The organism is Streptomyces sp. NPDC002564 (assembly GCF_042889645.1).
Classification (GTDB): Bacteria; Actinomycetota; Actinomycetes; order Streptomycetales; family Streptomycetaceae; genus Streptomyces.
Genome location: NZ_JBIARE010000023.1, coordinates 1 through 50,342, shown reverse-complemented (window position 1 = coordinate 50,342; position 50,342 = coordinate 1). Strand labels below are relative to the sequence as shown.

General features: G+C 72.4%; 38 protein-coding genes and 1 riboswitch. Of the genes, 23 read left to right on the top strand and 15 right to left on the bottom strand.

The features are described 5' to 3' along the window. Nucleotides 1-134: 134 nt before the first annotated feature. The 8 genes from ACFYXE_RS37960 to ACFYXE_RS37925 form a co-directional block, all read right to left on the bottom strand. Complete coding sequence (locus tag ACFYXE_RS37960; RefSeq protein ID WP_389321008.1) at nucleotides 135-1,466, bottom strand: MFS transporter; 1,332 nt, start codon at nucleotides 1,464-1,466, stop codon at nucleotides 135-137. Between the two features lie 65 nt (nucleotides 1,467-1,531). Next, nucleotides 1,532-2,293 carry an SDR family NAD(P)-dependent oxidoreductase gene (locus ACFYXE_RS37955; RefSeq protein ID WP_389321005.1) on the bottom strand — a complete coding sequence of 254 codons (762 nt, stop codon included), beginning with the start codon at nucleotides 2,291-2,293 and terminating at the stop codon, nucleotides 1,532-1,534. A 4-nt stretch (nucleotides 2,294-2,297) separates the two neighbouring features. Beyond that, nucleotides 2,298-2,561 (bottom strand): acyl carrier protein, encoded by a 264-nt coding sequence (locus tag ACFYXE_RS37950; protein WP_389321018.1) that lies wholly within the window; start codon nucleotides 2,559-2,561, stop codon nucleotides 2,298-2,300. 101 nt (nucleotides 2,562-2,662) lie between these two features. Continuing rightward, nucleotides 2,663-3,910, bottom strand: a complete 1,248-nt coding sequence (locus ACFYXE_RS37945; protein ID WP_389321002.1) for an aminotransferase class I/II-fold pyridoxal phosphate-dependent enzyme — start codon at nucleotides 3,908-3,910, stop codon at nucleotides 2,663-2,665. Then, nucleotides 3,907-5,904 carry a condensation domain-containing protein gene (locus ACFYXE_RS37940; protein ID WP_389320999.1) on the bottom strand — a complete coding sequence of 666 codons (1,998 nt, stop codon included), beginning with the start codon at nucleotides 5,902-5,904 and terminating at the stop codon, nucleotides 3,907-3,909. The genes ACFYXE_RS37945 and ACFYXE_RS37940 overlap by 4 nt, the downstream gene beginning before the upstream one ends. A 10-nt stretch (nucleotides 5,905-5,914) precedes the next feature. Next, entirely contained in the window at nucleotides 5,915-7,192 is a 1,278-nt protein-coding gene (gene fabF / locus ACFYXE_RS37935; protein WP_389320996.1) for a beta-ketoacyl-ACP synthase II, read from the bottom strand. Next, complete coding sequence (locus ACFYXE_RS37930; RefSeq protein ID WP_389320993.1) at nucleotides 7,189-8,901, bottom strand: thiamine pyrophosphate-binding protein; 1,713 nt, start codon at nucleotides 8,899-8,901, stop codon at nucleotides 7,189-7,191. The genes fabF and ACFYXE_RS37930 overlap by 4 nt, the downstream gene beginning before the upstream one ends. Beyond that, the gene (locus ACFYXE_RS37925; protein ID WP_389321015.1) at nucleotides 8,898-11,576 is read right to left on the bottom strand and encodes an aldehyde dehydrogenase family protein; all 2,679 of its coding nucleotides are present in this window, start codon (nucleotides 11,574-11,576) and stop codon (nucleotides 8,898-8,900) included. Before ACFYXE_RS37925 ends, ACFYXE_RS37930 begins: the two co-directional genes overlap by 4 nt. Before the next feature lie 565 nt (nucleotides 11,577-12,141). Here ACFYXE_RS37925 and ACFYXE_RS37920 point away from each other — a divergent pair. The 4 genes from ACFYXE_RS37920 to proC all read left to right on the top strand — a co-directional run bounded on the left by ACFYXE_RS37920 (nucleotide 12,142) and on the right by proC (nucleotide 14,735). After that, complete coding sequence (locus tag ACFYXE_RS37920; protein ID WP_389320990.1) at nucleotides 12,142-12,510, top strand: hypothetical protein; 369 nt, start codon at nucleotides 12,142-12,144, stop codon at nucleotides 12,508-12,510. A gap of 108 nt (nucleotides 12,511-12,618) precedes the next feature. After that, the gene (locus ACFYXE_RS37915; RefSeq protein ID WP_389320987.1) at nucleotides 12,619-13,173 is read left to right on the top strand and encodes a DoxX family protein; all 555 of its coding nucleotides are present in this window, start codon (nucleotides 12,619-12,621) and stop codon (nucleotides 13,171-13,173) included. A gap of 172 nt (nucleotides 13,174-13,345) precedes the next feature. Continuing rightward, nucleotides 13,346-13,807: a pyridoxamine 5'-phosphate oxidase family protein gene (locus tag ACFYXE_RS37910; protein WP_389320984.1), complete on the top strand. Its 462-nt coding sequence runs from the start codon at nucleotides 13,346-13,348 to the stop codon at nucleotides 13,805-13,807. Between the two features lie 130 nt (nucleotides 13,808-13,937). Next, nucleotides 13,938-14,735, top strand: coding sequence for a pyrroline-5-carboxylate reductase (gene proC / locus ACFYXE_RS37905; protein ID WP_389320981.1), 798 nt, complete (start codon nucleotides 13,938-13,940; stop codon nucleotides 14,733-14,735). Nucleotides 14,736-14,797: 62 nt separating this feature from the next. Here the strand turns inward: proC and ACFYXE_RS37900 are convergent, their stop codons facing one another. After that, nucleotides 14,798-15,412: a TetR/AcrR family transcriptional regulator gene (locus ACFYXE_RS37900; RefSeq protein WP_389320978.1), complete on the bottom strand. Its 615-nt coding sequence runs from the start codon at nucleotides 15,410-15,412 to the stop codon at nucleotides 14,798-14,800. Nucleotides 15,413-15,517: 105 nt separating this feature from the next. Here ACFYXE_RS37900 and ACFYXE_RS37895 point away from each other — a divergent pair, with 105 nt between their 5' ends. Together ACFYXE_RS37895 and ACFYXE_RS37890 are read left to right on the top strand one after the other, a co-directional pair. Next, nucleotides 15,518-16,441, top strand: a complete 924-nt coding sequence (locus tag ACFYXE_RS37895; RefSeq protein ID WP_389320975.1) for an NmrA family NAD(P)-binding protein — start codon at nucleotides 15,518-15,520, stop codon at nucleotides 16,439-16,441. A 196-nt stretch (nucleotides 16,442-16,637) separates the two neighbouring features. After that, nucleotides 16,638-16,997: a hypothetical protein gene (locus tag ACFYXE_RS37890; RefSeq protein WP_389320972.1), complete on the top strand. Its 360-nt coding sequence runs from the start codon at nucleotides 16,638-16,640 to the stop codon at nucleotides 16,995-16,997. A gap of 159 nt (nucleotides 16,998-17,156) precedes the next feature. Here ACFYXE_RS37890 and ACFYXE_RS37885 read toward each other — a convergent pair whose 3' ends face one another. From ACFYXE_RS37885 to ACFYXE_RS37860, 6 genes are all read right to left on the bottom strand, one after another. After that, on the bottom strand, nucleotides 17,157-18,554 hold the full coding sequence (locus ACFYXE_RS37885) for a cytosine permease (RefSeq protein WP_361174785.1): 1,398 nt from the start codon (nucleotides 18,552-18,554) through the stop codon (nucleotides 17,157-17,159). Next, nucleotides 18,551-19,240: a thiaminase II gene (gene tenA / locus ACFYXE_RS37880; protein WP_389320969.1), complete on the bottom strand. Its 690-nt coding sequence runs from the start codon at nucleotides 19,238-19,240 to the stop codon at nucleotides 18,551-18,553. The genes ACFYXE_RS37885 and tenA overlap by 4 nt, the downstream gene beginning before the upstream one ends. A gap of 5 nt (nucleotides 19,241-19,245) precedes the next feature. Next, entirely contained in the window at nucleotides 19,246-20,079 is an 834-nt protein-coding gene (gene thiD, locus ACFYXE_RS37875; protein WP_389320966.1) for a bifunctional hydroxymethylpyrimidine kinase/phosphomethylpyrimidine kinase, read from the bottom strand. Continuing rightward, on the bottom strand, nucleotides 20,076-20,714 hold the full coding sequence (gene thiE, locus ACFYXE_RS37870; protein WP_389320963.1) for a thiamine phosphate synthase: 639 nt from the start codon (nucleotides 20,712-20,714) through the stop codon (nucleotides 20,076-20,078). Before thiE ends, thiD begins: the two co-directional genes overlap by 4 nt. A 359-nt stretch (nucleotides 20,715-21,073) precedes the next feature. Further along, nucleotides 21,074-21,904, bottom strand: coding sequence for a hydroxyethylthiazole kinase (thiM, locus tag ACFYXE_RS37865; protein WP_389320960.1), 831 nt, complete (start codon nucleotides 21,902-21,904; stop codon nucleotides 21,074-21,076). Next, nucleotides 21,898-22,023, bottom strand: a riboswitch (TPP riboswitch). (Overlaps the previous gene by 7 nt.) Before the next feature lie 861 nt (nucleotides 22,024-22,884). Next, nucleotides 22,885-23,868, bottom strand: coding sequence for a ScbA/BarX family gamma-butyrolactone biosynthesis protein (locus ACFYXE_RS37860; protein ID WP_389320957.1), 984 nt, complete (start codon nucleotides 23,866-23,868; stop codon nucleotides 22,885-22,887). A 1,071-nt stretch (nucleotides 23,869-24,939) separates the two neighbouring features. On the opposite strand from ACFYXE_RS37860, the gene ACFYXE_RS37855 reads away from it, so the two are divergent. The 17 genes from ACFYXE_RS37855 to ACFYXE_RS37775 all read left to right on the top strand — a co-directional run. Continuing rightward, complete coding sequence (locus ACFYXE_RS37855) at nucleotides 24,940-25,608, top strand: HAD family hydrolase (protein ID WP_361174809.1); 669 nt, start codon at nucleotides 24,940-24,942, stop codon at nucleotides 25,606-25,608. A 463-nt stretch (nucleotides 25,609-26,071) separates the two neighbouring features. Then, nucleotides 26,072-26,734, top strand: a complete 663-nt coding sequence (locus ACFYXE_RS37850) for a ScbR family autoregulator-binding transcription factor (protein WP_361174803.1) — start codon at nucleotides 26,072-26,074, stop codon at nucleotides 26,732-26,734. Between the two features lie 968 nt (nucleotides 26,735-27,702). Next, complete coding sequence (locus tag ACFYXE_RS37845) at nucleotides 27,703-29,295, top strand: acyl-CoA carboxylase subunit beta (protein WP_389321011.1); 1,593 nt, start codon at nucleotides 27,703-27,705, stop codon at nucleotides 29,293-29,295. 1,612 nt (nucleotides 29,296-30,907) lie between these two features. Beyond that, nucleotides 30,908-31,825 carry a ScbR family autoregulator-binding transcription factor gene (locus tag ACFYXE_RS37840; RefSeq protein WP_389320953.1) on the top strand — a complete coding sequence of 306 codons (918 nt, stop codon included), beginning with the start codon at nucleotides 30,908-30,910 and terminating at the stop codon, nucleotides 31,823-31,825. Between the two features lie 1,354 nt (nucleotides 31,826-33,179). Then, nucleotides 33,180-34,025, top strand: coding sequence for a BTAD domain-containing putative transcriptional regulator (locus tag ACFYXE_RS37835; protein ID WP_389320950.1), 846 nt, complete (start codon nucleotides 33,180-33,182; stop codon nucleotides 34,023-34,025). A 751-nt stretch (nucleotides 34,026-34,776) separates the two neighbouring features. Continuing rightward, nucleotides 34,777-35,598, top strand: coding sequence for a BTAD domain-containing putative transcriptional regulator (locus ACFYXE_RS37830; protein WP_389320947.1), 822 nt, complete (start codon nucleotides 34,777-34,779; stop codon nucleotides 35,596-35,598). Between the two features lie 426 nt (nucleotides 35,599-36,024). After that, the gene (locus ACFYXE_RS37825; protein WP_389320944.1) at nucleotides 36,025-36,981 is read left to right on the top strand and encodes an SRPBCC family protein; all 957 of its coding nucleotides are present in this window, start codon (nucleotides 36,025-36,027) and stop codon (nucleotides 36,979-36,981) included. Nucleotides 36,982-39,487: 2,506 nt separating this feature from the next. Next, nucleotides 39,488-40,549 (top strand): type III polyketide synthase, encoded by a 1,062-nt coding sequence (locus ACFYXE_RS37820; RefSeq protein WP_389320941.1) that lies wholly within the window; start codon nucleotides 39,488-39,490, stop codon nucleotides 40,547-40,549. Between the two features lie 76 nt (nucleotides 40,550-40,625). After that, complete coding sequence (locus tag ACFYXE_RS37815) at nucleotides 40,626-41,165, top strand: cupin domain-containing protein (protein WP_361180868.1); 540 nt, start codon at nucleotides 40,626-40,628, stop codon at nucleotides 41,163-41,165. A gap of 5 nt (nucleotides 41,166-41,170) precedes the next feature. Further along, nucleotides 41,171-42,322 (top strand): DegT/DnrJ/EryC1/StrS aminotransferase family protein, encoded by a 1,152-nt coding sequence (locus ACFYXE_RS37810; protein WP_361180867.1) that lies wholly within the window; start codon nucleotides 41,171-41,173, stop codon nucleotides 42,320-42,322. Beyond that, nucleotides 42,319-43,314: a methyltransferase gene (locus tag ACFYXE_RS37805; protein ID WP_389320935.1), complete on the top strand. Its 996-nt coding sequence runs from the start codon at nucleotides 42,319-42,321 to the stop codon at nucleotides 43,312-43,314. The genes ACFYXE_RS37810 and ACFYXE_RS37805 overlap by 4 nt, the downstream gene beginning before the upstream one ends. A 147-nt stretch (nucleotides 43,315-43,461) precedes the next feature. After that, nucleotides 43,462-44,085, top strand: a complete 624-nt coding sequence (wrbA, locus tag ACFYXE_RS37800) for an NAD(P)H:quinone oxidoreductase (protein ID WP_389320932.1) — start codon at nucleotides 43,462-43,464, stop codon at nucleotides 44,083-44,085. A 462-nt stretch (nucleotides 44,086-44,547) separates the two neighbouring features. Then, on the top strand, nucleotides 44,548-46,137 hold the full coding sequence (locus ACFYXE_RS37795; protein ID WP_389320929.1) for a class I adenylate-forming enzyme family protein: 1,590 nt from the start codon (nucleotides 44,548-44,550) through the stop codon (nucleotides 46,135-46,137). A gap of 119 nt (nucleotides 46,138-46,256) precedes the next feature. Beyond that, nucleotides 46,257-46,670 (top strand): nuclear transport factor 2 family protein, encoded by a 414-nt coding sequence (locus tag ACFYXE_RS37790; RefSeq protein ID WP_389320926.1) that lies wholly within the window; start codon nucleotides 46,257-46,259, stop codon nucleotides 46,668-46,670. Between the two features lie 202 nt (nucleotides 46,671-46,872). Next, nucleotides 46,873-48,096 carry a methionine adenosyltransferase gene (gene metK, locus ACFYXE_RS37785; protein ID WP_389320923.1) on the top strand — a complete coding sequence of 408 codons (1,224 nt, stop codon included), beginning with the start codon at nucleotides 46,873-46,875 and terminating at the stop codon, nucleotides 48,094-48,096. Nucleotides 48,097-48,271: 175 nt separating this feature from the next. Further along, a complete protein-coding gene (locus tag ACFYXE_RS37780) occupies nucleotides 48,272-49,255 on the top strand; it encodes a carbohydrate kinase family protein (protein WP_361181638.1) in 984 nt (327 codons plus the stop codon). Further along, a partial coding sequence (locus tag ACFYXE_RS37775; RefSeq protein WP_389320919.1) for a homocysteine S-methyltransferase family protein occupies nucleotides 49,252-50,342 on the top strand: 1,091 nt, incomplete at its 3' end. The genes ACFYXE_RS37780 and ACFYXE_RS37775, both read left to right, overlap by 4 nt.

The following is a 50,342-nucleotide window of genomic DNA, read 5'->3' as shown; positions in this document are numbered from 1 at the left end:
CTCGTACCACCAGTACGAGGGCGGCCCGGCCGCACGGCGATGCACCGCACCAGACGCCGCGGCCTGTCCACGAAGATCGGAGAGACGCCCCCTAGTCCACAGCCCACCCGCAGCACCGCGCTCCCGGCACGTCGTCAACGCAGCGCGCGGATCGCCGGACTCGTGGCGACCAGGCAGGCACACGTCAGGACGGCGCCGCCGGAGGCCAGGAACAGGGTCGTCGTGCCGTAGCGGAGCAGGACGCCTGCGATCACGTACGAGAACGGGTCGAAGGCCACCGTGGCCAGCACGACGAGGCTCAGTACGCGGCCCAACAGCCGCTGCGGCACGCGTTCCTGCAGCGTGGCCACGACGACCACGCCGAGGAACGCGGACCCGAGGCCGACCAGCGCCACCACCGCCGTCGCGGCGACGACATCGGTGACGGCGGCCAGCCCGGCCACCCCCGCACCGATCGCGGAGACCCCGCCTACCACGGTCCAGCCGCGCCGGGCAGGAGGCCGCCACCCGGCCAGCAGGGAGCCGGTCAGCGCGCCGGCACCGAACCCGGAGAGCACGACGCCCAAGGCCCCCGCGCCACCGAGACGTTGGTCGGAGAGCACCGCGCCGCCCACGAGCACGGGGCCCACCACCGCGATGTTGATCAGGGAGATGGCCGCCAGCATCGCGCGTACCAAAGGCTCCCGCCAGGCGTATCGCAGGCCCGCGCCGAGGGCACGCGCATGGCTGAGCTCGTCGCCGTCGAGGGTGCTTCGACCGGTGCCGGAACCGGCGTTCGGACCGGTGGCGGTTCCCGCACGCTCGTCATCCCGACCGCCTTCTCTCCCGCCGATCCCGCCTTTCCCGCCTTTCCCGCCGATCCCACCTCTCCCACCTCTTCCGCCGTTCCCGCGGACGAGCGTGCTGAAGGCGAGGGCCGCCAGCGCGGCCAGGACCGTGATCCCGCCCAGCGTCGCGTCGAAGCCGACCGCGGCGATGGCGCCCGCGGCCACGGCGGGACCGGCCAGGTCACCACCCGACTCCGCGCCCTGCACCAGCGCGTTGACGCGGGACAGCTTGTCGGTCGGCACGACCTCGGGCAGCAACGCCAGGGCCGCCGGCAAGTACGCGGCGTCCGCGGCGCCGAGCACCCCCGCGAGCAGCGCGACCGTCGTCACCGAGGGCGAGGTGAGGGCGACCAGAGCGCCGAGGGCGAGCAGGACCGAGACCCGGAGCCAGGCGGCGGTGGCCGTGATGCGGGCGGGACCGACGCGGTCGACCAGCACCCCCGCGGGCAGCAGGAGCGCCGCTCGCGGCAGCGCCACCGCCACCAGGACGAGCCCCGTGGTCATCCCGGGTTCCGCCACGTCGAGCACGAAGAGCGTGAGCCAGACGAGGAACAGCGCGTCGACCACGGCCGCGAGACCTTGGCCCACGACCAGGCGGCGCAGCCGCGGATCGCCGCGTCGCCCGGTGGCCGTCTCCATGCACGCATCTCCTCGCAGATCGTGGGGGGTCGCGTCGCTCGACCGATGGGGCACGCCACCCGCCGTCAGGCGATGTGCGTGCCCCCGTCGACCGTCAGGGTCGTGCCGGTGATGTAGGACGCCGCGTCGGAGACGAGGAAGACGAGGGTCGCGGCGAGTTCCTCGGGCTTCCCGACGCGGCCCGACAGCACCCGGGGCATCATCGCGTCGAGATACCCCTCCGCGTAGCCGTCGGTCATTGCGGAGGCGAAGAGCCCCGGCGCGAGGGCGTTCACACGGATGCCCCGGTCGGGCGTCCACTGCTGGGCGAGATCGCGGGTGAGCCCCAGGAGCCCGGCCTTCGAGGCCGAGTAGGCGGCCTGCGGCAGGCCACCGGTGACCAGCGCGAGGATGCTCGACACGTTGACGATGACGCTGCCGGGCCGCATGACCGCGCCGGCCGCCTGCGCCATCCAGTAGGAGCCGTTGAGATTGATGTCGACGACCTCGCGGAACTGCTCCGGCGTCTCCTCCGTCGCGTGCCGTTCGCCGCTGATCCCGGCGTTGTTGACGAGAATGTCCACCCGCCCGAACGCCCGCATCGCCGCGTCGACCAGCGACCGGCAGTCCGTGGGCCTGGCGATGTCGGTCCGCACGGCGACGGCCCTGCGGCCGAGCTTCTCGATGCTCGCGCGCACCTCCTCCAGCTTCTCGGCGCGCCGCGCCCCCAGCACGACGTCGGCGCCGGCCTCGGCCAGCGCGACGGCGAAGGCGGCACCCAGCCCGGAGGAGGCGCCGGTGACCACGGCGACGCGGTCGTCCAGCCGGAAGCGGTCGAGGACACCCATGCGGTCACCGACGCCGGATGACGTGGTCGACCGCGTCGCCGACGGTCCGCAAGGCCGCGACCTGGTCGTCGGGCATCTTCACCGCGAACGTGTCCTCGACCGCCACGGTGATCTCCACCATCGACAGGGAGTCGATGTCGAGGTCGTCGGCGAAGGACTTCTCGGCGGTCACCTCGGCGGAGTCGACGCCGGTGACCTCCTCGACGATCTTGGCGATGGCGTCGAGGACGCCGGTGCGGTCCACCACGGATCTCTCCTTCCAGGGCATCCGGAACGTCCGGAACATGCCCGCTGTCCAGGGCTGCTGGGACTTCTGAGCCTGCTGAAGGCTTCGTGGGGCGACGCGGGAGGTCGGGGCCGGGGGACGGCTCAGACGCCCAGGCGCCGCCGGTAGCCGAGGAGGGTGCGCAGGAAGCCCTCCATCTGCTCCTCGGTGTGGCCCGCGTGCGGGAACAGGCGCAGGAGCGCCTGGTTGCGGGAGACGGCCGGGTACGAGAAGACGGGGACGAGGAAGCCGTCCTCGACGAACCACTCCCGCATCTGGAGGGCGGCGGCGTCGTTCCCGATCGGCACGGAGAGCATGTACGAGTCCGTCGGTGTCGTCGGCGTGCCGGCCTCGTGCATCTGGCGGCGCAGCCGCGCCGCGTGCGCCAAGTAGTCGTCGACGATCTCCGGCTCGGCGGCGAGGACTTCGATCGTGCGGTCGGCGGCGTGGGCGGTGGGCGGCTGGATGGCGGCGGTGAACATCGAGGTGCCGGAGAGGAGTTCGAAGGCGTCGATGGCCGCCGCCGGCCCGGCGATCGCCCCGCCCTCCAGGCCGATGGCCTTCGACAGCGACACCATGACGAAGTCGGCCCGGTCCCGGATCGCGGCCGCCTCCCGCGCGTACGGGCGGTGCTCGGGTCCGTAGACCATGAAGCCGTTCGCATCGTCGATCATGCTGATGGCGCCGTGCCGGTCGCACGCGTCGAGGATCTCCACGATGGGCCCCATGGTGCCGTCGGCCGAATAGACGCTCTCGGCGATCACCACGGTCTTGCGGGCCCGCACCCGGCCCAGGACACGGGCCAGGTCGGAGACGTCGTTGTGGCGGAACGCGTGGACCCCGCGGCCGTAGCCCAGACCCTCCACGCCCTTCCAGATGCTCCAGTGCACGTCGCGGTCGACCACGAAGACGGTGTCGTGGTTGCGCACCTCGATCCCCGCGTCGAAGTGCGCGGAGCTGCTCATGGCGTGCACGAACCCGATGTTGGCCAGCAGCCCGGTGGCGAAGCTGATGGCCCGCTCCTTGCCGGTGCGGCGGGCGATCGTCTCCTCCAGGAGCTGGTGCGGGCGGCAGATCCCCTGGGTCATCCTGGAACCGCTGGTGCTCAGACCGTGGGCGTACGCGCCCTCGGTGAAGTGGCGGCGCACCGGGAGGTGGCGCTCCAGGTCGAGGAAGCTGATGCTGGCGAAGTTCACCAGCTCGCGTCCGTTGCGGACGATGGTCGGCCCGACGGGACCGTCGACCACCGGCGGGCGGTAGGCCGTCTCGTGGGTGTTCGCCTCGACGAAGGCGTCGAAGGCCCACGGGGCCAGGCGGTCCGCGGACGTCGCGGGGGTGTGGGACGCGGTCATGGCGGGGTGTCTCCTCCACGGGGTGCGCGGGGCGGCGAGGGCTCCAGGGCGGCGGCGAGACGGCCGAGCGAGGCCGTACCGGCCAGCTCGTCCGACGCGATCCCGGCGAAGCCGAACTGGTCGAGCAGTGCCAGCAGTCGGGGGACGGCGACGAGGGTGACTCCGTGGTCGGCGAGGCACCGGTTCATGTCCACGGCATCCGGGGCGCCGACGCCGTCGCCGGGCGGAGCGTCGTGGCCCACTGCCTCCACGGCCGCCGCCAGGGCCTGTTCGGCGCGGGTCGTGGGCGGGCGGGGCCGGATGCGCGGGGTGCTTGCGTCGGCGGGGGGAACGGGGGCGGCCGGGGTCAGGACGTAGCGGCGCGGGGCCAGGACGCCCGGTACGTCGTCGAGATGGTCCAGGACGTGGCGGTGCAGGTCCTCCGGGGTGACACCGGGGGCGGTACGGGCGTGCGCGACGAGGCACGGGCCGTCACTCCTCCCGGTGGCCTCCGCGCCGGTCTTGGCGCCGACCCACGAGGCCTCCTCACCCCGCCCGTTGCCGTCCGACGCGCTCTCCCCGCCGGGCCGCACCGTCACGTCGAGTACGCCGGGATGCCCGCGCACCACGTCCTCGACCGTGGCCACGTGGGCCCAGCCCTGCGGGGCACGCCACCATCCCGGGGCGGGCGCCGCGAGCGGGCGGGCCGGCAGCCGGCACGCGGCGCCGTCGGCGAGCGCGCGCAGCACACCGCACAGCCGGACCGGCAGCGCCATGGCCTGCTCGGCGTCGAGCAGGTGATCGCCGACGGTGACGTCGAGGGCGACGACCCCCGCGTCGCGGGCGAGGTCGACGTAGAGCGTGTCGCAGGGCTCGTCGGGCGCGCTGCGGATCCAGGCCCCGTCCCGCGGGGCGTCCGGCACGGGGACCAGGTAGTCCCGCGGCCACGCGTAGCAGTTGTACTCGATGGTGGGCACGGTCAGGACACCGCGACGGCGGTCCATGCGGGCCTGGGCGGCGACCAGTTCCGCGGGGCGCCACCGGCCGTACCGGTAGGCGGCGGCGGAGGCGGTGGCGACCGAGGCGACCACCTCGGCGAAGGCCGCGCCGGGGCGCAGGTCGATCTGGACCGGGACGGTCAGTGCCTGCACGTCGACGCTGTGCCGCAGCGCGGACCGGGCGCGGTTGGAGACCACCACGGAGGCGAGGAACCGGTGTTCGCCGGTGCGGGCGGCGACGTCGTGGGCCAGCACGGCGAGCACCACCAGCTCCGGGCTGACCCGGTGACGTCCGGCGACGCGGGCGAGGTCGTCGTGGGCGCGCGCCGAACGGTACTGGAGGCGGTGCCGCCCTTCGCCGCCGTCGGTCCCGCCGAACGGGGCCAGCACACCGGTGGGGTTGCCCTCGAAGCGCCTGAGCCATTCGCGCTCCGCCGCACGGGCGCGTTCCGGGGGCTGGGCGGAGATCGTGTCGAGCGGGTGGACGGACGGCCCGGGCGGTACGCCGGTGCCGCGCAAGTGGTCGTGCAGCTGGCCGATCAGGACCGCGAGCCCCCATCCGTCGATCAGGACGTGGTGGGCGGCCATCAGGACCGCGCGCGGTCTGCCCTGCTCGCACAGCACCCTGGCCCGCCAGGGCGGTTGGCGCTCGGGATCGATCGGGCAGGCGGCCAGTGCTGCCGTGGCGGCCTCCAGGGTGTCGGTATCGGCGGTCGGGACGTCGACGTGGTCGATCGGCAGCGGGGCCCAGTCCGCGCGGTGGACGTGCTGGACCGGGCGGAGCGGGTCGACCGTGCTGCGCATCGCCTCGTGCCGCGCGGTGAGGGACGCGAGCGCCGCGTGGACGTCGGCGACGGTGGCCGGGGGCGGGATGTGACAGTGGTCGGCCAGCGGCGTCGGGTTCACCCGCCGTGCCGAGGGGATGGTGCGCTCGAACCAGTGCCACTGCTGCACCCAGGTCAGCGGCCCGCTGCGGAGGACCGTGGTCCCGGGGGTCGGTTCCGGAAGGCGCGTCACGGGCGGGACCTCATACCGCTCGCACCACGAGAGCGGCGTTGTGACCGCCGAAACCGAACGAGTTGCTCAGAGCGGTCCGCAGACGCTCGTGGTGCTGGGTCCGGTGCGGTACGAAGTTGATGTCCGCGGCGATCGGTTCGTCGCAGTTGACGGTCGGTGGGACGTCACCCGTGCGCAGGGTCTGGATCGACGCCACGAGCTCGACCACTCCGGCGGCACCGATCATGTGCCCGGTCATCGACTTGGTGGAGCTGACCGGGATACGGGTGACGCGCTCGCCCAGCACCTTGCGCAGGACGGCCGTCTCGGTGGCGTCGTTCAGGAGCGTCCCGGTGCCGTGCGCGTTGACGTAGTCCACGTCCGCGCCCGTGATGCCCGCGTCGCGCAGCGCCCCCTCGACGGCGAGGCAGGCGCCCCGGCCCTCCGGATGCGGGGCGGTCCAGTGGTGGGCGTCCGAACTCGCCCCGTAGCCCGCGAGTTCCGCCAGCGGCCTCGCCCCTCGCCCGGCGGCCACCTCGGCGGCCTCCAGCACCACCACGGCGGCGCCCTCGCTCATCACGAACCCGTCCCGCCGCGTGTCGAACGGCCGGCAGGCCGCGGTCGGGTCGTCGTTGCGTCTCGACAGCGCGCGGGCGTTGCCGCTGCCCGCGAGGTCGACCGTGGTGACGCAGGCGTCGGCACCGCCGACCAGGACGACGTCGGCCTCCCCGTGGCTGATCATGCGCATCCCCGCGCCCACCGCGTCCGCGCCGCTGGCACACGCCGTGCTCTGGGCGCGGCTCGGCCCCTGCGTGCCGAGCCGCATGCTGATCTCCCCGGCGGCGCTGTCCATGGCGGTCGTGACCTGGGTGAACGGGCTGATGCCCCGCGGCCCTTTGTCGCGCAGGATGTTCGCGGCGCGGTAGATCGAGCCCACCGGCCCGTAACCACTGCCGATGACCACGGCGACCCGCGGGGCCAGGCGGTCGTCGACGACCAGCCCGGCGTGCTCGCAGGCCTCCAGGGCCGCGGCCAGCGCGTACTGCGCGTAGGGATCGGCACGGCGGACGACCGGCGGGGGCATGTAGCGGCCGGGAGCGAATCCGCGGACCTGACCGCCGATCCGTACTCCGAGGCCGGTCACGTCGATCGCGTCCACGGTGTCGATGCCACTGCGCCCGGCGAGCATCGCCGCCCAGGTCTCCGCGACGCTGTGGCCCAGCGGGGTCACGGCCCCGTACCCGGTGACCATCACCCGCCGCCCCGCCCGGTCGCGCCCGGCGCCTGCGCCCCTCCTCGCGTCCGTCACTGCGGGACCACCCCGGCGTCACGGAGGGGCGGAGGGATGTCGTCGGGGGAGACGGGCACCATGAGCACGGCCGTGCCTCCCGCCGCGCAGAACCGGCGTGCGGCGACGATCTCGTCGGTCAGCGCGGCCTTGTCGCGCAGCACCCGACACCGGATGTCCGGCCCGTCCACCGCGGGCGGCGGCGCGCCGGGACGGGTGAACGGGTGGCGCTCCGCGTCGAGGCCGAGACCGGCGCGCTGGGCGTCCAGCCAGCCGTAGCCGCCGTTGCACAGCACCACGTACAGCACTCCGCCGTGGGCCGCGGCGGTGACGGCGATGTCCGCGCGGGCCGCGAGGAACGCGCCGTCCCCGACGAACGCGGTGACCTCGTGGGCCGCGGCGGCCCGTTTGACCCCGATGGCCGCGGCCGCGCCGAAACCCAAGGGGGTCTGCTCCGACGGCACCACGGATCCGCCGCCGACGTGGAAGGGGAAGCAGTACGACCACATGTCCTGCAAGCCGTTCTCCTGCACCAGGACGTGCTGTTCGCCGGCGGTGGCGTCGAGTGCGGCGAGCAGCTCGGCGACGCGGATCCCCGGGAGTGCCGCCGCGCGGCCCAGTTCCGCCTCCACCTCGACCGTCATGGCCTTACGGGCCGCCGCGATCGTGTCCGTCCACCGCTCGGTCGCCGCCGCGCGCCCGGCCACGCGGTCCCCGTCCAGCGCCCGGGACCAGCCGAGGACGGCGTGCCGGGCGTCCCCGAGCACGCGTGGACCGGGGAACTCGGCGGACAGGCCGCCCGGGTCGACGTTGACCTGCACCACCGGGACCGGGGGCCACGGCGTGCCGCCTTCGGTGACCGTCTCCTCCAGGCGCCCGGCGAGCGACACCACCAGGTCGCAGGACGACCACAGGTCACGGGCGGGAGCCGCGGCGTAGAGGCCCGCCACACCGCAGAACAGCGGATGGTGCTCGTCGACGGCGCCCCGGCCGGACGCGGTGGTGAAGAGGGCCGCGCCGAGGCGTTCCGCGAAACGCTCGACCACGTGGTCGTCGTTGCGGTGCCGCAGGCCGCCGCCCACCAGCACGACCGGACGCCGACTCGCGCGGACCGCCGCGAGCGCCGGTCCCGAAGCCACCGGAACGGGCTGGACGAGCAGCGACTCGGGCAGCACCGGACGCGGCTCGGCGGCGACGACCTCCGCCGTGCGGACGTCGTCGGGTATCTCCAGGTACACGGGTCCCGACGGTGGCCCCACGGCCCGGGTCAGCGCCGTCACCGTCGCGGGGACCACCCGGTCCGGGTGCCCCACCCGATGCGCCCACCGCACGAGGGGCGCCGTGACGGCGACCTGGTCGAGTTCCTGGAACCCGCCGCTGCCCCGGCGCCGTTCGGGCGCGCCCGCGGCCAGGACGAGGACGGGTGCGCCGGCCTCCCGTGCCTCGAGCAGTCCCGTGGCCGCGTGGGTGACAGCGGGCCCCTTGCCCAGTGCGCAGACGGCGAGCCTGCCCGACTGCAGGGCGTAGCCGGTCGCCATGTACATCGCGTTGCGCTGGTCGCGGCACGGGACGAGGTCGACGCCGGCGGCGTCGAGAGCGCGGAGCAACTCCAGATCGTCGCCGGGCAGTCCGAAGCAGGTGTCCACCTCGTGGGCCACCAGCAGGTCGACGACCGCGGACCACGCGTCCGCGTACCGCTTGTCCGCCCGGGTCTTGTTCGCCTGGGTCACTTGCCGACCACCGCGACAGGCGAGGTCGTCGGCAGATACTGCGCCACGGCCTGCGACATGAGCAGGGGGTGGGCGTGCCGCTCTCCACCGTACGAGAGGTGGTTGGCCCGCATCCCGTGCCCGCCGAACGGACGGTTCCCGTCCTCGGCGTCGAGCAAGGTGCGGTTGACACAGGTCTGGTGGCGCTTGGCCAGGACGTCCACCGTCTCCGGGTCGCTTCCGTAGACCATCGCCCCCAGCGCCCGCTCGCTGAAGTAGGGGCTCGACAGGCGCTCCCGCAGCCGCCACGCACTGCGGTAGGACACGACGTTGAACACCGGGGCGAACATCTCGTCCAAGGGGATCTTGTCGTCGAAGTCCCACAGCAGGACGGTCGGTTCGATCCTGCGGGACGGCAGGTCGATGCGCCCGCCGTGCCGGATGTGACGCGCGTGGCGCACCAGGTAGTCCGAGCAGTTGACCAGCGCCGAGTCGTAATAGATGGGTCCGTAGTCGGCGGTCGGGTCGCTGTTCTGACCGAAGCGCAGCGAATTCAGCTCGGCGGAGAGCAGGTCGACGAATTCCCGGGTGCGGCCCTGCGGGGCGAACACGACGTCGGGGCCGAAGCAGTCCTGGCCGGAGTTGTAGAGCCGGATATTCGTGACGTCATGCGCGGCGAGCGTGAGGTCGGCGTCGGGGGCGATGACGAATGGATTGATGCCCCGGCCGAAGAAGAGGAAGAGCTGGTCCTCCGCCAGGCCTTCCTGGATCGTCTCCGCGTTGGCGTAATTCCCGGTGAAGACGATGAGGTCCGCCTCGCGTACCGGCCCCGTCAGGAACTTGCGCTGGCTCAGTTCGGACATCCTGATGGGTAATCCGTGGACCGGTGCCAGCAGCTCGTGCAGACGCTGCGTCTGACCCTTTATCTCGGAGGACGGCCGGAAGACTGTTTCGTCGCTGTAGAGGGAGGCCACGAGCATGTGGAGGGCATAGGAATACAGCGGGATATTGGAGGGCATGAAGACCGCCGTCCGGGGCACGCGGCCGGGCCGGACCCGGCGGATCTCCTCCTCTGCTCCGTCGAGCGTGGCGAGAAACGAGCGGATCTCGGCGGCTGCGGTCTGGTGGGGCGAGACCTCGGTGAGGACCCTCAGGACCGCGTCCTCGTTGTCGGCCACGTACCGACGCACCGCGCGCAGCGCATCGAGACGGTCAGGGAAGGGGATGCGGTAGTCGTTCGCGTCCAGGCTCGGGCCGGACGCGGGCGCGTCGGCGTTCGTAGGGTGCGGCGGGTGCAGCGAGCTCATGGCGATCTTCTCCAGAACGGCCAGGTCGGGCTTGCCCGTACTCGTGAGCGGCAGGGCGGGAAGCACGACGATGTGGTCGGGCTGCTCGTAGCGGGCGAGCACGGAGCGCAGCACCCGTTTCCAGTGCGCGGGTGCCTGGCCGGCCGGGTCCGCGATCACGAACACCAGCCGACAGCCCAGGCGCTCGTCGGGGACGGCGACGACCTCCGTCCGCGCGCCGGCCGCCTCGGCGCGTTCGGACAGGTGGTCGGGATAGAGCGTGTGGCCGTCGCGGTGCACGGCGTGCTTGCGCCCGAGGGGGAAGACTCGTCCGGCGTCGTCGAGCCGGCCGATGTCGCCGGTGCGGTGCACGGGTCCCGGCACCGGAACGATCCCGCCGTCGTCGCCGAGATGGCCCGTCATCAGACCGTCGGTGCGGACGACGAGTTCGCCCAGCTGTCCGTGGGGGAGCGGTCGGCCCCGGTCGTCGTGGACCTCGACGACCACGCCGGGCAGGGGAGTTCCGCACCCCACCGGTTCTTCGGGGGGAGCCAGCGCGATGTTGCCCACCTCGGTGGCCCCGTACCCGTCGAGCAGGTGCCGGCCGGTGCGGGCGTGGAACCGTGCCGCCAGCGCGCGCCCCAGCGGCGCACCGCCGACGCACCAGGCGCGCACCCCCTGCAGCGCGTCGGCGAGGGCGGGACGGCGGTCGAGCAGATTGAGCAGGCTGTAGTACGTCGACGGGGCCGCGTCGACGACGGAGAGGCCGTGGTCCACCCCCACCGCGAGCGCGCGGTCCAGGCGTGTGGCCGGCCCGTGGACGACGAGCGTTCCGCCGCCCAGCCACCAGCACAGGACCAGCGACAGACCGTACTGGTGGGAGTACGGCAGAACCGGCAGGAACACGTCGTCGGGCCGGTACCCCATGCGTTCCGCGCTGAGCGCGAGGTTGTCCAGGATCGAGCGGCCGGAGCGGACGATGCCCTTGGGACTGCCGGTCGTGCCGGACGACCACGAGATCGCGGCGTCCCGGCGCCGCGCCCAGGCGCTGAGGTCCGGGATGCCGGGCGCGCCCGCGGCGCGCGCGGTGGAAGCAGTGGAAGTGGTGGAAGGCGCCGCCGCCGTGCTGTCCATAGCGTCGCCGAGTTCGAGAACCACCTGCGCCTGGGCCTGGATGCGCGACCGCTGTGACGGAAGCGCCCGGTGATCGGTCAGGACCACCGAGGCGTCGAGATGGATGAGTGCGAGCAGCTCGACGACCCACTCCGGGGAATTCCCCCCGCTCTTCATCACGCGGGAGCCGGGCCCGATGCCGCGCCGTGCCAGTCGTTCGGCGGCGGCCGATATGCGGGCCGTGATGTCGTCCGCTTCCCAAGTGCGCCCTTCGGGCGAGACCAGGCGCCTGACCATGGGCAACGCGCACTCCTTCACGTCAAGGGATTGTTTCGATTTCCTGGACGTACACGTTGGTCGACCCATGGTGTCGCGGTAATTCCTCATTCTGTTCAATGAGAAACATCTGAATGACTATCCCATACCCGCAGACACGTGTCGAGCACGACAATGACAACCCATGGAACGTGTGGGATCGCTGGGTGTGCGGTGACGGAAGAGGCGCACACCGCGTGGCCAGTTTCGCGTGATGAATTCCTGGCTCATTCTCTACGGGGTGACCCTTCCGAAAAGGGGTGTGCGGTCGGCGGATGCTGGGCTTATTTCGGGCCTCGGGCGTCTCCCCGACGGAATTGGTCGCTGGCTGGAAAATGTCGAATGGTGGCGGGCTTCCGCAGTGTCGAAATCGAAGATGGTGTGGCCACGGAGCTTTTCGGACAGCTGGGCCGCGCACGGGTGCGGCAGGCAGTTCCTCGGCCGCACGCAAGCCGCGGTGGCCGGAACATCGAGGGTGTGTCCTGAATCGTTCCTGCGCATGTGGCCGCCGCCGCTTAACATCGCACGCACCATGACGATGCGGCAGATGCGACCCAGAGGCGACACCGTCCGTGCGGCACTGCTCGCCCTCGTCCTTCTCTGCATCGTCCCGCTGGTCGGCGTCCAAGGGGCCGCCGGCTCCCCGTCCGCCGCGCCCACGGCCGAGCGCGGCGCCGACGTGGTCGCCGCCGCCTCGTGGGCGGACGCGCGCGTCGAGGACCGCGGCTGCCACGAAGGCCGGCCCGGGTCGCCGCGCGACGCACTGGCGCTCAGCCCCGACCAGCCCGGCTCGCACGTGCCCAGGCCGGCGTCGGTCTCGTCCGGCCCCGGCGACGACGCCCCCGCTCTCGCCGCCGCGGCACCCCCTGACGTCACGTCGGTCGACCTGCACAGAATCCAGATCAGCAGAACGTAGACGGGCCCTCTCCACCCGTCCCGGACCGACCAGGCCGAACAGCGCCGGTCGGTGTCACCGGGCTGCGCGGTCACCCGCAGCCCACGTTCCCGTACAGGAGAGACAGCCATGTCCCTTTCCACGAGCACACGCACGGACACACACGGCGGTGCCACCTCCCGCCCCCTGCCCCCGCACTCCGGCCAGGACCTCGGCCTGCTGGTCCTGCGCTGGGGGGTCGGCCTGACCATGGCCGCGCACGGAAGCCAGAAGCTCTTCGGCTGGTTCGGAGGCGGCGGCCTCGACGGCACCGCGGCGTTCTTCGAGGGCAACGGCTACACGGCCGCGCGGACCATGGCGGTCGTCGCCGGACTCACCGAGGTCCTGTGCGGCCTCGGCCTCGTCGTCGGCCTGCTGACCCCGCTCGCCGGAGCGGGCATCGTCGGCATCATGCTCAACGTCATCGCGATGAAGTGGGGCGACGGCTTCTTCAGCCCGGCCGGCATCGAGTTCGAGTTGCTGCTCCTGGTCGGGGCGACGAGCCTGGCGCTGGCAGGCCCCGGCAGGATCGCGGCCGACCGGCTGCTGCCCGTACTGCGCACCCATCGGCTCTCCCACGGTGCGGCCGCCGTGGCACTCGGCGCCGCCGCCGCGGGCCTCGTCCTGGTGACCCTTCGCACGTGACGTCCCGCTGAGGTGAACCGAGGGTTCCCCGCGCCGCCCGGCGCGGGGGACTCCCGGGCCTTGCGCACGGTTCGGGTCCGTTCACCCTGCCCCTGGAGCGCCGTGTCCGCTCCCGGACCTAGGACCTGCGCCCCATGCGCACGGTGCTCCCCGCTGGCTAAGGTCGGCGTCCATGCACGCTACGGAGATCATTCGCCGCACCACGGCGGAGCGCAGGCAGGACACCCTGGAGCGGCTCGGCTCGGAGCGCGACATATGGGTGTCGACGGCACACCCCGACAACGGCCCGCATCAAGTGCCGCTGTGGTTCCTGTGGGACGGCCGGGCCGTGTGGATGTGCACCGGCGCGCACTCCGCGACCGCGCGCAACGCGGCACACGAGGCGCGCGTGCGGCTGGCACTGCCGGACGCCTTCGACGTCGTACTGCTGCAAGGGGAAGCGCAGTGCTACAGCGCCCGGGAAGTGCCGGAGGAGGCCGCGGAGGCGTTCGCGGGCACGTTCGGCTGGGACCCGCGTCAGGAAGAGGCTCCCTACGTCTACTTGCGCGTGGCGCCGACGACCGTGCGCGCCTGGCGCGGCGAAACGGAACTGCGTGGCAGGGTCGTGATGCGAGACGGGGCTTGGCTGCGGTAGCAGAACCGGAAGGTGAAGATGCCGTTCACGGCCACGCGTTGAGGTCGCGGTGATGACGTGGCCTCGCAGCGGAACGCGAACAGGCCCCGGGCACCGGAGAGCGGCGTCGACACGGACGAGGCGGATGCGTATGGGCACGGCAAGGGACACGGTCGCGTTCCTCGGAACGGGCACGATGGGCGAGGCGCTCCTCACGGGAGCGCTGGCCGGAGGCCTCGACCCGGACGACGTGTGGATCACCGCGCGGAGCCAGGAGCACGTCGACGCCCTGACGGCCTCGTACGCGGTGCACGGCACGACCGACAACGCGACGGCGGCCTCGAACGCCCGGCTCGTGGTCCTGGCCGTGCCGCCCGAGCACCTCACCGACGTGCTGGCCGAGATCGCCGGGCAGACGCAGGACGGGGCCGTGGTCGTCTCCCTCGCCGACGGCATCACCCTCGCCGATCTGGAGGCCCTGCTGCCGCACGGCGTGGCCGCCGCCCGGGCCATGCCGAGCCTGACCGCGCGGGTCGGGCACGGCCTGACGCTGCTCACCCCCGGTTCGTCCTGCTCGGACTCCCAGGCCGACGCGGTCACGGGCCTGTTCGAGCGGTCCGGGAGGGTCCTGCGGATCGCCGAGGACCAGCACGAGGTGCTGAGCCCTCTCAGCAGCGGTGGCCCCGCCTACGTCTTCTACCTCGCGGACGCAATGATCGAAGCGGGCGCCGTACGGGGGATTCCCCGCGACCTGGCGCGCGAACTCGTCACCGAGGTGATCACCGGCAGCGCCGCCTGGCTCCGGGCGGACACCGACGCGGTGGCCACCCTCCGCGAGAAGGTCTGCGCCCCGGGAGGCACGGGCGTCCGCCGCATCGCCACGCTCGACCGGCTCGCCGTCCGCGCGGCCGTCGTCTCGGCCCTCACCCAGGCTCCGGAAGGGCCCTGAGCGGCCGACCGCCTCCTCTCCGACGGCCGCCGTGGTCGGAGGGCACGCGTGCTCCCGCCGGATCAGAGCTCGCCGGTGTCGTGAGGTTCGTCGTGACGTTCGGGGCGGGTGGGGCTGAGGCCTTCCACGGCGAGCAGGAAGGCGCGCTCCGCCTGGCGCCGCGGGTCGGATTGGCTCTCGGTGGCCAGGGCAATCCCGATGATCAGGGTGAGGAGGTCGTGGACCGTGGTGCCGGAACGGACCGTCCGGTCGGCGATGGCCCTGCGGAGCAGCGGGGCGCAGGCCGTCTCGATGACCGACGCGCATGACCCCTCCTGGCTCCCCTCGTCGCCGAGGGGCACGTAGGTCAGGGCGTCGGCCAAGCCGCGGGCGGCGACCGCGTAGTCGAGCAGTTCCCGCAGCCAGGTCAGCATGGCCCGGCGGCTGTCCCCGTCCTCGTCCTTGTCCTTGTCGAGGCTGTGCGCGAGGTCGCAGAGGGCTTGGATGCGCTGCTGGAAGACGGCTTCGAGCAGTGCGCGCCGGGTCGGGAAGTGGCGCCGGACGGTCCCGGATCCGACCCCCGCGGTACGGGCGATCTGCTCGAGCGAGGCGTGGGCGCCGTGCGCGGCGACCTCGGCCTCGGCGACGGCGAGGACGCGAGCGTAGTTACGGCGGGCATCCGCGCGCTGGCCGGTCATGAGCTGTCTCCAACATTGATAACTGGCGGGGTCCGCCATATCGTAGGCGAATCAAAACGGCGGGCCCCGCCGTTTAGTGTCGACGTGATGACCGAGGGATGTCTCATGACCGCTGCCGAAATACCCGTGCTCGTCACCGGCGCCACCGGCCGACAGGGCGGAGCCACCGCGCGTGCCCTGCTCTCTCGGGGAACGCCGGTGCGGGCACTCGTGCGCGACCCGCACACGCCACGGGCGCGAGCGATCGAAGAGCTCGGTGCGCACCTGGTCGTGGGCGACCTGACCGAGCCGCCCACCCTTGCGGCGGCCGTGGACGGCGTACGCGGCGTCTTCTCCGTGCAGATGCCCGAATTCACCGATGAGGGAGTCGACTTCGCCGGGGAGGTCACCCAGGCGTTCAACCTGATGGCCGCCGCGCGCGCTGCCGGAGTCGCGCAGTTCGTGCAGTCCTCGACCAGCGGCGTGGGCCAGCACACCAGCGCTCCCGGATGGGCCGAAGGGCGCTGGCCGATGCTGGAAGAGCCCTTGGGCACCAAGGCGGCCATCCAGGACCGCCTCCGTGAACTGGACTTCCCCCGGTGGACGTTGATCAAGCCGTCGTTCTTCATGGAGAACCTCGAACCGTCCATGCGCTTCTATTTCCCCCGCGGAGTCGAGGGCGGTCTGGTCACCGTCGTCAAACCGCGGACGCACCTGGCGCTGGTGGCCGCACAGGACGTGGGCCGGGCCGCAGCCGCCGCCTTCGCGGCTCCGGACCGGTACCACCGGGTGGAACTGGAACTGGCCGGCGACTACCTGACCATGACGCAGATCGCCGAGATCCTCTCCCGCGCGCTGGAAGTCCCGTTGACGGCACCGGACATGACCGAGGAACAGGCGCGCGCCGCAGGTATGCCGGACATGGGCGCCAGCCATGCCTTCATGGACAAGGTCGGCCAGCCGGCCCGCCCCCGCTTCGCTCGCGAGTTGGGCATCGAACTGACCACCTTCGAGCAGTGGGCGCACGAACACCTGCGCTCCGCCGCGTAGTTCAGGGCCGAGGTGGTCACGCGGCTTGAGCGCGCCGCTCTCCGGCAGCGCCCCGCAGCCCGCCCCGGCGGAGCGACATGCCGTCTGGTATGTTCCCACCCGCAACGTGCGGGCGAACGGGGGAACGGCCACGCCTTCCCTCGGCACGTGCCGCACACGAAGTCCCAAGTGCACCAGTTCAAGGGGGAAGGCCAGATTGAAGAAGCGTCTCGTGCTCCCGGTGGTCGTCGCAGCTCTGGCGATGTTCGGCACCACCAACGCAACGGCATCGCCGGGCATTGACGCGCCCCGGCAGGCTTCGGTCGGGACGGCAGCGGCCAGCTGCAGCGGGCCCTACTCGGAGAGCAAGGCCATTACCAATGTGAAGATCCGCAAGAAGCCGAGGACGAACGCCACGGCCCTGCGTCTCTGGTACAAGAAGACCAAGGGCTGCGCCACCAACGGGGCGGTCGTCGGCGACTTTTACGGCATGTGCGGCGGAGACTCCTCACCGCACTGGCGCAAGGTGAAGTACCGCGGGACCACGGGCTACGTGCCCATGTCCTGCCTCCGCTAGCGCCTGCCGCGGCCTCTGCCGCCAGCGGCCGGCTTCCGGGCCCTCACGCCGGTTGACCGCTGACGGCGTGACACGGAAACGGCGTGACACGGAAGCAGCGTGACCCGGAAACGCCCCGCAGGTGGTCACACCGCGGGGCGTTTCTCCTGTGGTGCACGGTCACGCGCCGGGGAGCCGCCCGGGCGAAGCCGAGACGTGCCGTCGCCCGCGGCCCACCACGAGGGTGGTGAGGGCAGCCACCGCGAAGGACAGCAGGGAGGCACTCATCCAGGGCTGGACGGTCAGGCCCACCACATCCTGCAGCCAGGCCCAGAAATCGGACCAGCCGGCGATGTCCGTCGGCGCGATCAGCTGATAGGCGGCGAAGCCGAGCGCCCACGGCAGAAGCATGACCCAACGGGTCGGGGCCTGTTCGGAGACGTCCCAGGTGCGGTGACCGCCGAGTACGAAGAAGTCCACGACCAGGACGGCGAACATCGGGATGAAGACCGCACCGATCAGATAGAGGAAGCTGGCGTAGCTGTCCATGTTCACCAGCAGCGCCAGGACGGTCGCCAGCGTGCCGCTGATCAGGCACAGGATGCGGCGGTCGGCCCGGGGCAGCAGGTTCTGGGCGGACACGGCGGTCGAGTAGACGTTCGCGAAGGACTGGTCGACCTCGCGCAGCACCAGGACACCGAAGCAGATCACGCCGACGCTGGTGGCGGTGAAGGGATCGAAGACCTTGTACGGGTCGGTGCTGTCGAAAGCGATCACGGCGAGGGCGGCGACGCCGAGGACCGAGCCCGCGACGCCCGCGAGGGTCTGACCGACGACCAGGCCGCCGAACGCCGCCTTCTCGCTGCGCGAGTGCCGCGAGTAGTCGGCGACCAACGGCAGCCAGGAGATCGACACGGCGATCACGCTGTCGGCGGCGAACCAGAAGTCCTTCCAGGAGCCGCCTTCCATCGGAATGCCACGGCCGGCCAGGTCCCAGCCCAGGTAGAGGATGGCCACGACGACGGCGACGGTGACGTAGCGGCGGATGACGCGCAGGGCGCCGAGCGGGCGGAGCGTGAGCGCCGTGGTCACCGCGCCCGCGACGAGCACGTACAGCCAGCCGGGCCCCGGGTCGCCGAAGGCCTGGCGGGCCAGGATCTTCAGGCCGGTGGAGATGACCACCAGCTCGAAGACGGCCCAGCCGACCATCTGCAGCACATTGAGGACGGTCGGCAGGTAGGACGCCTTCGCGCCGAACAGCCCGCGCAGCAGGACCATCGAGGGCGCGCCGGTGCGGGCCCCGGTGATGGCGGCGAGCCCGAGGGCGGCCGTGCCGATCAGGGTGCCGACGACGGACGCGGTGACGGCGGCGGCGAACGACAAGGTCGGACTGCCGGTGCCCAGCGGGTCGAGGACGACGAGCATGCCGCTGAAGCCGAGCAGGCTGACGCCCAGGTTGGCCCAGAACGCGCCTTGGTCCAGGCCGGACAAGACCTTGGGCGTGGGCTGGTCGAGGGTGAGCGGCGCCTCGTTCGCCGGGGCCGAAGCCGGGGTGCCGGGTTCGGTGGTGGTCGTCACTTCGCGGGCTCCGAAGCCTGGGCGGGGGCGGGGCCGAAGGGCCAGTTCTCCACGCGCCAGGCGGCGTCCCAGAACATCCACTCCCAGGTGGACGCGGTGGTGAAGGCCGTGCGCATGCGGGCGCGGGTCCCCGGGTCGGCCTGGTCCGCAAGCCGGTTGACGATCTGCCGGGCGCGTTCGGTGGCGGCCTCGAACTCCTCGTCGGCATACGTGCCGATCCAGTCGCCATAGGGATGGGCGGCCAGGTCACCGGCCTGCTCAAGGAGGGCCCGGCCCACCTCGGCGTAGATCCAGAAGCAGGGAAGGACCGCGGCCGCCAGCTCCGGATACCCCTGCGTGTGGGCCACGGAGAGCAGGTAGGAGGTGTAGCCCGTGCAGGTGGGGGAGGCAGTCCAGGCATCGACGTCGACGACATTGCTCTCGTGCAGGGAGCTCTCGACGGCCACGGCGTCATGGGCGGACTTCGCGAAGAACGCGATGTCCTCCGGCCGGTCGGCCTTCGCGGCGGCACTGGCCAGCGCGCGGGCGTAACCGCGCAGGTAGAGGGCGTCCTGGGCCAGGTAGTAGACGAACTTGTCCCGGTCCAGGGTGCCGTCGCCGAGGCCAGTGACGAACGCCAGCTTGTCGATGCCCGAACGTATCTCGGCCGTGGCCGTCCACAGCTCGTCGCAGAACGTCGTGGTCATGGTGGTCAGCTCCAGTACTGGTGGAAGTGGTGGACGGGGCCGTGACCGCGGCCGACACGCAGGGTGTCGGCCGCCCGCAGTGCCCCGGTCAGGTACTCCTTCGCGGCGCGGACAGCGGGCTCCCAGTCGTCGTGCTGCGGGCGGAGGGCGGCGATCGCGGCGGACAGGGTGCAGCCGGTGCCATGGGTGTTCCGCGTGTTCACGCGAGGCGCGGACAACTCGGTGACTCCGGCGCCATCGGTGCCCGGGGCGTGCGCGGCGTCGACGAGGATGTCGACGGACTCGGCGTCGTGCATGTGGTGGCCGCCCTTGAGCAGGACGCGCCGGGTGCCGGTCTTGAGGAGTGCCCGGGCCTGCTCGACGGCCTCGGCGCGGTTCTCCGCGGCGGCGGCGCCGAGCAGGTCGCCGGCCTCGGGGAGATTCGGGGTGATGAGGTCCGCGAGGGGCAGGAGACGGTCGCGCACCACCGTCACCGCGTCGGCCTCGAGGAGGCGGTGACCGCTGGTCGAGACCATGACGGGGTCGAGGACGACGTACCGGGGCCGATGCCGCTCAAGGGCGTCCGCGACGGCTTCGGCGATGGCGGCGTCGGCCAGCATTCCGATCTTGACGGCGTCCACCGGGACGTCGGCGAACAGCGTGTCGATCTGCTCGGTCACGAACGCCGGGGGGACGGTGTGGATGCCGGTGACGCCTTGGGTGTTCTGCGCGGTGAGGGCGGTCAGAACTGCCGTTCCGTAGGCCCCGTTGGCGGAGAACGCCTTCAGGTCGGCCTGGATCCCGGCGCCGCCGGACGGGTCGCTCGCGGCAATGGTGAGGGCGATGGGCGGACTGGTCACGCGGAGACCTCCGGTCGCAGGGTGCGGACGAGGGAATGGGCCGCGGTCTCGGGGTCGGGCTGCCCGCAGACCGCGCTGACGACAGCGATGCCGGCCGCGCCGCTTCGCCTGACCACGGCGGCCTCGGACACGCCGATCCCGCCGATGGCCACGCAGGGCAGCGGGCTCTCCCGGACGATCCGGGCCAGCCCGTCCAGGCCGAGCGGGGTGTCCGCGTCCGGCTTGGTGGACTGCGGGAACACCGGACCCACCCCGAGGTGGTCGACGGCATCCGGCACATGCGCCAGCTGCTCGGGACGGCTGACGGACAGGCCGACGTACGCACCTGGACCGAGCTGGCGCCGCGCGGTCTCGGGGGACACGTCCCGCTGCCCGAGGTGGACGCCGTCCGCGTCCAACCAGACCGCGACGTCGAGGCGATCATTGACGATCAAAGGGACACCGGTGCCCGCGAGTACGTCCTGGATCGCCCGGCCGAGCTGGAACAACGCACGGGCGTCCGCGTCCGGATCACGCAACTGGACGGTGGTGACGCCCCCTTGAACAGCGGCCGCCACGGTGGCGGCGACACCGCGGTCACCGCAGAGCCGGGTGTCGGTGACGAGATACAGGGACAGGTCGAGAGGAGGTCGCATGGGTGGGTCCTTGGAGGCTCCCGGCCGGGGAGGGCCGTGGGAAACGCATCGGGCAGGGGACGGATGGCAGGGGACGGTTGCAGGAGGCAGGAGGCAGGAGGCAGGAGGCAGGAGGCAGGAGGCAGGAGGCAGGAGGCAGGAAGTAGGAAGTGGGGGAGGGGTGCAGGGGTGAAGGGGAGAGATGCAGGGGAGGAGGGAGTGCCTTGTGAGGCAAGGGGTGTGAGTTATCCACAGGCGGGAGCGCGGAGAGGCGAAGGCGGCCATACTTGGTGTTGGGGTCGCCCCCCGGGCGGGAGGGGGCCGTTCAGCGGGTGGATTCCAGGCCACGGCCCACCACGGCCCCCGCAATACGCGCACGCTCAGCGCAAGTTGAGACCCTCGGCGAGCCGGTCGGGCGCGAGCTGGTGCAGCGCGTCGATGAGGGCGACCGCGAACGTGCCGGGCCCCGCAGAGCGGATGGCGGCATCCTCCGCGGCCACGGTGAGCAGGCCGGTCGCGGCAGTGGCGGCCAGCAGCGCGTCATCGGTGACGGCCGTGCAGGCGGCCACCAGAGCGCCCAGTGAACAGCCCGTTCCCGTGACCAAGGGCAACAGCGGGTGCCCGTTGGCCAGACGCACCACCCGCGTCCCGTCCGTGAGGACATCCACCGGGCCGCTGACCGCGACCACGCAGCCGTAGCGCCGGGCCAGTGCGTCGGCCGCGGCCAGCGCGGCCTCGGGCACGTCCGTACTGTCCACGCCGCGCCCGCCCGTGCCGCCGTCCAGGGCCAGGATCTCGGAAGCGTTGCCGCGTACGACCGCCGGCGGTGCGCTCTCGAGCAGTTCGTGGGCGAGCCCGGTGCGCCAGGGCAGCGGCCCGACCGCCACCGGGTCGAGGACCCACGGCCGCCCGGCCCCGGCCGCCTCCTTGACGGCGACGCGCATCGCCTCCGCGGTCACGGACGTCACCGTCCCCAGGTTGACCAGGACGCCCCCGGCCACCCGGGCCAACGCGCCGGCCTCCTCGGCGCTGTGCACCATCGCCGGAGCGGCACCCACCGCGAGCAGCACGTTCGCGGTGAACTGCGACACCACTACGTTGGTCAGACAGTGCACCAGCGGTGCCGCGGTTCGCAGAGACGCGATCACGTCCCCCACGGCCTCACGGGACACGGCGGTGCCGTGCTCAGCAGGTACGGAGGCAGGATCCATGGTCAACACCCTTCCTACGCCGGCATTACCCGGTCCAGGTTCATGCGGTCGGCGGCAAGGGGAGCAAGTCCCGTCCGCCCTCTCAGCCCGGCTACTCCCGAGCTCCCGCGGTGGTCGCTACGCAATGTACCTCCCTCGGGAACAGGAGTTCGCCCTCGGGGGTGACCGGCGGAACGACAGGGAGGTGTTTCGGCGGAACTGGCTGAAGGGTTCCTTTTTGGCCACCAGGGACCGACCTGTCCGCATCGCTTCGGCCAGGTGTTCCCGGTGGTGGGCCGGAGGGTTGGCCTGTTGGAGGTGTTGGCCCTTCGGAAGCGTTGGCGTGTCGGAGGTGACTGGAGTCGGGGCAGGCGGAAGCGCCCCCCGTGCCTCGCCCTTGTGCGGAGGTGCCGGTGATCACTTATTACTGACAAGAAATACAAGAACCGGCTGAGCGGCCAGAATGCGCGCGCTCAGCCGGTGACCGCTCGACTCGACGTCGACTCAGCCGACGTCCGTCGTCTCTCCCTTTTTGCTGTTGCTCACGGTGTCACTTCGCGTCGGCGCAGTCCGTTTTTCGGCGTGCTGTCGCTCCGGAAACCTGCATGCGGAACGATGGCGGTTCGTGGCGAGTCGTAGCGGATGATTCGATTCCCTCGACATCCGGAATTCCCGCCTCCGGTGCAACTTTCGATGAAAAGGGTTGCATTGGCGAACTCGCCCTTTCGGGCCCGGCGAAACGGAACGCCCTCTCCGGCGGGAGGCTGTTCTTCGCCCACGGCGACGGAAGCGCGGTCGAGCTCAATTCCGTCAGTCTGCCTGGTCGAATCTACAGCCGCCCCGTCGCCGCCTCTCGGCTTCTCCGTATTGACTCTTCGGGGATGCCGCTCGGTCCTTTCTCCTGTCCTGCTCACCCCGGCAGTGCGCTGAAGCGTCCTAGGAGTAGGTGAGGGCCCGGCCGAGCGGGTCGCCCCGGGTGGAGAGAGCCGGGCCCGGCCAGATCAGGGGGTGGGGTGGGTGGTGGCTGTGAGGTAGGTGGTGAACGTGGGCTGGTTGTTCTGGTGACCCGTGACATGGAAGGTGTAGCTGTGGGGCTGGGTGGGGTCTTGGGGCTGAGGGGTGGTCGTGATGTAGCAGGGAGTGGTGAGTTCCACATAGCGGTGGAACTCGGTGTGGGTGTGCGTGGGGATGGCGTTCGGCGGGAGGTGAGGGTGCGCACTCTGCCGGGCCGCCTCGATGAGGACCATGCCGGGGATGTGATCGCCGTCGTGGTCGAACAGGATGGCGTGGCGGGGATCGGCGTTCAGGCGCCAGGTGTGGGGCTGGTGGGCGGGCGCGAGGACGAGGTCGTGGGACAGATTGCGGCCGAAGACCGCGGGATCCTGGTGGGTCGGGACGTACGGGAGAGCGGGGCCCGAAGCCTGGGAAGTGGGGGCGCCGCCGGCGCGAAGGCGCTTGTAGGCGGCGGGGGAGAGGCAGGTGAAGTGCCCGCGCCCGATGGCGAGGGTGCGCGTGCCGCAGTTGATGACGAGGTCGATGGTGAAGGTGCCACGGCGGGGCACGGTGAGGGTGGCGTACAGGGTGAGGTCGGTGGGGGTGTTGGCGATGTCGAGGTGCTCGGGGTGCGTGGTCACCGTCATGTCCTGCATGACGAAGTGGTGTCCCAGCGGGATGGCGTGCTGCGCGTGCGCCAGGTAGATCCCGGTCTGGCGGAGCGTCTCGCAGGCCTGCAGGTGATCGTGGCTGCGCCCGTCGGCGGTGGTGAAGAAGGTGTGGGCGCGGGGCCATTGGCCGGTGAGGGTGTACGTGTCCTCGCCGGTCTTCTCGCTCGACGTCAGGAAGACCTCGGCCAGGGCGGCGCGGTGGACGTACTCGCGCGGCACGGTGGTGGTGAGGCGGGACGCACCCGCGGTGGGCGCGTTCGCGGGCGCGGTGGCCGCGGCTGCGGAGCCCGTCGCGGCAGGTGCTGTGGGTGCTGCAGGCACGGCAGGCACGGCAGGTGCCGCGGGTGTTTGTGCGCTTGTGGGCGCTTGGGTGGCTGCCGGTGCTTGTGTGGCGGCGCTGACGGCGGTGCCGTTCGCGGCGGGCACGGTGTGAGCCGAGTGGCCGGCGGCGGTCGCGGAGTGCGCACCGTGCGCGTTGTACGTGGTGGACGCGTTGTGCGCGATGTGGCTGGTGTGGATGCCCGGAACGTCTTTCGACTGGGGCAGTACAAGACTGCTCATGAACCTCTCCCCCGGAGGTGAATGAAAGTGAGGCCATAACATACATACCCACCGGTTTCCTTTTCAAGGGCCGGTGGTGATTACATGCGGCGCTCTGAGGGAAAAGGATCTCGGATGGTTTCCCGGTTTTTGTGACGCTGGGTAGTTGCGTTCCTGGTGGGGGCGGGGCGAGGTTCCGGGAGTTAAGGGGAATTATTCCGTCCGTTTATCGGGTGGAAACCGGGCGGCCGGTTCCCTTGTTATGCTTTCGCGCCGTCTGGGCGGACCGGACGGTTCGGCTGTTCCGGAGAGTCCGGGCTGAGCCTGCTGGATAGAGCCCGTCAGGGGGAATCCGTGGCCGTGATGCGGAAATTCCCCATGGTCCGGGACATGGGTGGCCTTTTCAGCGGGTTTGGGCACCTGGGCGGGCGATGTGGCCGACGGCGGCGAGAGCGGTGGCGGGTCGACCCTAGCTCTAGGTAGCTAGGTAGCTAGGTAGCTAGGTAGCTAGGTAGCTAGGTGGCGGGGTGGCCCGGCGCCCGCCTTGGCTGACCGGTGCGCCGCGGCTGCTGTGATCGTGACCCCTGTTGCAGTTGCGTAGCTGCGTGGTCTGATCGGGTTCGGTCCGTTGGCCGGATCGAGCCGTGTGCGGTCCGGGTGCGTCCCGGGTCGGGTTCTGTTTCGTATGCGTGGCGGCATCGCCGCGTGGACTGGTTGTGGGGGATTGCTGTGATGAGTGGCGAGGTTTCTGTCGGCGGGGTTGCAGATGCGGATGCCGGCGCGGAGGGGACTCAGGTTGCGGCTGAGGCCGGCGCTCGTGCCGAAGCTGGTGGGGGAGCGGGACTTGACCACCTGGCTCTGGTGGCCGTGAACATCGACGGGGTGCTGCTCAACGACAGCTTCGGTCCGGTGATTCGGCGCCTGGTGGAGTCGAGGGGCGGCCAGTACGGCCCGGAGCTGGAGCAGGCCCTGCTGTCGCAGCCCCAGATGGTGGCTGCGCAGGCCGCGGCGGACGTCCTGGGGGGAAGCGCCAAGGAGCTGCTGGTGGCTTACTTCGAGGAGCGCGAGCGGTACATGGCCGAGCACCCGGTACGGGTGTTGCCGGGCGCGGCCGAACTTCTGGGTCGCTTGCGGGCTTTGGGCGTGCGCACGGTCTGCTACGGCGGCTTGGAGAAGGCGCACTTCGACCAGTACCTCGGAGGCCTGGCCGAGTACTTCGACGAGCCGGTGTACGTATGCACCAACGACTTCCGCCCGGGGATCCGGGAGATCGCCGAGCTGTTCGGGCTCGAGCTGGACCGAGTGCTGTTCATCGACGACGTGGCACGGGTGGCGGAGGCGGCACGGGAGCTGGGGGTCGCGTTCATCGGCCACCCGAGCGACTACGAGCACGGATATCAGCGCCCGTTGATGGAGCGAGCCGGGGCGCGGCACATCGTGCGTTCGCTGGATGCGATCGACGAGGGACTGCTGCGCGAAGCCGACGCGGAGGCGGCGGCAGGCCGCAACTGGCCGGCGTAGGGAGTTGAAGAAGGGGGAGAGGGGGAGGGGGAGGGCGGCTGTCCGGAGTGGTGTGCGTTTCTGCACCCATGCGAGGCGGCCGGGAGTACGCTGACCGCCGCACGGGTGACGAACGTGCAAACGTTCGGGCCACGGGTACGGGCTGTGCGTACCGGTTCCCGTGCCCGACGGCCCCCTTCGGGGCTCGCCGCGCCGCCCTCGTCCGGCCATTTCGGCGCCTAACCCCCGCGTGTGCGGGGCGGGTTAGGGTGAGTGGGCCTGACCTGGGAAGGAAGGCTGCGGGGTGACGTTCGGGCTCGCGGCTGAGAGTGGGGACATGTCGGGCAGGTGGGGTGAGGGGTAGGTGACGGGCAAGATCTTTGGCAGAGTCTGGCGACGCTGTTGTGGGTAAGGTACGTCCACGACGGTTTCTTTTTCGGGTCCGCTGCATACCCGATACGACACGGAGTGCAGGGGAGGTCTCGTGGCGCAGCAGGAACGCGCTGTTCGCACCCGTCGCGCGGTGCTGGAAGCGGCTGCGGTGGTGTTTGCCGAGCATGGATACTCGGCGGCCACGGTGTCGGACATCCTTCAGGCGGCCGGGGTGACCAAGGGCGCGCTGTATTTCCACTTCGACTCCAAGGAGGCCCTGGCCCGCGGAGTGCTGCAGGCGCAGGTCGCCTACGCGGGACCGCCGCAGGAGCTGAAGGTCCAGGAGTGGGTGGACGCCGGGCTCTTGCTGGCGCACCGACTGCCGAGGGATCCGGTGGTACGGGCCGGTGCGGTGCTGTCCTCGGACCCGCAGGGGCGGGAGCACTACGGCAGTGCGTGGCCCACCTGGATCGAGCTGTCGGCCCAGACGCTGACCGAGGCGAAAGAGCGGGGCGAGGTCCTCTCGCACGTCGTGCCGAGGCAGACCGCGGAGCTGATCGTCAGCGCCTTTCACGGGGTCCAGCTCTTCTCCCAGTTGGAGTGCGGGCTCGCCGACGTTGAGCGGCGGATCTCGGTGCTCTACGACCACGTGATCCCGGCGATCACGGTGCCGGCGGTGCTGGCCCGTCTCGACCTCGCGCCGGACCGGGGAGCGAGGCTGTTCGCGCAGGCCTCTTCGGTTCCGCATCCGGACTTGGTGGACTCAAGCAGCTGACGCTCGCCTGGTTGCTCTTGTCCCCTTCCTCTTCTCCTGCCCCTTCCCTTGCTCTCTCGTCTCGGTTGTTCTTGAGTTGCTCTTTCTCCGTGCGGTTCCTCTTCCTGTTTGTTGAGCTCCTTCAGCTCTTCCGGTACTGAACGGTCGGCGCCGGACCCGCTTCTTCGCGGGTCCGGCGTTTTTGCGTTGTGGCCGGCTTGCCTGGCCTGCGTATGCCCACTGCCAGGGCTGGCACCTGTTGTGGTCCGGGGTGCAGGGCCGGCCGGTGCGTCGGCGGGGGGTGGTGTCCGGTTGCATTTAGATACCGAATGCGCGGTTTCTTTTGACGCTGCGATGGGTTCCGCTTCCGTGCTTTTGGTTGGTGGGTGGGTGGGGTGCTTGAGGGATATCCGAGTTTGTTTTGAGGGGGTCGGTTGAGCGTGGGTGGGGTTGTTGGGTTGTTGGTTTGTTGGGGGTGGTGGGTGTGGGGGTTGTGTTTCGTGTGGTGCGTGGGTGTGCGTCGGTGGAGGAGGTGGCGGCGGTGGCGGTGATGTTGTTGGTGGTGGGTGAGCGGGCCGGTGCTGGTGCCAGTGCTGGTGCTGCTGGTGGGTGTGTCGGTTCGAGTCCTGCTGGTGTGGGTTCGGCTGCCGCTGCTGGTGTGGGTGGGGGGCGGCGGGTGGGGTGGCGGTTGCCGGTGGGGGGTGGGGTGTATCGGGCGCCGCGCAGTTGGCGGTGAGGCTGCTGTGGGGTGGTGAGGCTGTGGCTTGCGGGTTGGTGGGGGTGCGCGGGTTGGTGGTGGTGTCGGTGTCCTGAAGCGGCCCGCTTCTTGCCTTGCGGGGCCCGGGTGTTGCTTTCCGGGGCTGTGTTGTTGCGCCTGTCTTTTGTGTTGGCCGTGTTGGCCGTGTCGTGTGTGTTGGTCGTGTTGGTTGTTTTGGTCGTTTGGGTGTTGGAGGGGGTTTGTGGTGGTGACGGTGTCGGAGCCGGGTGTGGTGTCGGGGTCGGGTGTGGGTGGCGTGGGTGTGGAGGGTGGGGGTGGGGTGCGGGGGCGGGTTGCGGAGTTGGTGGCGATTCGTGGGCAGGCGGTGGCGGGTCCTTCGGGTGCGGCGACGGTGGCGCAGCATGCGAAGGGGAAGTTGACGGCGCGGGAGCGGATCGGGTTGTTGTTGGATGAGGGGTCGTTTTGTGAGGTGGAGCAGTTGCGCCGGCATCGGGCCAGTGGGTTTGGGTTGGAGGGGAAGCGGCCGTATACGGATGGGGTGGTGACGGGTTGGGGGACGGTGGAGGGGCGTACGGTTTTCGTCTATGCCCATGATTTCCGTATTTTCGGGGGTGCGTTGGGTGAGGCGCATGCCGCGAAGATCCATAAGGTGATGGACATGGCGATCGCGGCGGGTGCGCCGTTGGTGTCGCTGAATGACGGTGCGGGGGCGCGGATCCAGGAGGGTGTTTCGGCGCTGGCCGGTTATGGGGGGATCTTCCAGCGCAACACCAGGGCTTCGGGTGTGATCCCGCAGATCTCGGTGATGCTGGGGCCGTGTGCGGGCGGGGCGGCGTATTCGCCGGCGCTGACGGATTTCGTGTTCATGGTGCGGGAGACCTCGCAGATGTTCATCACGGGTCCCGATGTGGTGCGTGCGGTGACGGGGGAGGAGATCTCGCAGAACGGTCTGGGTGGTGCGGATGTGCATGCCGAGACGTCGGGGGTGTGTCACTTCGCTTATGACGATGAGGAGACGTGCCTGGCCGAGGTGCGGTATCTGCTGTCGTTGCTGCCGGCCAACAACCGGCTGGCGCCGCCGGAGACGGTGTCGGGTGATCCGGCGTCCCGGGTGACCGGGGCGCTGCTGGATGTGGTGCCCTCGGACGGCAACCGGCCTTATGACATGGCCGCGGTCATCGAGGAGATCGTCGATGACGGGGAGGTGTTGGAGGTCCATGAGCGCTGGGCGCGCAACATCATCTGTGCGCTGGCTCGGCTGGACGGGCAGGTGGTGGGTATCGTCGCGAACCAGCCGCAGGTGCTGGCGGGGGTGCTGGACATCGAGGCGTCGGAGAAGGCCGCCCGGTTTGTGCAGATGTGTGATGCCTTCAATATTCCGATCCTGACCCTGTTGGATGTGCCGGGTTTCCTGCCGGGGGTGGACCAGGAGCACGGGGGGATCATCCGGCACGGTGCCAAGCTGTTGTATGCGTACTGCAATGCGACGGTGCCGCGGATCTCGCTGGTGCTGCGCAAGGCGTACGGGGGTGCCTACATCGTGATGGACAGTCAGTCCATCGGTGCGGACCTGACGTATGCCTGGCCGACCAACGAGATCGCGGTGATGGGGGCGGAGGGCGCCGCCAACGTGATCTTCCGCCGGCAGATCGCGGACGCGGAGGATCCCGAGGCGATGCGGGCGCGGGTGGCCAAGGAGTACAAGGCCGAGCTGATGCACCCCTACTACGCGGCCGAGCGCGGTCTGGTCGATGACGTCATCGACCCGGCCGAGACCCGCCAGGTCCTGGCCCGGTCCTTGACGATGCTGCGCAACAAGCACGCCGACCTGCCCTCGCGCAAGCACGGCAACCCCCCGCAGTAACCCCGCCCCCACACCCAACCCCACACCCGCCGTTACGGCTGTCGCTGTCGCTGTCGCTGTCGCTGTCGCTGTCGCTGTCGCTGTCGGGGCCGGCGTCGGCGCCCGGTGCCGGTGGCGGGGCGGGTGCGGTCGTGGGGCTGCAACCGCAGCCGCGGCAGGCCCCGTTGCCCCGGGGGTCCGTCAGCGGCCGGACCCGTTGCCCACCCCGCCCACCGGCCGCCGGTCCTCTTCCGCTCCCGCCCCCGCACCTGCCGATTCGGGGCGCCGGCCCCGGTCCTGAAGCCGGGCCCCGGACCGGGACCTCTGCTCCCGAAGCCGGGCGGCGGGCTGCGGTCCCGAAGCCCAGTTGGGCCGAGCCGAGCCGAGCAGGGCTGGGCTGGGCCGGGCCCCGGGCCGGGGCCTGTTCCCGAAGCGGGGCGGCGGACTCCGGTCCTGAAGCCGAGCCGGGCTGAGCCGGGCCGAGCCGGGCCGGGCCGAGCTGGGCCGAGCCGGGCCCCGGACCAGGACCTGTTCCCGAAGCCGGGCGGCGGGCTCCGGTCCCGAAGCCCAGCTGGGCCGAGCCGGGCCGGGTTGGGCTCCGGCTCCGGTCTTGAGGGTGGGTCCCGGGGGTCCGGTTGTTGACGGCTGGCTTCCGGGTCCGGGGCTGCTTTCCTCTTTGGCGGGGGCTCCTGTTGGGTCTTGCGTCTGCTCCGCCGCCGCTCCCTCCGCTGTGCCTGCTCCTGTGGCTGTGGTGGTGTCCGGTGTCGCTCTGGTGCGGGTTCTGGTGTCTGCCCGGGGTTCTGGGCCGGTTCTGGGCTGGGTGGTGGCTGTTCTCGGGTGGTGTGGCCTGGGGTGGTTCTGCGGTCTGGTGTGGGCGCGGGGCTGGGGGCGTGTGGTGAGGGCGGGGCTCTTTGGTGTCCGGCTGTCGTGGGGCGGTGGGTGTTGTCCTGCCGGCGGTTGCCGGATCTTGTGGGGGTGGTGGCTGTTCTTGGGTGGGGTGTCTGGTTCTTGAGTGGCTGTCCGGTGGGGCCTTGGGGGTGCGGCGCAGGCTGGGGTGATCGTCGTGTTGTCCCGTGCTGCTGCGCTGTGGTGGGTGGTGTCCGCTGCGGAGGTGTGTGGTGGGCACTGGCCGCTCCGTGTACGGAAGGCTGGGTGGGAGGGGGCCGGTGGTGGGTGTGAGCGTGCGGGTGGCGGCGTGGTGTGGCCGGGCGGGTTTGCCCGGGGCTGCCCGGTGCCGGGCACCGGCCCGGTGGTGCGCTGCCGGGCCGCTGGTGCGCTGCCGGTGCGGTGGTGTGCGGCCGGCCGGCGGGCCGTAGCAGGTGCCGGCGGCGGCCGCTGTGTACCCCGTCCGCCCTTCACCCCGTGCGCCTTTCTGCGTCTGCTCCTGCGGCCGCCCCTGCCCCGGCCACGGCGGTCGGCCCGTGGCCATCGCGGACACTGCGGCCGACTCGTGGCCACGGCGGGCGCACCGGCCACCGCGGGGGTGCGTCGGCTACCGCGGGTGCGGCGGAGGTGGCGGGTGTGGGGTGTTGGGGTGGTGTGTTCGGTGTGTGCGGGCGTGTCCGGCGGTTCCGGTTGCCGGTTGTTGGTGGTGGGTGTGGGTGTGGGGTTGTTCGGGGTCGGGAGGGTGGGGATGGTGCAGCAGGAGCGGGCCGCGCGGACGCGGGAGTCGGTGTTGCGGGCGGCGGCGGAGGTGTTTGCCGAGGAGGGGTTCGTGCCGGCGACGATCAGCAGGATCAGCCGGCGGGCGGGGGTGAGTGCGGGGGCGCTGCATTTTCATTTCGCGGGCAAGCAGGCCCTGGCCCGTGCGGTGGAGGCGGCGGCGCTGGCTGCCGTGCACCGCATCACCGAGCAGGCCGATGCGGAGCACAGCGGGGCGCTGCAGCGGCTGATCGCGGCCGAGCATGCGCTGATGCGGGCGGTGGAGCAGGATGCGGTGGTCCGGGCCGGTTTCCATCTGGTGGGTCCGGCGCCCTGGCGTACCGATCCGCTGGATCTGCGCGGGGCCTGGCAGCGCTGGGTGGAGTCGCTGCTGCATGCCGCCCGCCGGGAGAAGACCCTGGCGCCCGAAGTGGTGCCAGCCAAGGTCGCCGCCCTGGTGGTCGCCGCCACCGTCGGTTTTGCCTCGCTGGGCCTGAAGGACCCGGCCTGGATCTCGCGGCGCACCCTGGAGCGCTACTGGGACCTCCTGCTGCCCCGGCTCACCCCCGGCCCGCCCGCACTACACCAGGACGGCCCGCTCCCGCACCAGGACGGCCCGGACCCGCGCCGGGACGGCCCGCTCCCGCACCGGGACGGCCCGGGCCCGCACCAGGACGGTCGGCCTTCGCGCCGGGACGGCCCGGGCCCGCACCAGGACGGTCGGCCTTCGGGCCAGGACGGCCCGGGCCCGCAGCCGGACGGCCGGTCCCCGTACCGGGGCGGTGCGGGCCCAGCTGCCGCGGGCACGGCAGGGGCCGGGCGCGCCGCGGGCGGCGAGGAAGCGGCAGGTGCCGGTGCGTCCCGCGCCCTGCCCCCGGGGCCCGGGTCCGGGGGCGGCCTCCCGGAGTAAGCGCCGGGTCCCGTCCCGGACTTGCCCGTCCCGCCGGTCCCCGGCCCGGGTGCGGCTCGTCACGGCGTGCCCGGCCAGGCCAGGCCGGGGCGGCCGCCGGCTCCTGACGCTGCGGACTCCGGCACCCCCAGCCCGGGAGTGCACGCTCCCGGACACGTCCGCGCCTGCCCCGGATGTGTCTGCTCCCGGGGCGTCCGCTTCCCGCGCCACGGTGCCGGGCACCGCCGGTCCGGGTGTCCGGCCCGGGGAGGACGGCAGTTGGTGTCCCCGGCCCGCCCGCCCCGGCTCCCCGGATCCCGCCAGCCCCCGCCCCGGCCGCGCCCCCCGGGTAAACCCGATCCCGGCCCGGCCGCCCCGGCTGGAGCCGTCCCTGGCGCCCCGGGGCACGCCTGGCCCCACCGGCCTACCGGCCCCGGTCCCGGCTCGGAGCGTTCCTGCCCCTGGTGCCGCGGGCCTTCCTGCACCGCTGGCCCCTCCAGCCGCCCCCGCGGCAAACGGCCCGAGCGCCCCCGGCGCGAGCGGCGCAACCGCCCCCGGCCCACGGGCCTGCCCGCCCCGGCCCCCGACCAGACCGTCCCGGACCAGACTGCCCCTGACCGGACCACCCTGGGCTGCCCCCGGATGTGGCAGGGCCGATTGCCGGGACCGGGCTGCTTCTGCGCCGCTCCCGGCACGCCGCGCGCCCGGCCCGGCCTCCGGCCAGACCGTCCCGGCCCAGACCGCCCGGGATCAGGCCGCCTCCCGGCCGGGCCACCCGGATGAGGCCGGGCCGAGTACCGAGACCGGGCTGCTTCTGCTCCCGGCACGCCCGGCGCCCGGAGCCCGGCGCCTGACACCCGGCGCTCGGCTGCTCGGCCCGGGCCCTGCGTCCCGCCCTCCCGGTCCCGTCCTCCCGGTCCCGCCCTCCCGGGCCAGTGGCCGGCAGACCCGCCCTCCTCGTCCGCTCCTTGCCCCCCTTCCGTGCCCCCTTCCGCTTCTTCCGGGGCGTGGGTGGTGTCCGTCCCGGGACGGGAGGGGTGACTCCCGTCCGAACGGCAGGTGACCCGCACAAAAACAGCGGTCCATCGCTGTTTTCCCGGGCCCGCCGCGGCCGGGTGTCCCGGAGTCCGGCCCGGCCCTGTCCGCCCTGCGGTGTCCGGTGGTCCGGCAGGGTCCGCCGGCGCCTCTGTGACCAGCACATTCCTCAAGATCCACTCAAGAAGTGGCTGGTGGGACGCCGGAGGGCCGGTCCAGCACCGCTAGAAACCAGCTACGCGGTTTTGTATTGACAGGGCCTGCGGAATCTAATTGAATCTGGATGCGGTAGCGGGGGATCGCCCCGGGCCGCGGCTCCATCCACGTTCAGGGGGACACGGTGGATATCGAGGTACTCGGCGCGCTGTCGGTGCGGGAGAACGGTCGCTCCATCACGCCCACGGCTCCCAAGCCCCGGCAGGTGCTGGCGCTGCTGGCGCTGCACGCGGACCGGATGGTGCCGGTCTCGGCACTGACCGAGGAACTGTGGGGCAGTGCCCCGCCGCGCAGTGCCCGCACCACGCTGCAGACCTATGTGCTGCAGCTGCGGGAGCTGATCGCGGCCGCACTGCCCGGTGCCGGCCGGGATCCGCACCCCGGTGCGGGTGGTTCGGGCGGGGCCAAGGACGTGCTGGTGACCATGCCCGGCGGCTATCTGCTGGCCGGCGGCGGCGGGCGCAGTGACGTGCGCGCCTTCGAGCAGCTGGCCGATGCCGGCTACCGGGCGATGGATGCCGGGGACTGTGCCGGGGCCGCGCGCCGGCTGCGGGAGGCCCTGGCCCTGTGGTCGGGCACCGCCTTCGCCGACGTGCAGGCCGGCCCGCAGCTGCAGATGGAGATCAAGCGGCTGGACGAGAGCCGGCTGTGCGCGCTGGACCGGCGCATCGAGGCCGACCTGCGCCTGGGCCGCCACCGTGAACTGCTGGCCGAGCTGACCGTGCTGGTCAACGGCTACCGCACCCATGAGTCCCTGCACGCCCAGTACATGCTGGCCCTGCACCGCTCGGGCCGGCGCGGCGAGGCCCTGGACGCCTACCAGCGGCTGCGCACCACCCTCGTGCAGGAGCTGGGCCTGGAGCCGTCCGCCCGGCTGCGCCGCCTGCAGCGCTCCATCCTGACCGCCGGCCACGACCTGGCCCTGCAGGCCGACGGCGCCGGCGGGCAACGGCTGGCGCCCACGGGGTGAGAGCCCCGCGGCCGTCCCCGGCGGGCCGGCCGCCCCACGACCCCTTCCCCCCTCCCCACGCACTCGCCCGCCGCGAGCCCGCGGCGGGCGAGTGCGTCTCCACCGCCCGCACCACCGCACCGCCCGCACCGCCCGCACCAGCGCACTGCCGGCAGGGCCCGTAGTGGCTCGTACTGCCGGCAGGGCCCCGTACCACCTGCACCACCTGCACCACCTGCACCACCTGCACCACCTGTACGGCCTGCACCACCGCACGGCCTGCACCACCCGTACGGCCTGTGCCACCGCACCATCTGCACGATGTGTGTCACCGGCGTCGCCGCACTGCCGCGGCCGGCGTCCCGTCAGGACGGCGCCCCCCACCGCCGTGTCCCAGGAACCGCGCCACCGCCACGAGCGCCACCGCACGTCCCGGCCGGGCACCAGGGCCGGCGGGCCGGCGGGCCGGGGCCGGGCGAGCAGCCCGGCACCGCCCCCGCACCCCGGGGCCGGGGGCCGGGAGCCGGGAGCCGGAGCAAGAAGGAGAAAAAAAGAGGGGGGCGGGTGAACGTTCTTGTGCCCGTCGCGCGGACTTCACCCCAGCCCACGCCCTCCTGGCCCGCGGCGCCTAACGTGCCGCAGGTGCAAGGACCCTGACATGCCATCAACTCCCCCAAGGGGAAAGGAGGATGCCCCACCCGCACCACACCACGACGCCCGCGGCGACGGAATGCAGTCAAGACAGGAACTCGACGAAGTACGGAGGAAACCCATGAAGATTCAGGTTCTGGGTCCGTTGAGCGCCGAGGTCAACGGGGGATCGATTGTTCCGACGGCAAGCAAGCCGCGGCAGATTCTGTCCCTTTTTGCCCTCTACCCCGGACGGGTCATGCCCGTTCCCACGCTCATGGAGGAGCTGTGGGGCACCGAGCCGCCGCAGAGCGCGCTCACCACCCTGCAGACCTACATCCTGCAGTTGCGCCGGCACCTGGGGACCGCGCTGGGCCCCGATGCCCCCGGCACGGCCAAGGAGGTCCTGGCCACCCGGCACGGCGGCTATCTCATGCAGATACCGGCCGAGAGCGTGGACGTGCACCAGTACGAGCGCCTGGCCGGCGAGGGCCGCGACGCCTTCGAGAACGGTGACGACGAGGTGGCCGCCGACCGCTTCCGCCGGGCCCTGGCCCTGTGGCGCGGGCCCGCGCTGGTCGACGTGCGGGTCGGCCCGATCCTGGAGATCGAGGTCATGCGCCTGGAGGAGAGCAGGCTGGGCACCGTCGAGCGCCGCATCGACGCCGACCTGCGCCTGGGCCGGCACTCCCAGCTGATCGCCGAGCTGACCGAACTGACCGCCCGCTACCCCCAGCACGAGGGCCTGCACTCCCAGGCCATGGTCGCGCTGTACCGGTCGGGACGCCAGGCCTCGGCCCTGGAGATCTACCGCAAGCTGCGCATCCGCATGATCGAGGGACTGGGCGTGGAGCCCTCCCCGCAGGTGCAGCGCCTGCACCAGGCCATGCTGGCCGTCGACCCGCAGCTGGACGTCGTGGCCGGACCGCGCCGCAGCTCGACCTTCGACCTGTACGCCGCCTGAACCACCGCACCACCCGCACCACCGCGCACCACCCGGTATCACCCGCACCACCGTGCACCACCCGCATCACCGCGCGTCACCGTGCGCGGTCGTGCACCGTCCGTACGGTTGGGCCACCGCCCGCCCCTACGCCCGGCTCGAGTCCGCCCCCGCCCCGCCCGCCGGGGCCCAGGCGGACTCGAGCCGTCTTTGTGCCCGCGTCGAGCGGGCCCGGCCACACTCCTTGGACCGCCACCCGCCCGCCCCGACCGCCGCCGGCACCCCGGGGCAGCGGGCGCACCGGACGGCCGGATGTCCGGGCCCCGGCCACCGCCGTGACCGCACGCCCGCCGCACCCGGCCGACGGCACCGGCGACCGATGCCGATGACCCATACCGATGACCGATGACCAATGACCGATGACTGACGACAGAGGGGAGGGGCCCGGTGTCCGGTGAACTCATCCACCGCCTGTCGCACACGGCCGAGGTGGCCGCCCCCGCGCACGTCGCCTACACGCTGATCGCCGACCCCGAGCGCTGGCCGCTGTTCCTGCCGCGCAACGTGTACGCCCAGCGGCTGGACTTCGACGGCACCCGTGAACGGCTGCGGATGTGGGTCCTGGCCGAGGGCCAGATCACCTCCTGGACCTCCCAGCGCGTCCAGGACCCCGCCCGCCGCCGCATCACCTTCCGCCAGGACCTGCTCATGGCCCCGGCCACCTCCATGGCCGGCGTGTGGTCGGTCCAGGCGCTGGATGCCGGGCGCTGCCTGCTGCGCCTGGAACACGAGTTCACCACCGCCCAGGAGCGCCCCCAGGACCAGGCCTGGCTGACCGAGGTCGTCACCGCCAACAGCCGTTCCGCCCTGGACAGCCTGCGCTTTTTGGCCGAACGCTGGCCCCGCCTGGACCAGCTGGCCCTCTCCTTCGCCGAGTCCGTCCGGGTCAAAGGACCCGCCGAACTCGTCTACAACTTCCTCTACGAGATCGCCGACTGGCCCGGACAGCTCCCGCACGTGCGCCGGGTGGCCCTGGAAGAACCCCACGTGGGCATCCAGAAAGTCGCCCTGGACCTGGCCACGGCCGACGGCGGCGAGGCCGCCGTGGCCGGCATCCGCATCTGCTTCCCGCACGCCGGACGCATCGTGCACAAGGCGACCGTGCCCCGCCCGCTGCTGGCCGCGCACTGCGGCGAATGGTCGGTCCTGCCCGACGAACACGGCGTCACCGTCGTCTCCCAGCACCACGCCCTGCTGCGCGAGGACACCGTCGAACAGATCCTGGGCCCCGGCACCGGCCTCGACCAGGCCCGCCGCACCGTGCGCGCCGACCTCACCCGCGAGAGCCGCCAGATCCTCCAACTGGCCCGCCGCCACGCCGAATCCGCCGTCCGCACCCTGTAACCCCCGCCCCGGGGTCCGGTCCCCGCCCCGGCCCCGGCGGGCAGCCGGCAGCGGACAGGGGCGGGGGAGGAGCGGCAGGTGTGCGGGCCGCGCCGGACGACGGCCGGCCCCTCCCCGCCCGGCGGACCGCACCACGACACCCCTCCCCGGCGGGCAGTACGGCACGCTGCCGCTGTGCACCCCCGGCACCCGACCGGCACCCCCCGGGGCCCGGCCGGGCCCCGGGCGGCCCGGTGAACACCCCGGTACCCACCGGCCACCGGAAGCACCCCACCCGCGGAGGGACGCGCGTCGGCGGGGGAGCGGGTGAGCAGGCGGACGGCGCGGTCGCGCCACGCCCCGGCACCGCAACGGCACGCACGGCACGCGTCGCCTCCTCGCCGCCGCGCGACAGCACCCGGGGCCGACCGGCCGCACCGGATACCCCTGCGACGCATCCCCGCCCCCGGCGGGCCGGTGCAGCACCGGCCCGCGGGCACCCCTGCCCGCCGCACACAAGAAGCAGCGCCCCCCCGGGGCGGTACCCGCACCCTCTGCCGCCACCGCGGACGGTACGCCGCCGGCCTGCGACCACCGGGACGCCACCCTGCCGCGCACCCGATGCGGTCCCGCACCCGAACCGGCAGGACCTGCGCCCCGCAACGCACCGCCTCCCGGCCCCCGCCCACGGCACCGGCACACCCGTACCGGCCCAACACGCCGCCTCCCCGCACCCGCCCGCGGTGCCGACGCACCCGTACCGGCCCAACGCAGCGCGCACCGAACCGACATGACCCCGCCTCAGGACAGGGACCGGGACCGGCCTGCGCCCACCGGAACACCCGGGACGATCCCGCTTCCCCTGCCCCCCGTGGCCCCGCACCGCCCCCCTGGCCCCGGGCCGGCCCCGCCGCACACCGGAGCCAACCCCACTGCCCCGAACCAGCCTTGCCCGACCGCCCGACCGCCCGACCGCCCGACCGCCCGACCGCCAGCCCCAGACCCACCCCCACCGCACCGCACCGCACCGCACCGTCGAGCCTCCCGACCCCAACCCGGCCGCCCCGGCACGGCGTTGCCCGCTCCGCCCCCGGTGCCCTCGCCGCGCCCCGGGATGGCCCGGCGGGGTGGCTCGGCCCAACTGCCCCGCCCCCGCCGCGCCCTGGAGCGTCCCCGCACCCCGGCCCCGGCCCCGGCCGATGCGGACGTCGGGCCTCCGCGTGCCGCCCGGGCACCGCACCCCGTGTAGTGACCTACGTCACTTTCGGAGGCCCTTGGTGCGGGGCGGCATCCGTGTCACTATTTCTGCACGACTTCCCTGCCCAAAGCCGGTTCTGAGGCGGTGGGTTGAGTGTCGTATCCGCCGCCCCGTACGGGTTGTGCCGAGTTTCTGCCCCCTGCGGTGCCGTTTCCCCCTCCGTAAATTCCCCCCGTATGCCGGGACGTTTTTCGTCCATGGTCCGCGGGCCCGGCGGGGATTCCCCGCGCCCATAAGTCCCCGCGCCCTGCACGCCTGCCGTGCCGGGGGAGGGGCACGGGGGGAACGGTGCGGGGACGGCCGCCCGCACGGCCCGCCGGGCCGCCCGCACGCCGGGCACCGGCAGGCGCCCGGCGTGTTCTTCGCCTCCATCTGCGCCCCGCCCGTGCCACGCGGCGACGGCGTGGCACGGGCGGCAAGAAGCAGCAGCACGAAGCGGCGAGCAGTCCATGGAGGGCACCAGCAGCCGATGCAGGGGGAGTTGCACATCCGGCACCCCCGCCGCCACCGGCCGCCCCGCCCCCCGGACCCCGGGACACCGGACCCCGGAACCCGGGACACCGGACCCCTCTGGGTGATCCCGGCCCTCCGGGTGCCCCCGGCCCCCGGAACCCGCCCCGCCCGGGAGGTTTGCTCACCGCACCGCACCACCGGCACCCCCTTGTCCCCGCGCGCAGCCGCGCCATTCCCACCGCCCGTACCGCCCCTCACGCAGCGTGCCCTGCACGGCCGTTGCCCGGCGGCGGGCCCCGGCGCCGCCGGGAAGTACCGCACCTGACATGGCCGCCATGACCGACAACCGCCAGCCGGCGGTACGCCACTACGCCACTACGCCACTACGCCACTACGCCAGTACGGCGGTAGGGCGGTAGGGCTGGTCGGCATGGCCGCCAGGTGCCTCTCTTCCCGGCCGCGACCGCACCAGAGCACAGCCCCGCCCCTCCCGTGGCCGCGCCCGCACCCGGCAGACACCCCTGCCCCCGTGCCCGCGGCCGCCCCCCCCTGCCCCCGAGGGCGGGGGGCAGGGGGGGGCGGGGGGTGCACCGCCGGGCGTCCGGCCGATTCATCCCGCGCCGCCTTCCCCGGCGCCCGGCACCCGCCCGCCCCCACACAAAAACGGGGGGCAGGGGCGGGTGCCGGGCCCGGCGAAGGCGGCGCGGCAGGCGCCGTCACGGCTGCCCGTGCCACCGCCCGACCGGGCGGCGGCGGGAGTGCGCGAAAGCTTCTTCCCGTGCAGAAGGCAGACTCTAGAGAAAGTGGATTCCCGATATGCCCAGGCTATGCAAGCCGTCCGTGCGCGTGCCGGAATACGTCATCACCGCGGAAGAGACACTGGAATTTGCCGAGCGGGTCCATGCCGGAAAGCCGCAGCTTCCCCTGGCACTTCGCCTGATCCGCAACACGGGGGTGCAGAAGCGGCACATCGTGCAGCCCATCGAGGAGACCCTCAAGCACCCGGGCCTGACCGAACGCAACCGCATCTACGAGGCGGAGTCCAAGAAGCGCACCCCCGAGGTCGTCGAAGAGGCCCTGGCCAACGCCGGCCTGGAGGCCCGGCAGGTCGACGCGATCATCTACGTGTCGTGCACCGGCTTCCTGATGCCGTCCCTGACGGCCTGGCTCATCAACAAGATGGGCTTTCGCTCCGACACCCGCCAGATCCCCATCGCGCAGCTGGGCTGCGCCGCCGGCGGCGCCGCCATCAACCGGGCCCACGACTTCTGCGTGGCCCACCCCGGCAGCAACGTCCTGATCGTCTCCTGCGAGCTGTGCTCGCTGTGCTACCAGCCCGACATGGACGACATCGGCTCGCTGCTCTCCGACGGCCTGTTCGGCGACGCGGTCGCCGCCGCCGTCGTGCGCGGCACCGGCGGCACCGGCATCGAGCTGGAACGCAACTCCTCCTACCTCATCCCGCACACCGAGGACTGGATCTCCTACGCGGTGCGCGACACCGGCTTCCACTTCCAGCTGGACCGCCGCGTGCCGGGCACCATGGAGCCGCTGGCCCCGGTGCTGCGCGAGTTCGCCGCCGGCCACCAGTGGGACGCCAGCAACCTGGACTTCTACATCGTCCACGCCGGCGGCCCGCGCATCCTCAACGACCTGGCCAAGTTCCTGGACGTGGACCGCAAGGTGTTCCGCCACAGCTGGTCGACGCTGACCGAGTACGGGAACATCGCCAGCGCCGTCGTCCTGGACGCCGCCCTGCGCCTGTTCGAGGAAGACACCCCCATGCCCGACGCCACCGGACTGATCGCCGGCTTCGGCCCCGGCATCACCGCCGAGATGGCCCTGGGCCGCTGGAACAGCGACACCTCCGCCGGCTGACCGGGCCACCCGGAGCCGGCGCGCCCCGGGTGCCCCCGCCGCGCGAGATCCCGTACGAAAGAAGGAAACCCAACCCATGACTGGCCTGATCCTCCCGCCCGGTGGGGGACGCAAGCTGATCACCAAGGCGCAGGAAGTGACCTTCAAGGCCACCCACGCCCACGGCTCGTCCATCTCGATCTTCGAAGTGGTCGTGCCGCCCGGCTTCGACGTCGGCGCCCACGTGCACGAGAACTCCCAGGAGTTCTTCTACGTCCTGGAGGGCGAGCTGCAGCTGCTGGCCTTCGAGCCGGCCGAGCGCACCGAGCAGAACTGGCACCAGTGGCAGTCCGCCGACGGCCAGGGCGCGGTCACCGCCACCGAGGGCGCCTGCATGTTCGTGCCCCCCGGCACCCCGCACGCCTTCCGCAACGCCGGCACCGCCCCGGCCCGGATGCTCTTCCAGAGCTACCCCTCGCCCGACCACGAGCACTACTTCGAGGAAATCGCCGAGATCTGGTCGCGCGGCACCGCCGTGGACCCCGCCGCGGTGGAGGAGATGCGCGAACGCTACGACGTCAGCCAGATCACCCCCCTGCGCTACCAGCCGCCCGCCGCCGCGGGCCGCGGGAAGTGAGCACCATGGACACCATCCCCCTGGTCCACGCGAGCCTGGGCGAGCAGGAACTGGCCGCCGTCGCCGAGGTGTTCGCCTCGGGCTGGCCGGCCGGACAGGGCCCCCGGGGCAAAGCCCTGGAAGCCCAGCTCGCCCAGCGCTACCAGGCCCACGCCGTCGCCCTGAGCAACTGCGGGGCCGCCCTGCACGTCGCGCTCCTGGCCCTGGGCGTCCAGGCCGGCGACGAAGTCATCGTCGCCGACTACACCTTCCCCGCCCCCGCCCACGCCGTGCGCTACCTGGACGCCGTCCCGGTCTTCGCCGACGTGCGCCCCGACACCCACACCGTGGACCCGCAGGCCGTCGCCGACCTGATCGGCCCCAAGACGGTCGGCATCATCGCGGTGGACACCGTGGGCCTGCCCGCCGACTACAGCGAACTGCAGGCCCTGGCCGACCGGCACGGCCTCTTCCTGGTCGAGGACGCCGCCTGCGCGGTCGGCGCCACCTACCAGGGCCGCCAGGCCGGCTCGCTGGCCGAGGTGGCCTGCCTGTCCTTCCACGGCCGCAAGGGCGCCACCAGCGGCGAGGGCGGCGCCCTGCTGGCCACCGACCAGACGGTGGCCGACCAGGCCCGCCTGCGCGCCTCCTTCGGCATCGGCAGCATCTTCGACCAGTCCAAGATCGTGGGCCTGCCCATCCCGGAGTTCACCGAGATCGGCTACAACTTCAAACTGTCCGACATCGCCGCGGCGATCCTGCAGGTCCAGATCGGCCGGATCGACGAACTCCTCGAGCGGCGCGCCGTGGTGGCCGGCCACTACGCCCGCCTGCTGGCCGACGAAGAACTCCTGACGCTGCCCCAGGTCCCCGCCGACCGCACCCACGCCTGGCAGTCCTACCTCGTCAAGCTCGACGCACGCGTGGACCGGGCCGCCCTGGCCACCGACCTGCGCGGCCAGGGCATCGGCTGCGGACACGGCACCTGGGCCACCCACCTGCAGCCCGTCTTCGAGACCAAGCAGAGCTGCCCCGTCTCGGCCGACCTCTTCCACCACCACCTGGCCATCCCCATGCACGCCGAACTCAGCGAAGACCAGATCGAACGGGTCGTGAGCCGGCTGCGCACCGCACTTCGAACCCACGCGGCCCCCACGGGCCAGGGAGGCACCGCATGAGCGACAACCAGCCCGCCCCGGACGAGATCCTGCGCCTGATCAACGGCTACTGGTCCACCGGCATCATCGCGGCGGCCGCCACCCACCACCTGTTCACCCACCTGGACCAGGGCGCCGACACCGCCGGCGAGCTGGCCCGGCGCGCGGACATCTCCGAACGCGGCGCCCAGACCCTGCTGGACGGCCTGCTCAGCATCAACCTGGTCGAACTGCACGGCACCCGCTACCGCAACAGCCCCTCGGCCGCCGCCTACCTCGTCCAGGGCCGGCCCGCCGACCTGAGCGGCATGGCCCGCCTCAAGCTCGGCCACATGGCCCACCTGACCACCCTGCCCGACGTGGTGGCCGCCGGCGGCCCCATCAGCGACCCCACCACCGAGGTCGCCGACAACCCGCACTGGGGCAAGGTCGTCACCGCCATCGCCGCCCAGTCGGTGCCCGCCGCCGCCGTCGCCGCCGACGTGCTGCACCTGTCCGAGGCCGGCGCGATCTCCATCCTGGACGTCGGCGGCGGCTCGGGCGTCTACTCCGCCACCTGGCTCGAGCGCAACCCCCAGGCCCGCTCCACCCAGCTCGACTGGGAACCCATCAACCAGATCGCCCGCCGCCTGCTGGACGAACGCGGCCTCGGCGACCGCTTCTCCTGCATCGACGGCGACTTCCACACCACCGACTTCGGCACCGCCGCCTACGACGTGGCGCTCTACTCCCACATCGCCCACCAGGAGGGCCCCGAGGACAACGTCGCCGTCTTCACCCGCCTCAAGGACGCCCTCAAGCCCGGCGGCGCCCTGGTGGTGTGCGACTACGTCGTCCAGGACGACCGCAGCGGCCCGGCCTTCCCGCTGCTGTTCGCCTCGGAAATGCTCCTCAAGAGCAAGCAGGGCGGCACCTGGCGCCGCTCCGACTACCACGACTGGCTGACCAAGGCCGGCTTCACCGACGTCACCTTCCACGCCGCGCCGCCCGCCACCCTGGTCATCGCCCGCTAGCCGCCCGCCGGCCCACCTCCCCGCCCCGGCGAAGGAGGTGCGCCGGCCGCGCCGAACGCGCCGAACGCGCCGAGGAACCAAATCGCCAAGGGGCCAAGTCGCCAAGGGGCCAGGAACCAAGGACCCAGGAACCAAGGAACCAAGGAAATGGATTCAGTTGTGGAACCTGTGAACGTTGCAATCATCTATTACAGCGCGACCGGCAACGTGCACGCCCTGGCCCAGGCCGTGGCCGAGGGCGCGGAGAAGGCCGGCGCGAACGTGCGGCTGCGCCAGGTCGCCGAGACCGCCCCGCAGGCCGCCATCGACTCCAACCCGGCCTGGGCCGCCCACCGCGAAGCCACCACCGACATCACCCAGGCCTCGCACGAGGACATGGAATGGGCCGACGCCGTCCTCTTCGGCACCCCCACCCGCTTCGGGAACCCGGCCAGCCAACTGCGCGCCTTCATCGACACCACCGGACCCCTCTGGTTCGCCGGGAAGATCGCCGGGAAGGTGTTCTCCGCCTTCACCGCCAGCAACACCCCCCACGGCGGACAGGAATCCACCATCCTGGCCCTGTCCAACACCTTCTACCACTGGGGCGGCATCATCGTGCCCCCCGGCTACACCGACCCCATCCAGTTCCAGTCCGGCAACCCCTACGGAACCTCCCACGTCGCCGGCGACGGCGCACCCGGCGACACAGCCCTCCAGGCCGCCCGCCACCAAGCCCGCCGCGTGACCGACACCGCCGCCGCCCTCAAGATCGGCCGCGCCGCCGGCTGAGCACCGCCCCACCGGCCCCCCGCCGCCCGGGCACCCGCACCCCGCCAGACGCCAGACGCCGACCGCCATACGCCGGACACCGGCCGCCGGATGCCGGGTGGCAGGGCACCGGCCAGCCGTGCGGGCCTCGGTCAGAGCCCGCCCGGCCGGCCGGGCGTCCACCAGGGGCACGGCCGGGGGCACGGGGCCGGCACACCCGCCGGCCCAAGGGGGCGCCCCCGGCGCCCCGCTGCGGACCCGGCCCGCCGCCCGCCCGGGCGCCGGCAGGACGCCCGGGGGCGGCGCGCACCCGGCCCGCCTCACCCCCTTCGACGACACAGCCCCGCGCAGTGTGAGGCCGCCGGCCCGCCTTTCTTCCCCGCACCGCCCCGCCGCGCCCTGTCGGCCGCACCCGCCCGCCCCTCCGGCGCCGCACCCGGCCCGCTTTCTCTCACCCATCCCTGCATAAGGAGACAGCCCCCCATGAAGGGCTCCACGGTCTACCAATCGATACAAAAGCGCGGCCTGCACCTGGGTCTCCTGCCGGAGATGGCCGCGGCCGTCAACCCCTCCACCCCCATCACCCTGGACCACGACCTGGACGCCCTGCCCCAGGCCGGACGGCGCCTGACGGTCGCCGAGTTCGCCCGCGCCGTCGACGACCTGGCAGCACGCCTGTGGGCGGCCGGCGTACGCCCCGACGAGCACATCGTCGTCCACAAGAGCCACAACGCCGACATCTGGATGCTCGGCGCCGCCGCCTCGCGCATCGGCGCCGTCCCGGTGATGCTCTCGCCCGCCCTGGACGCCGCCACCGTCACCGCCCTCATCCAGCGGGTCGGCCGGCCCAGCCTGCTGACCGACACCGCCAAACTCGACGCCGGCCTGGCCGCCCACCCCCTGGCCGACCTCACCCGCCGCGTCCTGGTCGTGGCCGGCGAACGCCCCGGCACCACCAGCCTGGCCGGCCTGGCCGGCTCCCCGCGGGTCCGCCCGGTGGTACGGCCCCTGGACGAGGCCGCCGTCATCACCCACACCTCCGGCACCACCGGACTGCCCAAACTCGTCGTGCACACCCCCCGCACCCAGGGCATCCGCCTGCTGCCCCAGTGGCGCCTGCTCAAGCTGATGCGCAAGAAGGACCCCGTCGCCATCCACATCCCCTTCGTGCACTCGCGGATGGTCGCGGCGATGTCCCTGGCCCTGCTCAAGGAACTGCCCGTCCTGCTGCTGCGCGAGTCCGACCCCGACACCGTCGCCGAGCAGTTCCTCACCCACCGGCCCGGCTTCGTGGAGGCCCTGCCCAACTCCCTGATGGACTGGGAGGACCTGAGCGCCGACCCGCGCAAGCCCTTCGCCTCGGTCAAGGTCTTCAGCAGCACCTTCGACGCCATCCACCCGCGCACCATGAGCCGGCTGCTGAACGCCTCCGACCGCCAGGGCGCCCTGTTCTTCCAGATCTACGGGCAGAGCGAGGTCGGCCCCGCCGTGGGCCGCGCCTACTTCCGCAACTCCGCCCACAAGGCCAACGGCCGCTGCGTGGGCTGGGCCATGCCCGCCGGCGCCGCCCGCGTCCGCGTCACCAGCCGCGACGGCCGGCCCCCCAGCGCACACAACCCCGGCTTCATCGAAGTCGCCTGGGACGGCCTGGCCAAGACCTACTTCGCCGAACAGGACCGCTACGACACCAACCGCAACGGCGACTGGTGGCGCACCGGCGACGTCGGCTACCGCACCCGCCTGGGCTGCCTGCACATGCTCGACCGCGAAGTCGACATGATCGCCGGCGTGCGCAGCTCCCTGGAGGTCGAGGACGTCGTCCTGGGCCGCCTGTCCGAGCTGAGCGAACTCGTCGTGGTCCCCGGCCCCGGCGACGAGCCCGTCCCGGTCATCTGCACCACCGACGACGCCCCCCTGGACATTGCCCGCTGGCGCGCGGCCGTCACCGACTTCCCCCAGCTGGCCGACCCCGTCCAGATCCCGCAGGCCGAACTCCCGCGCACCGCCACCCTCAAGGTCCAGCGCATCGCCCTGGCCCGCCACCTCCAGGAACGCCTGGCCGACACCGCCTGACCCCGCACCACCCGCACCCCGCAGCGCCCGCCGGGCGGGGACGGGGGACAAACCGGCCCCCGCCCCGCCCGACCGCCCGCCCCGCCCGGCCGCCTGTCCCCAGAGCGAAGAGAGCCGACATGACCAGCACCCCGCCGCAGAGCACCGGCGCCACCGTGGACGCCTTCTTCGAACGGTTCGGCTCCGGCGACCTGCCCGCCATGATCGACCTGTTCGCCGACACCGTCGACTTCCGCATCGACGGCAGCCCCCAGGTGCCCTGGACCGGCCGCCGCGCCACCCCGACCGAGATCCGCGAGTTCTTCGAACTCTTCCCCAAGGTCCTCACCGCCCCCCAGAGCTTCGCCCTGCACACCCGCCTGATCGACGGCACCGAAGCCGTCGTGACCGCCGAGGGCGTCTTCGGCGTCCTGGCCACCGGACACACCTTCACCAACCGCTACGCCCTGCACTTCACCGTCACCGACGGCCGCATCACCCGCTACCACATGTACGAGGACAGCTACGCCATCGCCCAGGCGTTCACCCCCTGACCACCGGGCGCCCCCGCGACTCCCGCCGCCCGGCCCGCCCCGTCGACCACCCCGCCCGCACCGCCCCGCCCGCACCGCCCCGCCCGCACCGCCCCGCCTTTGGGCCGCGGTGTGCGCCGGCCCGCACCGCCGCCCCGGCCGAGGGCCGCGCCGGGCCCTTCCTTCTTTTCCGTCCCGTTCACTCCTTCTGCCCTGGAGAGTCATGTCCCGCCGCCTGTTCACCTCGGAGTCCGTGACCGAGGGCCACCCCGACAAGATCGCCGACCAGATCAGCGACACCGTCCTGGACGCCCTGCTCACCCAGGACCCCGCCTCCCGCGTCGCGGTCGAAACACTCATCACCACCGGCCAGGTCCACATCGCCGGCGAGGTCACCACCGCCGCCTACGCCGACATCGCCACCCTGGTCCGCAACAAGATCCTGGAGATCGGCTACGACTCCTCGGCCAAGGGCTTCGACGGCGCCTCCTGCGGCGTGTCGGTGTCCATCGGCGCCCAGTCGCCCGACATCGCCCAGGGCGTCGACACCGCCTACGAGCAGCGCGTCCAGGGCGCCTCTGGCGAGCAGGAGGACGAGCTCGACCGGCAGGGCGCCGGCGACCAGGGCCTGATGTTCGGCTACGCCACCGACGAGACCCCCGCCCTGATGCCGCTGCCCATCGAGCTGGCCCACCGCCTCTCGCGCCGCCTGACCCAGGTCCGCAAGGACGGCACCGTCCCCTACCTGCGCCCCGACGGCAAGACCCAGGTCACCATCGAGTACCAGGGCAGCCGCCCGGTGCGCCTGGACACCATCGTGGTCTCCTCCCAGCACGCCGCCGACATCGACCTGGCCGACCAGCTCACCCCCGACATCCGCACCCACGTCGTCGACCACGTCCTGGCCCAGCTCGCCGACGACGGCATCAAGCTGGACACCGACGACTACCGCCTCTTCGTCAACCCCACCGGCCGCTTCGAGATCGGCGGCCCGATGGGCGACGCCGGCCTGACCGGCCGCAAGATCATCGTCGACACCTACGGCGGCATGGCCCGCCACGGCGGCGGCGCCTTCTCCGGCAAGGACCCCTCCAAGGTCGACCGCTCCGCCGCCTACGCGATGCGCTGGGTCGCCAAGAACATCGTCGCCGCCGGCCTGGCCACCCGCTGCGAGGTCCAGGTCGCCTACGCCATCGGCAAGGCCGAACCGGTCGGCCTGTTCATCGAGACGTTCAACACCGCCACCGCCCCCCAGGCCGCCATCGAACGCGCCGTCACCGAGGTCTTCGACCTGCGCCCGGCCGCGATCATCCGCGACCTGGACCTGCTGCGCCCCATCTACGCGCAGACCGCCGCCTACGGCCACTTCGGCCGGGAACTGCCCGACCTGACCTGGGAGCGCACCGACCGCGCCGACGCCCTGCGCAAGGCCGTCGACGCGGGCTGAACCCCGCCGCCGCGCCGCCGGCCCCGCCCGCCGCGGCACGCACCCCGGACGGACCCGGGGCCCGCCGCCCCGGCCCCCGCCCAGACCCCGCCGGGCCCGGCGCGGCACCCGCCGCCCCGGGCCCGGCGCGGCCGTGCCTTTTGACGCCGACCCCCGCTTCAAGGAGTGCCTTTCCGTGCGTATCGCCGTGACCGGATCGATAGCCACCGACCATCTGATGGTGTTCCCCGGACGCTTCGCCGAACAGCTGATCAAGGAACAGCTGGAGCGGGTCTCCCTGTCGTTCCTCGCCGACCGCCTCGAGGTCCGCCGCGGCGGCGTCGCCGCCAACATCGCCTTCGGCCTGGGCCTGTTCGGCCTGGACCCGGTCCTGATCGGCGCGGCCGGCCTGGACTTCGCCGAATACGGCCACTGGCTGCGCGAACACGGCGTGGACACCACCGCCGTCCAGGTCAGCGACACCCTGCACACCGCCCGCTTCGTGTGCACCACCGACCAGGACCAGAACCAGATCGCCACCTTCTACGCCGGCGCCATGGCCGAGGCCGCCCACATCGACCTGGCCGCCGTCACCGCCCGCACCGGCACCCCCGCCCTGGTCCTGATCGGCGCGGACGACCCCGCCGCCATGCTGCGCCACACCGCCACCGCCCACCGCCTGAACATCCCGGTGGCCGCCGACCCCTCCCAGCAGCTGGCCCGCCTGGACCGCGACCAGGCCCGCCAACTCGTCGACGGCGCCCGCTGGCTGTTCACCAACGAGTACGAGGCCGCCCTGCTGCTGGAACGCACCGGCTGGAGCGAGCAGCAGCTCCTGGACCGGGTCGGCACCTGGATCACCACCCTGGGCGCCGGCGGCGTGTCCCTGGCCCGCGCCGGCTGCCCCCGCCTGCCCGTGCCCGCCGTGCCCGCCACCACCATCGCCGACCCCACCGGCGCGGGCGACGCCTTCCGCTCCGGCTTTTTGGCCGGCACCGCCTGGGAACTGCCCCACGAACGCGCCGCCCAGCTCGGCTGCGCCCTGGCCACCACCGTCCTGGAATCGGTCGGCACCCAGGAGTACAAGCTCATCCCCGCCGACCTGACCGCCCGCATCGAGGACACCTACGGACCCGCCGCGGCCCGCGCCCTGGAGGCGCGGATCGCGGGGACCTCATGACCACCGCACCCCGCCACCGCGCCGCCGCCCTGCGCCGCGCCCTGGCCACCCGCGTGGTCGTGGCCGACGGCGCGATGGGCACCATGCTCCAGGAACAGGACCCCACCCTGGAGGACTTCCAGCAACTGGAGGGCTGCAACGAGGTCCTGAACATCACCCGGCCCGACATCGTGCGCTCGGTGCACCAGGCCTACTTCGCCGCCGGCGTGGACTGCGTGGAGACCAACACCTTCGGCGCCAACCACGCCGCCCTGGGCGAGTACGACATCCCCGAGCGGATCTTCGAGCTCTCCGAGGCCGGCGCGCGCATCGCCCGCGAGGTCGCCGACGAATTCACCACCGCCGACACCCGCGAGCGCTGGGTCCTCGGCTCGATCGGCCCCGGCACCAAACTGCCCACGCTGGGCCACATCGACTTCGCCACCCTGCGCGACGGCTTCCAGGCCAACGCCGAAGGCCTCATCGCCGGCGGCGCCGACCTGCTCATCGTGGAGACCACCCAGGACCTCCTGCAGACCAAGGCCGCCCTGCTCGGCGCCCGCCGCGCCCTGGACCACGCCGGCCTGGACCTGCCCCTGGTGTGCTCCCTGGCCTTCGAGACCACCGGCACCATGCTGCTCGGCTCCGAGATCGGCGCGGCCCTGACCGTGCTGGAGCCCCTGGGCATCGACATGATCGGCCTGAACTGCTCCACCGGCCCCGCCGAGATGACCGAGCACCTGCGCTACCTGGCCCGCCACTCCCGCATCCCCCTGCTGTGCATGCCCAACGCCGGCCTGCCCGTGCTGACCAAGGACGGCGCCCACTTCCCGCTGGGCCCCGACGGACTGGCCGACGCCCAGGAGAACTTCGTCGCCGACTACGGCCTGTCCCTGGTCGGCGGCTGCTGCGGCACCACCCCCGAGCACCTGCGCGCCGTCGTCGAGCGGGTCCGCCCCCTGACCCCCTCCGCCCGCACCCCCCAGCCCGAACCCGGCGCCGCCTCCCTCTACCAGACCGTCCCCTTCCGCCAGGACACCTCCTACATGGCGATCGGGGAGCGGACGAACGCGAACGGGTCGAAGAAGTTCCGGGAGGCGATGCTGGA

What these genes read in the sequence shown, in the direction of transcription:
- ACFYXE_RS37960 (WP_389321008.1), bottom strand. Translation starts at nt 1,466, where the DNA reads ATGGAGACGGCCACCGGGCGACGCGGCGATCCGCGGCTGCGCCGCCTG.
- ACFYXE_RS37955 (WP_389321005.1), bottom strand. Translation starts at nt 2,293, where the DNA reads ATGGGTGTCCTCGACCGCTTCCGGCTGGACGACCGCGTCGCCGTGGTC.
- ACFYXE_RS37950 (WP_389321018.1), bottom strand. Translation starts at nt 2,561, where the DNA reads ATGCCCTGGAAGGAGAGATCCGTGGTGGACCGCACCGGCGTCCTCGAC.
- ACFYXE_RS37945 (WP_389321002.1), bottom strand. Translation starts at nt 3,910, where the DNA reads ATGACCGCGTCCCACACCCCCGCGACGTCCGCGGACCGCCTGGCCCCG.
- ACFYXE_RS37925 (WP_389321015.1), bottom strand. Translation starts at nt 11,576, where the DNA reads ATGGTCAGGCGCCTGGTCTCGCCCGAAGGGCGCACTTGGGAAGCGGAC.
- ACFYXE_RS37920 (WP_389320990.1), top strand. Translation starts at nt 12,142, where the DNA reads ATGCGACCCAGAGGCGACACCGTCCGTGCGGCACTGCTCGCCCTCGTC.
- ACFYXE_RS37915 (WP_389320987.1), top strand. Translation starts at nt 12,619, where the DNA reads ATGTCCCTTTCCACGAGCACACGCACGGACACACACGGCGGTGCCACC.
- ACFYXE_RS37910 (WP_389320984.1), top strand. Translation starts at nt 13,346, where the DNA reads ATGCACGCTACGGAGATCATTCGCCGCACCACGGCGGAGCGCAGGCAG.
- proC (WP_389320981.1), top strand. Translation starts at nt 13,938, where the DNA reads ATGGGCACGGCAAGGGACACGGTCGCGTTCCTCGGAACGGGCACGATG.
- ACFYXE_RS37900 (WP_389320978.1), bottom strand. Translation starts at nt 15,412, where the DNA reads ATGACCGGCCAGCGCGCGGATGCCCGCCGTAACTACGCTCGCGTCCTC.
- ACFYXE_RS37895 (WP_389320975.1), top strand. Translation starts at nt 15,518, where the DNA reads ATGACCGCTGCCGAAATACCCGTGCTCGTCACCGGCGCCACCGGCCGA.
- tenA (WP_389320969.1), bottom strand. Translation starts at nt 19,240, where the DNA reads ATGACCACGACGTTCTGCGACGAGCTGTGGACGGCCACGGCCGAGATA.
- thiE (WP_389320963.1), bottom strand. Translation starts at nt 20,714, where the DNA reads ATGCGACCTCCTCTCGACCTGTCCCTGTATCTCGTCACCGACACCCGG.
- thiM (WP_389320960.1), bottom strand. Translation starts at nt 21,904, where the DNA reads ATGGATCCTGCCTCCGTACCTGCTGAGCACGGCACCGCCGTGTCCCGT.
- ACFYXE_RS37840 (WP_389320953.1), top strand. Translation starts at nt 30,908, where the DNA reads ATGGTGCAGCAGGAGCGGGCCGCGCGGACGCGGGAGTCGGTGTTGCGG.
- ACFYXE_RS37830 (WP_389320947.1), top strand. Translation starts at nt 34,777, where the DNA reads ATGAAGATTCAGGTTCTGGGTCCGTTGAGCGCCGAGGTCAACGGGGGA.
- ACFYXE_RS37820 (WP_389320941.1), top strand. Translation starts at nt 39,488, where the DNA reads ATGCCCAGGCTATGCAAGCCGTCCGTGCGCGTGCCGGAATACGTCATC.
- ACFYXE_RS37815 (WP_361180868.1), top strand. Translation starts at nt 40,626, where the DNA reads ATGACTGGCCTGATCCTCCCGCCCGGTGGGGGACGCAAGCTGATCACC.
- ACFYXE_RS37810 (WP_361180867.1), top strand. Translation starts at nt 41,171, where the DNA reads ATGGACACCATCCCCCTGGTCCACGCGAGCCTGGGCGAGCAGGAACTG.
- ACFYXE_RS37805 (WP_389320935.1), top strand. Translation starts at nt 42,319, where the DNA reads ATGAGCGACAACCAGCCCGCCCCGGACGAGATCCTGCGCCTGATCAAC.
- wrbA (WP_389320932.1), top strand. Translation starts at nt 43,462, where the DNA reads ATGGATTCAGTTGTGGAACCTGTGAACGTTGCAATCATCTATTACAGC.
- ACFYXE_RS37795 (WP_389320929.1), top strand. Translation starts at nt 44,548, where the DNA reads ATGAAGGGCTCCACGGTCTACCAATCGATACAAAAGCGCGGCCTGCAC.
- ACFYXE_RS37790 (WP_389320926.1), top strand. Translation starts at nt 46,257, where the DNA reads ATGACCAGCACCCCGCCGCAGAGCACCGGCGCCACCGTGGACGCCTTC.
- metK (WP_389320923.1), top strand. Translation starts at nt 46,873, where the DNA reads ATGTCCCGCCGCCTGTTCACCTCGGAGTCCGTGACCGAGGGCCACCCC.